This is a genomic window from Pseudomonas sp. GM79 (genome assembly GCF_000282495.1).
Taxonomy (GTDB): Bacteria; Pseudomonadota; Gammaproteobacteria; order Pseudomonadales; family Pseudomonadaceae; genus Aquipseudomonas.
In genome coordinates, this window is record NZ_AKJE01000111.1 from 107,143 (window position 1) to 154,630 (window position 47,488).

At 58.5% G+C, this 47,488-nt stretch carries 43 protein-coding genes, 5 tRNA genes and 1 pseudogene (1 of these 49 cut by a window edge); 24 read left to right on the forward strand and 25 right to left on the reverse strand.

The window, feature by feature from the left end:
• Nucleotides 1-2,883, forward strand: the 3' portion of a protein-coding gene (locus PMI36_RS02255) for a sensor domain-containing protein (protein WP_008075936.1). The gene continues 396 nt to the left of window position 1, outside the view; only the last 2,883 of its 3,279 coding nucleotides appear in the window; its start codon lies off the left edge, out of view; it ends in the stop codon at nucleotides 2,881-2,883.
• Between the two features lie 103 nt (nucleotides 2,884-2,986).
• On the opposite strand, the gene PMI36_RS02250 is transcribed toward PMI36_RS02255, so the two are convergent.
• The 11 genes from PMI36_RS02250 to uvrB all read right to left on the reverse strand — a co-directional run bounded on the left by PMI36_RS02250 (nucleotide 2,987) and on the right by uvrB (nucleotide 11,244).
• Nucleotides 2,987-3,433, reverse strand: coding sequence for an Hsp20 family protein (locus tag PMI36_RS02250; RefSeq protein ID WP_008075938.1), 447 nt, complete (start codon nucleotides 3,431-3,433; stop codon nucleotides 2,987-2,989).
• Between the two features lie 120 nt (nucleotides 3,434-3,553).
• Nucleotides 3,554-4,513, reverse strand: a complete 960-nt coding sequence (locus tag PMI36_RS02245; protein WP_008075941.1) for a tRNA dihydrouridine synthase — start codon at nucleotides 4,511-4,513, stop codon at nucleotides 3,554-3,556.
• 166 nt (nucleotides 4,514-4,679) lie between these two features.
• On the reverse strand, nucleotides 4,680-5,129 hold the full coding sequence (locus tag PMI36_RS02240; RefSeq protein ID WP_008075943.1) for an acyl-CoA thioesterase: 450 nt from the start codon (nucleotides 5,127-5,129) through the stop codon (nucleotides 4,680-4,682).
• 48 nt (nucleotides 5,130-5,177) lie between these two features.
• Complete coding sequence (locus tag PMI36_RS02235; RefSeq protein WP_008075945.1) at nucleotides 5,178-6,011, reverse strand: alpha/beta fold hydrolase; 834 nt, start codon at nucleotides 6,009-6,011, stop codon at nucleotides 5,178-5,180.
• A gap of 30 nt (nucleotides 6,012-6,041) precedes the next feature.
• On the reverse strand, nucleotides 6,042-6,581 hold the full coding sequence (locus PMI36_RS02230) for a TetR/AcrR family transcriptional regulator (RefSeq protein ID WP_008075947.1): 540 nt from the start codon (nucleotides 6,579-6,581) through the stop codon (nucleotides 6,042-6,044).
• A gap of 182 nt (nucleotides 6,582-6,763) precedes the next feature.
• Nucleotides 6,764-6,839: transfer RNA gene (locus PMI36_RS02225), tRNA-Glu, on the reverse strand.
• Between the two features lie 79 nt (nucleotides 6,840-6,918).
• A tRNA-Ala gene (locus PMI36_RS02220) sits at nucleotides 6,919-6,994 on the reverse strand.
• A 53-nt stretch (nucleotides 6,995-7,047) separates the two neighbouring features.
• Nucleotides 7,048-7,123: transfer RNA gene (locus PMI36_RS02215), tRNA-Glu, on the reverse strand.
• A 79-nt stretch (nucleotides 7,124-7,202) separates the two neighbouring features.
• A tRNA-Ala gene (locus tag PMI36_RS02210) sits at nucleotides 7,203-7,278 on the reverse strand.
• A gap of 190 nt (nucleotides 7,279-7,468) precedes the next feature.
• A complete protein-coding gene (gene gltX, locus PMI36_RS02205; RefSeq protein WP_008075949.1) occupies nucleotides 7,469-8,950 on the reverse strand; it encodes a glutamate--tRNA ligase in 1,482 nt (493 codons plus the stop codon).
• Nucleotides 8,951-9,228: 278 nt separating this feature from the next.
• Nucleotides 9,229-11,244 carry an excinuclease ABC subunit UvrB gene (gene uvrB, locus PMI36_RS02200; RefSeq protein ID WP_008075951.1) on the reverse strand — a complete coding sequence of 672 codons (2,016 nt, stop codon included), beginning with the start codon at nucleotides 11,242-11,244 and terminating at the stop codon, nucleotides 9,229-9,231.
• A 337-nt stretch (nucleotides 11,245-11,581) separates the two neighbouring features.
• Here uvrB and PMI36_RS02195 point away from each other — a divergent pair, with 337 nt between their 5' ends.
• Entirely contained in the window at nucleotides 11,582-12,778 is a 1,197-nt protein-coding gene (locus tag PMI36_RS02195; protein WP_008075952.1) for an amino acid aminotransferase, read from the forward strand.
• A gap of 235 nt (nucleotides 12,779-13,013) precedes the next feature.
• Entirely contained in the window at nucleotides 13,014-13,214 is a 201-nt protein-coding gene (locus PMI36_RS02190) for a hypothetical protein (protein ID WP_008075953.1), read from the forward strand.
• Here PMI36_RS02190 and PMI36_RS02185 read toward each other — a convergent pair.
• The gene (locus PMI36_RS02185; RefSeq protein WP_008007186.1) at nucleotides 13,211-13,441 is read right to left on the reverse strand and encodes a hypothetical protein; all 231 of its coding nucleotides are present in this window, start codon (nucleotides 13,439-13,441) and stop codon (nucleotides 13,211-13,213) included. The two genes, PMI36_RS02190 and PMI36_RS02185, sit on opposite strands and share 4 nt — an antisense overlap.
• Nucleotides 13,442-13,666: 225 nt before the next feature.
• Between PMI36_RS02185 and PMI36_RS02180 the strand changes: the two genes are divergently transcribed.
• Nucleotides 13,667-13,742 (forward strand) — tRNA-Asn (locus tag PMI36_RS02180).
• A gap of 99 nt (nucleotides 13,743-13,841) precedes the next feature.
• Here PMI36_RS02180 and PMI36_RS02175 read toward each other — a convergent pair.
• From PMI36_RS02175 to PMI36_RS02165, 3 genes are all read right to left on the reverse strand, one after another.
• Nucleotides 13,842-16,928, reverse strand: a complete 3,087-nt coding sequence (locus PMI36_RS02175; protein ID WP_008075954.1) for an efflux RND transporter permease subunit — start codon at nucleotides 16,926-16,928, stop codon at nucleotides 13,842-13,844.
• Nucleotides 16,925-18,046, reverse strand: a complete 1,122-nt coding sequence (locus tag PMI36_RS02170) for an efflux RND transporter periplasmic adaptor subunit (protein ID WP_008075955.1) — start codon at nucleotides 18,044-18,046, stop codon at nucleotides 16,925-16,927. Before PMI36_RS02170 ends, PMI36_RS02175 begins: the two co-directional genes overlap by 4 nt.
• Nucleotides 18,047-18,225: 179 nt before the next feature.
• On the reverse strand, nucleotides 18,226-18,846 hold the full coding sequence (locus PMI36_RS02165; RefSeq protein WP_007905997.1) for a TetR/AcrR family transcriptional regulator: 621 nt from the start codon (nucleotides 18,844-18,846) through the stop codon (nucleotides 18,226-18,228).
• Between the two features lie 87 nt (nucleotides 18,847-18,933).
• Between PMI36_RS02165 and PMI36_RS02160 the strand changes: the two genes are divergently transcribed.
• A complete protein-coding gene (locus PMI36_RS02160; protein WP_008075962.1) occupies nucleotides 18,934-20,451 on the forward strand; it encodes an efflux transporter outer membrane subunit in 1,518 nt (505 codons plus the stop codon).
• Nucleotides 20,452-20,603: 152 nt separating this feature from the next.
• Here PMI36_RS02160 and PMI36_RS02155 read toward each other — a convergent pair whose 3' ends face one another.
• On the reverse strand, nucleotides 20,604-22,121 hold the full coding sequence (locus tag PMI36_RS02155) for a nucleobase:cation symporter-2 family protein (RefSeq protein ID WP_008075963.1): 1,518 nt from the start codon (nucleotides 22,119-22,121) through the stop codon (nucleotides 20,604-20,606).
• A 254-nt stretch (nucleotides 22,122-22,375) separates the two neighbouring features.
• Between PMI36_RS02155 and PMI36_RS02150 the strand changes: the two genes are divergently transcribed.
• Both PMI36_RS02150 and PMI36_RS02145 read left to right on the forward strand, forming a co-directional pair.
• A complete protein-coding gene (locus PMI36_RS02150; protein WP_008075964.1) occupies nucleotides 22,376-22,657 on the forward strand; it encodes a BrnT family toxin in 282 nt (93 codons plus the stop codon).
• Nucleotides 22,658-22,660: 3 nt separating this feature from the next.
• Entirely contained in the window at nucleotides 22,661-23,005 is a 345-nt protein-coding gene (locus tag PMI36_RS02145; protein ID WP_008075966.1) for a BrnA antitoxin family protein, read from the forward strand.
• 81 nt (nucleotides 23,006-23,086) lie between these two features.
• Here the strand turns inward: PMI36_RS02145 and PMI36_RS02140 are convergent, their stop codons facing one another.
• The 4 genes from PMI36_RS02140 to PMI36_RS02125 form a co-directional block, all read right to left on the reverse strand.
• On the reverse strand, nucleotides 23,087-23,926 hold the full coding sequence (locus PMI36_RS02140) for an arylamine N-acetyltransferase family protein (RefSeq protein ID WP_008075968.1): 840 nt from the start codon (nucleotides 23,924-23,926) through the stop codon (nucleotides 23,087-23,089).
• A gap of 113 nt (nucleotides 23,927-24,039) precedes the next feature.
• Nucleotides 24,040-24,834 carry an exodeoxyribonuclease III gene (gene xth / locus PMI36_RS02135; protein ID WP_008075969.1) on the reverse strand — a complete coding sequence of 265 codons (795 nt, stop codon included), beginning with the start codon at nucleotides 24,832-24,834 and terminating at the stop codon, nucleotides 24,040-24,042.
• A 100-nt stretch (nucleotides 24,835-24,934) separates the two neighbouring features.
• Nucleotides 24,935-27,505: a bifunctional diguanylate cyclase/phosphodiesterase gene (locus PMI36_RS02130; RefSeq protein ID WP_008075972.1), complete on the reverse strand. Its 2,571-nt coding sequence runs from the start codon at nucleotides 27,503-27,505 to the stop codon at nucleotides 24,935-24,937.
• Nucleotides 27,506-27,806: 301 nt separating this feature from the next.
• On the reverse strand, nucleotides 27,807-29,378 hold the full coding sequence (locus PMI36_RS02125; RefSeq protein ID WP_008075974.1) for a sensor domain-containing diguanylate cyclase: 1,572 nt from the start codon (nucleotides 29,376-29,378) through the stop codon (nucleotides 27,807-27,809).
• A 477-nt stretch (nucleotides 29,379-29,855) separates the two neighbouring features.
• Here PMI36_RS02125 and PMI36_RS02120 point away from each other — a divergent pair, with 477 nt between their 5' ends.
• Nucleotides 29,856-30,338, forward strand: coding sequence for a hypothetical protein (locus PMI36_RS02120; protein WP_008075977.1), 483 nt, complete (start codon nucleotides 29,856-29,858; stop codon nucleotides 30,336-30,338).
• Here the strand turns inward: PMI36_RS02120 and PMI36_RS02115 are convergent.
• Nucleotides 30,335-32,086, reverse strand: a complete 1,752-nt coding sequence (locus tag PMI36_RS02115) for a L,D-transpeptidase family protein (RefSeq protein WP_008075979.1) — start codon at nucleotides 32,084-32,086, stop codon at nucleotides 30,335-30,337. The two genes, PMI36_RS02120 and PMI36_RS02115, sit on opposite strands and share 4 nt — an antisense overlap.
• An 81-nt stretch (nucleotides 32,087-32,167) precedes the next feature.
• Here PMI36_RS02115 and PMI36_RS02110 point away from each other — a divergent pair, with 81 nt between their 5' ends.
• The 12 genes and pseudogenes from PMI36_RS02110 (at nucleotide 32,168) to PMI36_RS02065 (ending at nucleotide 40,560) form a co-directional block, all read left to right on the forward strand.
• Nucleotides 32,168-32,872: a murein L,D-transpeptidase catalytic domain family protein gene (locus tag PMI36_RS02110; RefSeq protein WP_008075981.1), complete on the forward strand. Its 705-nt coding sequence runs from the start codon at nucleotides 32,168-32,170 to the stop codon at nucleotides 32,870-32,872.
• Between the two features lie 145 nt (nucleotides 32,873-33,017).
• Nucleotides 33,018-34,811 carry a copper resistance system multicopper oxidase gene (locus tag PMI36_RS02105; protein ID WP_008075983.1) on the forward strand — a complete coding sequence of 598 codons (1,794 nt, stop codon included), beginning with the start codon at nucleotides 33,018-33,020 and terminating at the stop codon, nucleotides 34,809-34,811.
• A 10-nt stretch (nucleotides 34,812-34,821) separates the two neighbouring features.
• A complete protein-coding gene (locus PMI36_RS02100; protein WP_008075986.1) occupies nucleotides 34,822-35,712 on the forward strand; it encodes a copper resistance protein B in 891 nt (296 codons plus the stop codon).
• Nucleotides 35,713-35,767: 55 nt separating this feature from the next.
• Nucleotides 35,768-36,151: a copper homeostasis periplasmic binding protein CopC gene (gene copC / locus PMI36_RS02095; RefSeq protein WP_008075987.1), complete on the forward strand. Its 384-nt coding sequence runs from the start codon at nucleotides 35,768-35,770 to the stop codon at nucleotides 36,149-36,151.
• Between the two features lie 3 nt (nucleotides 36,152-36,154).
• Nucleotides 36,155-37,084: a copper homeostasis membrane protein CopD gene (gene copD / locus PMI36_RS02090; protein WP_008075991.1), complete on the forward strand. Its 930-nt coding sequence runs from the start codon at nucleotides 36,155-36,157 to the stop codon at nucleotides 37,082-37,084.
• A gap of 145 nt (nucleotides 37,085-37,229) precedes the next feature.
• On the forward strand, nucleotides 37,230-37,640 hold the full coding sequence (locus tag PMI36_RS02085; RefSeq protein WP_008075993.1) for a hypothetical protein: 411 nt from the start codon (nucleotides 37,230-37,232) through the stop codon (nucleotides 37,638-37,640).
• Between the two features lie 30 nt (nucleotides 37,641-37,670).
• Nucleotides 37,671-37,877, forward strand: a complete 207-nt coding sequence (locus PMI36_RS02080) for a DUF2933 domain-containing protein (protein ID WP_008076001.1) — start codon at nucleotides 37,671-37,673, stop codon at nucleotides 37,875-37,877.
• Nucleotides 37,878-38,010: 133 nt separating this feature from the next.
• Nucleotides 38,011-38,222: pseudogene (locus PMI36_RS31095) on the forward strand (copper-transporting ATPase); the annotation flags it as partial.
• 89 nt (nucleotides 38,223-38,311) lie between these two features.
• Nucleotides 38,312-38,581, forward strand: coding sequence for a heavy-metal-associated domain-containing protein (locus tag PMI36_RS02075; protein ID WP_008076002.1), 270 nt, complete (start codon nucleotides 38,312-38,314; stop codon nucleotides 38,579-38,581).
• 335 nt (nucleotides 38,582-38,916) lie between these two features.
• Nucleotides 38,917-39,375 (forward strand): hemerythrin domain-containing protein, encoded by a 459-nt coding sequence (locus PMI36_RS02070; protein ID WP_008076004.1) that lies wholly within the window; start codon nucleotides 38,917-38,919, stop codon nucleotides 39,373-39,375.
• A gap of 6 nt (nucleotides 39,376-39,381) precedes the next feature.
• A complete protein-coding gene (locus PMI36_RS31100; RefSeq protein WP_238543606.1) occupies nucleotides 39,382-39,627 on the forward strand; it encodes a hypothetical protein in 246 nt (81 codons plus the stop codon).
• Nucleotides 39,628-39,768: 141 nt separating this feature from the next.
• Entirely contained in the window at nucleotides 39,769-40,560 is a 792-nt protein-coding gene (locus PMI36_RS02065; RefSeq protein ID WP_008076006.1) for a transporter substrate-binding domain-containing protein, read from the forward strand.
• Nucleotides 40,561-40,689: 129 nt separating this feature from the next.
• Here the strand turns inward: PMI36_RS02065 and PMI36_RS02060 are convergent, their stop codons facing one another.
• Both PMI36_RS02060 and PMI36_RS02055 read right to left on the reverse strand, forming a co-directional pair.
• A complete protein-coding gene (locus PMI36_RS02060; protein WP_008076008.1) occupies nucleotides 40,690-40,887 on the reverse strand; it encodes a hypothetical protein in 198 nt (65 codons plus the stop codon).
• 155 nt (nucleotides 40,888-41,042) lie between these two features.
• Nucleotides 41,043-41,498: a type VI secretion system amidase immunity protein Tai4 gene (locus PMI36_RS02055; RefSeq protein WP_008076009.1), complete on the reverse strand. Its 456-nt coding sequence runs from the start codon at nucleotides 41,496-41,498 to the stop codon at nucleotides 41,043-41,045.
• A 605-nt stretch (nucleotides 41,499-42,103) separates the two neighbouring features.
• Between PMI36_RS02055 and PMI36_RS02050 the strand changes: the two genes are divergently transcribed.
• From PMI36_RS02050 to tal, 3 genes are all read left to right on the forward strand, one after another.
• Nucleotides 42,104-42,466 (forward strand): DUF6124 family protein, encoded by a 363-nt coding sequence (locus PMI36_RS02050; RefSeq protein WP_008076011.1) that lies wholly within the window; start codon nucleotides 42,104-42,106, stop codon nucleotides 42,464-42,466.
• Between the two features lie 203 nt (nucleotides 42,467-42,669).
• Nucleotides 42,670-43,665, forward strand: a complete 996-nt coding sequence (gene dusA / locus PMI36_RS02045; protein ID WP_008076014.1) for a tRNA dihydrouridine(20/20a) synthase DusA — start codon at nucleotides 42,670-42,672, stop codon at nucleotides 43,663-43,665.
• Between the two features lie 178 nt (nucleotides 43,666-43,843).
• Nucleotides 43,844-44,770: a transaldolase gene (tal, locus tag PMI36_RS02040; protein WP_008007128.1), complete on the forward strand. Its 927-nt coding sequence runs from the start codon at nucleotides 43,844-43,846 to the stop codon at nucleotides 44,768-44,770.
• Nucleotides 44,771-45,094: 324 nt separating this feature from the next.
• On the opposite strand, the gene rssC is transcribed toward tal, so the two are convergent.
• Nucleotides 45,095-45,577, reverse strand: coding sequence for an anti-sigma factor antagonist RssC (gene rssC, locus PMI36_RS02035; protein ID WP_007897104.1), 483 nt, complete (start codon nucleotides 45,575-45,577; stop codon nucleotides 45,095-45,097).
• Nucleotides 45,577-46,758 (reverse strand): two-component system response regulator RssB, encoded by a 1,182-nt coding sequence (gene rssB / locus PMI36_RS02030; protein WP_008076016.1) that lies wholly within the window; start codon nucleotides 46,756-46,758, stop codon nucleotides 45,577-45,579. Before rssB ends, rssC begins: the two co-directional genes overlap by 1 nt.
• A 276-nt stretch (nucleotides 46,759-47,034) precedes the next feature.
• On the opposite strand from rssB, the gene PMI36_RS02025 reads away from it, so the two are divergent.
• Nucleotides 47,035-47,334, forward strand: coding sequence for a PilZ domain-containing protein (locus tag PMI36_RS02025; protein WP_008076018.1), 300 nt, complete (start codon nucleotides 47,035-47,037; stop codon nucleotides 47,332-47,334).
• Nucleotides 47,335-47,488: the final 154 nt, after the last annotated feature.

Consider the following 47,488-nt stretch of genomic DNA (forward strand, 5'->3'; position numbering starts at 1 on the left):
CGGCCACGAATGATAGGGGTCATTCGTGAAATCACCCATCAGCGCCAACGCGAACAGGCACTGAGCAGCTCGGAAAAGCGCTTCGCCACGCTGTTTCACCTGTGCCCGAACATGGTCCTGCTGACCCGCCAGGAAGACGGCCTGATCAGCGAAGCCAACCAGTATTTCGAAAGCCTGTTCGGCTGGCCGGTGCAAGACGCCATCGGCCGAACCACGCTGGAACTGGGCCTTTGGGTCAACCCGGAGCAACGGGTGCAACTGGTCAAGGCCACCAAGGCCAAAGGCGAGCTGATCAACATGGAGGTGCAATTTCGCGCCAGCAACGGGCAGGTTCACGACGGCATCCTCAGCGCGCAAAAGGTCGAACTCGAAGGCCAGCCTTACCTGCTGAGCACATTCCTCGACACCACCGAACGCAAAATCGCCGAGCACGCCCTCAAAGACAGCCAGGAACGCCTGGACCTGGCCCTGGATTCGGCGCAACTCGGCACCTGGGACTGGCACATTCCCAGCGGCATGCTTTACGGCTCGGCGCGGGCCGCCCAGTTACATGGGCTGGACCCCAAACCCTTCCATGAATCCTTCGATGCGTTTTTCGAAGGCGTGCCCGACGAAGAACGCGGCACCATGCGCGACGCCTACCGCAGCCTGCGCGAAGGCCCGGCCGGCAATTACCAGCTGACTTACCGCGTGCAGCTAACGGATGGCAGCTCGCGCTACCTGGAAAGCCGCGCCAGACTCTACCGCGATGAACAGGGCAACCCGTTGCGCATGGCCGGCACACTGCTGGACATCACTGATCAGGTAGAGCGCGAACAGCAACTGGTGGCGTCGGAAGAGAAATTCGCCACCCTGTTCCAGGTCAGCCCGGACCCGATCTGCGTCACGCGCCAGGACACCGGTCACTTCATCGAGATCAACTCCAGCTTCACTCAAACGTTCGGCTGGAGCACCGTCGACGTGATTGGCCGCAGTGCCGACGAAATCGGCCTGTGGGACGCTTCGGCGAAGAGCCTGCAAAGGATCGAGCGGGTCATCCGCGAACAGGGCCTGAACAATGTGGCGATCATCGTCCGGCACAAGGACGGACAGTCCCTGACCTGCGTGATATCGAGCCGGCAGATCAGCGTCGGCGACCAACCCTGCATCGTCACCACCCTGCGCGACATCACCCAGCAGCAACGCTCGGAAGCGGCGCTCAAGGCCAGCGAGGAGAAGTTTGCCAAGGCCTTCCACTCAAGCCCCGACGCCATCACCATTACCGAGCGCGACACCGGACGCTACCTGGAGGTTAACGATGGCTTCTGTCGCCTGACTGGCTACCGCGCCGATGAAGTGGTCGGCCGCACGGTGTATCAGGTGGGCATCTGGGCCGAAGAGAAACAACGCTCGGCGTTGCTGGCGGAACTACAGATCAAGGGCCGGGTTCACCATCAGGAAATGCTCGGGCGCAACAAACGCGGCGAGTTGTTGACCGTCGAAGTCTCGGTGGAGCCGATCACCCTCAACGAAACGGCGTGCCTGCTGCTGACCGCCCGAGACGTCAGCTTGCTGAAAAACGCCGAAGCGCAGATCCGTCACCTGGCCTACCACGACCCGCTGACCAACCTGCCCAACCGCGCCCTGTTGATGGATCGTCTGAGCCAGCAGATCGCCCTGCTCAAACGCCACAACCTTCGAGGCGCGCTGATGTTCCTCGACCTCGATCACTTCAAGCACATCAACGACTCCCTCGGTCACCCGGTGGGCGATACGGTGCTGAAGATCATCACCGCGCGCCTTGAAGCCAGCGTGCGCATGGAGGACACCGTCGCGCGCCTGGGCGGTGACGAATTCGTGGTGCTGCTGAGCGGCCTGGAAGGTTCGCGCAGCGACGTCAGCGCTCAGGTCCGGGAGTTGGCGGATACCTTGCGCGAACTGCTGTCCGAACCGATGTTCCTCGACGGACAGCGCCTGCAAGTAACACCGAGCATCGGCATCGCGCTGATCCCCGACCACGGCTCGACCCCGACCGACCTGCTCAAACGCGCCGATATCGCCCTCTACCGCGCCAAGGATTCAGGCCGCAACACCACGCAGATGTACCACAACACCATGCAAAAGGCCGCCAGTGAACGCCTGCGCATGGAAACCGACCTGCGCCTGGCCCTTTCCCGGGGTGAATTCAGCGTGCAATACCAACCGCAGGTGGACGCCCGCAACAACCGCATTACCGGCGCCGAAGCCTTGGTACGCTGGCACCATCCGAAATTGGGCGCGCAATCACCCACAGAGTTCATCAAGGTGCTGGAAGACAGCGGGCTGATTCTGGAAGTCGGCACATGGATCCTTGACGAAGCCTGCGCTGCCTTCAAACATCTGATCGCCAAGGGCCTGATCAATCCGCTCGATTTCAGCCTGTGCGTGAACATCAGCCCCCGGCAATTCCGTCAGAACGATTTCGTCGAACGCATCGAACACAGCCTCGGCAGCCACGGCCTGCCCTGCTCGTTGCTGAAACTGGAAATCACCGAAGGCATCGTCATCCAGAACCTGGACGACACCATCAGCAAAATGCGGCGCCTGAAAAAACTCGGCGTGAGCTTTGCGATGGACGATTTCGGTACCGGTTATTCCTCGCTGACCTACCTCAAGCGCCTGCCGGTAGACACCCTGAAAATCGACCAGTCGTTCATCCGCGATGCCACCACCGACCCCAACGATGCCGAAATCATTCGCGCCATCGTCGCCATGGCCCGCAGTCTGGAGTTGGAAGTCATCGCCGAAGGGGTGGAAACCCTGGAGCAACTGGCGTTTTTGCAGGGGCTGGGCTGCCATTTGTATCAAGGGTATTTGCACAGCCGGCCGCTGCCGGTTGAGGAGTTTCAGAAACTGTTGAAATAAGGCGATGCAGCAACTGCCGAGCCGCTACGTACGGCTGTAGCAGCTGCTACGAATGGGCACAAAAAAGGGCGCCGGTGGATGGCGCCCTTTTTGTTGCTTTGACTCAGTGCTGCAGAGCCGGTTTTTCCGTCCCGTTGATCGGGATGCGTTTGGCTTTCGCTTCTTCCGGAATCACGCGCAGCAGGTCGATGCTCAACAAACCGTTGCGCAGTTCGGCGGCCTTGATTTCAATGTGGTCCGCCAGACGGAACGACAGTTTGAAGGCGCGCTGAGCGATGCCTTGGTACAAGTAAGTGACGCTTTCGTCCGCGTCACGTTTGCCGCCACTGATGGTCAGCACACCTTTCTCCACTTGCAGGTCCAGGTCTTCTTCCTGGAAACCGGCGGCCGCTACGACAATGCGGTATTGATCATCACCGTATTTTTCAACGTTGTAGGGTGGATAGGTGCTGCCTGGCTCATTGCGCAGAGCGGTTTCGAACAGGTCGTTGAAACGGTCGAAACCTACCGAGGAACGGAACAGTGGGGCCAGGGAAAATGCAGTACTCATGATTCAAATCTCCTGAACATAATCAGCAAGTTTTTTTGTCTCCGCGACCCGAATTCGGCATCGCGTAATCCTTAGATAAGGACCGCTGATTGCTTTTCAAGAGATTATTTCAAGATTTTTTCAGGCCGCTTCAGACACCTGCAACCCCAGTAAACGCGAGACATTATCCAGTTCGGTCTCACGACGCAGGACGGTGAACAGCTCTACCGCTTCGGGATAATTGCGGGTCAGCATTGCCAGCCACTGCTTCAAGCGACCCGGCGATTGGCGTGGCGTCATCTGCGCCTTGGCTTGCAGCCAGAAGTCTTGAATCAGCGGCAGCAGCTCGGCCCAGGTCATCTCAACGACGTCTTCACCGGCGCGGGCGGCGGCGATTTGCCGGGCCAGATCCGGACGCGATACCAGACCGCGACCGAGCATGATGTCTTCGACGCCGCTGATCTCGCGGCAACGACGCCAGTCCTCGACGCTCCAGATGTCGCCATTGGCAAACACCGGGACCTTGACCACGTTCTGCACCCGAGGGATCCATTCCCAGTGGGCTGGCGGCTTGTAGCCATCGGTCTTGGTCCGCGCGTGGACCACGATGTGCGCCGCCCCGCCTTCAGCCAGGGCCGTGGCGCAAACCAGCGCACCGTCCGGGCTGTCGAAACCGAGGCGCATCTTGGCGGTCACTGGAATGTGCGCTGGCACCGCACGACGGACGTGTTCGACGATTTGGTTGAGCAGTTCAGGCTCTTTGAGCAGCACCGCGCCGCCACGGGATTTGTTGACGGTCTTGGCCGGGCAGCCGAAGTTCAGGTCGATGACCTCGGAACCCAACTCGCAGGCCAGTGCGGCGTTTTCCGCCAGGCACACCGGATCGGAGCCCAGCAGTTGCACCCGCAGCGGCACGCCGGAGGCGGTTCGGGCGTTGGTCAGCAGTTCCGGGCCGAACTTGTGGTAATAGGCAGGCGTAAGCAGCTGATCGTTGATCCGAATAAATTCGGTCACGCACCAATCGATACCGCCCACACGGGTCAGCACGTCCCGCAGGATGTTGTCGACCAACCCCTCCATGGGCGCCAAAGCAATTTGCATGAAAAACACACTCAACGAAAAACGTGCGGCAGTTTACTGGATTGCGCGAGAAATCTGCAGAACATCGCTGATTCCTTGTGGGAGCGGGCTTGCTCGCGAAAGCGGTTTAACATTCAACAATTGTGCTGCCTGTCAGTCTGCTTTCGCGAGCAAGCCCGCTCCCACATTAGATTTTCGCTGAATCCAAATCCTGCAACGCCGGGCCATAGCCCTCGATAAACTCCGCCGGCATGCGCTTGGGCTTGCCGGTCGACAGTTCGATGCACACGAAAGTGGTCTGCGCCCGCAGCAACGTCGTGTTGTCGCTGGGGCGCTTCAATTGAAAGTGTCGGGTCATTTTCAGGCGCTGGTCCCAATCGACGATCCAGGTCGCCAACTGCAACTCATCACCCTCATAGGCCGCAGCCAGGTAATCGATCTCGTGCCGTACCACCGCCATCGCCCGATCCAGCCGCCGGTACTCGACCAGATCCAGGCCCAGCCGTTGCGAGTGGCGCCAGGCGCAACGCTCGAGCCAGGTCACGTACACCGCGTTGTTCGCATGGCCCAACCCGTCGATGTCCTCGGCGTCCACTTCCAGATCAATGATAAACGGCGTTGCCCGATCCCAGCCCATGCCCCACTCCCGGTCAGATTATTTCGACCGGGGCAGTGTAACGGAAGCTCAGGCCGATTGGCGCGATTGCAGGCTGCGACCAGTCAGCAGCGAGAGAACGCCGTCGATCACCCGCGGATCGGCCAGCACCCGCTGATGCCCGCCCTCTTCCAGGCGCAACAGACGGCTGTCGAACCAGGCTTCGTGGATCAACTGGGATTCCTTGACCGGAACAAAGTTGTCGTCCTCGGCATGGACGATCAGCCCCGGCATGTCGAGCTGATAGTGCGCGACATCCAGTGCAGCGGCACGCATGCCGACATCTTTCTCGACCTGGCGAATAAACGCCGAACGCGCTTTGGGCGGCAGGCGTACATAGCGTGCGAACCCACGCAATACCCCGAGAATTCGCGCCGGGGCGGCGATCGAGACCAGGGTTTCGGTGCGCAAGCCCAACTGAACTGCGAGCATGGCACTGGCGCCACCCATGGAGTGCCCAATGACCGCTTGCAGCGGCGGCAACTCAGCGGCCGCCTCGAGCATGGCCCGGGCGAACAGCACCACATTTGCTTCGCGACCAGGTGAGCGACCGTGAGCCGGGCCGTCGAGGGCAACCACGGTGTAACCGGCATCGACCAGCGCGGTGATCAGCGCGGCAAACTGTGTCGGCCGGCCCTCCCAGCCGTGCATCAACAACACCGCCGGCCCTTGCCCCCAACGCAACGCGGAGAGGCCGAAGCGCAAGGTGATCCGTTCGGATTTCGCCAGCAGCGGCAATTCCCAATCACGCGGCGGCAATTCCCGCGGAGTCATGAACGCCAGGCGCATCTTGCTCGCCACCAGCTTCGGCGCGAACCAGCCCAAGGTGCCATTAACGCCACGAACCCAGCTCAACGTGTTCATCGCTCATCTCCTCAGGCTGATGCCTTTAGGTCACAGCACCGCCGACTTGGCGGCGCGCAGCAATCGATCGGACAACTCTCCTGGCCCTAGCGCCCGTGCCAGAGCCAAACCACCGACCATCAAGGCGATGTCGGCCAAAACTTTGTCGGCGTCTTCCGGACTGGCCGCCAACTGCGCGACCATCAACTCAACATGCTCGTTCAATGCCACACGAAATTCGTCCGGCAGACGACCCAACTCGCCGACCGACGCCGGAATCGGGCATGCCTGCTCGGTGGAATCACGGTGTTTGCGCGATAGGTAGAACGCTGCGACCAACGCGCGACGCTCTTCGCCGGTCAACTGGGCGTCCATGTCAGCGATCAAGCCACGACGATGGCTGAGTAGCTGCTTGAACGCTTCCAGCATCAATGCGTCCTTGCTTTCGAAGTGTGCGTAGAAGCCGCCGACCGTCAGACCAGCCGCGCCCATCACTTCGCCCACGCTCGGCTCGGCCGGGCCGCGCTGGATCAGCGCTGCACTGGCAGCCTTGAGGATGCGTTCGCGGGTTTGAGCTTTTTTATCGTTCATCGTTGCCTCCGAATATTACGACTAGAATATTATTCTCATAATAATTTTTCGCAAGTCGTGGATGTGACCGCTGGTCTGAAGAACAGTTTTGAGAAAAAAGGAGAGTTGGCCAAACGCCAGACAAACAAAAGGGCCATTCAATAATTGAATGACCCTTAAAAATCCCGCAGAGCGGGTAATCGTGGCGTCCCCTAGGGGACTCGAACCCCTGTTACCGCCGTGAAAGGGCGGTGTCCTAGGCCACTAGACGAAGGGGACACAAACCCTTCTATACAATGATCAGTGCTGAGAGCTGATCGATTCAAGGCCGGTGTGGCCAGACCTTGAACTGTAAAATTGGTGGAGCTAGACGGGATCGAACCGTCGACCTCTTGCATGCCATGCAAGCGCTCTCCCAGCTGAGCTATAGCCCCGGATTTTTCGCCTCGCGGCGGAGCGACATCTTGCAACATCGCTTCTGTAAAACTGGCGTCCCCTAGGGGACTCGAACCCCTGTTACCGCCGTGAAAGGGCGGTGTCCTAGGCCACTAGACGAAGGGGACGCAAACCCTTCTATACAACTGATCAACGCTGAGTGTTGATCGCTTCAAGGCCGGTGTGGCCAGACCTTGAAGTGTAAATTGGTGGAGCTAGACGGGATCGAACCGTCGACCTCTTGCATGCCATGCAAGCGCTCTCCCAGCTGAGCTATAGCCCCTCATCGCTGAGGACGGGGCGAATCTTAATGGCGCATCGGAAGGCTGTCAAACTTATTTTTAACAATTTCCAAAATTTTTTGCCCACATAACAATCACTTACCGCCCTCCCCCCGAAAAACGGGGGTGGCGCCGAAGAGCAAGATCAAAAGATCGCAGCCTTCGGCAGCTCCTACACAAGGTTAAACAGCCTTAAGCGATAGCGCCCAGGAGTTTTTCCCACTCCTTGTTTTCCTTCTTCGACACGCCGCCCAGCAGGTCGATAGCCTGGCGCAGACGGAAACGGGTGAGGTCCGGACCGAGGATTTCCATCGCGTCGAGCACCGACACCGAGCTGGCCTGCCCCGTGATCGCGGCGAACATCAGCGGCATGGCATCACGCAGCTTCAACTCCAGGGATTCGACCACCGCCTGAATCGTCGCGGTAATGCTGTCCTTCTCCCACTGACGCAGGCTTTCCAGCTTCCACAGAATCAACTGCATCAACTGACGAACCTGATCGCCCGAGAGCTTCTTGGATTCGAACAGTTTGGCGTCCGGGTTCACGCCACCAGCGAAGAAGAAGCCGGCCAGTGGTGCGACCTGGCTGAAGGTTTCAACCCGGCCCTGCACGTGCGGTGCGATCTTCATCATGTATTCAGGGTTCAGTGCCCACTTTTGCAGACGAGCGGCGAACTCTTCCACCGGCAGGTCACGCAGCCATTGGCCGTTGAGCCACGACAGCTTCTCGATGTCGAAAATCGGCCCGCCGAGGGAGACGCGGCTCAGGTCGAAGTTATCGACCATTTCCTGCAGGGAGAACTTCTCGCGCTCGTCCGGCATCGACCAGCCCATGCGGCCCAAGTAGTTGAGCATCGCTTCCGGCATGAAGCCCATGCGCTCGTAGAAGGTCACCGAGGTCGGGTTCTTGCGCTTGGACAGCTTGCTCTTGTCCGGGTTACGCAGCAGCGGCATGTAGCACAGCTGCGGTTGTTCCCAGCCGAAGTATTCGTACAAGAGGATCAGTTTCGGCGCCGAAGGCAGCCATTCTTCACCGCGCAAAACGTGAGTGATGCCCATCAAGTGGTCATCGACAACGTTGGCCAGGAAGTACGTCGGCAAGCCGTCGGTCTTCATCAGCACTTGCATGTCCATGCGATCCCACGGGATCTCGACGTCGCCACGCAGCATGTCAGGCACCACGCACACGCCTTCGGTCGGCACTTTCATGCGGATCACGTGTGGCTCGCCGGCAGCCAGGCGGCGCGCGACTTCTTCCTTGGAGAGCAACAGCGCACGACCGTCGTAACGCGGGGTTTCGCCGCGGGCCATTTGCTCGGCGCGCATCTGGTCCAGTTCTTCAGCCGTACAGAAGCACGGGAAGGCATGACCCATGTCGACCAATTGCTGGCAGTACTTCTGATAAATATCGCCGCGCTCGCTCTGACGATAAGGACCGTGCGGGCCGCCGACATCCGGGCCTTCGCTCCAGTCGATACCCAACCAGCGCAGGGCGTCGAAAATCTGCTGCTCGGACTCGCGGGTCGAACGCAACTGGTCGGTGTCTTCGATCCGCAGGATGAACTCACCGCCATGCTGCTTGGCAAAGCAGTAGTTGAACAAAGCGATGTAAGCGGTACCTACGTGGGGGTCCCCGGTAGGCGATGGCGCGATGCGAGTGCGGACGGTGGTCATGGCATGTCTCGAAAAGAATAAAAGCGAAGATCAAACAAGAGGCGAATGGTAACAGGCGATAGCCGCCCGGCTCCAGTGAGTGGGGTATTTACCTCCACATCACTCGTAGGCCGAGGTGGGTTGAGGGCTGGGGGAAGCGCTTTAGCTGATGAATATGGCGTTCAGTCGTACGCCTTCGCGAGCAAGCCCGCTCCCACAGTAGACCGCGCCCGCCTGGACAACTCGGTCAACTGTGGGAGCGGGCTTGCTCGCGAAGAGGCCCTGTCAGACACCACAAATCAAATCGCGATCAACCGCTCCCGCAACTTGCCGATTTCGTCGCGCAACTGCGCCGCGGCTTCGAATTCCAGGTCGCGGGCCAGCTGGTACATCTTTTCTTCCAACTGACGAATGCGTTTGCTGATCTCGCTCGGCGAGCGCAGTTCGGCCTCGTACTTGGCACTTTCCTCGGCGGCCTTGGCCATGCCTTTGCGCTTCTTGCTGCGCGAACCCGGCACGACCGCGCCTTCCATAATGTCGGCGACGTCCTTGAACACCCCCTTCGGCGTGATGCCATTGGCCAGGTTGAAAGCGATCTGCTTGTCGCGACGACGCTCGGTTTCGCCGATCGCCCGCTCCATGGAGCCGGTGATGCGATCTGCGTACAAAATCGCCCGCCCATTGAGGTTGCGCGCCGCCCGGCCGATGGTCTGGATCAACGAGCGCTCGGAACGCAAGAAACCCTCCTTGTCCGCATCGAGAATCGCCACCAGCGAGACTTCCGGCATGTCCAGGCCTTCACGTAGAAGGTTGATCCCCACCAGCACATCGAAGACGCCGAGACGCAAGTCACGGATAATTTCGACCCGCTCCACAGTGTCGATGTCCGAGTGCAGATAACGCACGCGCACGCCGTGGTCGGCCAGATAATCGGTCAAATCTTCAGACATGCGCTTGGTCAGCGTGGTGACCAGCACCCGCTCTTCCAGGGCCACACGCTTGGTGATTTCCGAGAGCAAGTCGTCGACCTGGGTCAACGCCGGACGGATTTCGATTTGCGGGTCAACCAGACCGGTCGGGCGCACCAATTGCTCGACCACTCGGCCAGCATGTTCCGCCTCATAATTGCCCGGCGTGGCCGAGACAAAAATCGTTTGGGGACTGATGCTTTCGAACTCATCGAAACGCATCGGCCGGTTGTCCAGCGCGGACGGCAGACGGAAGCCGTACTCCACCAGCGTCTCTTTCCGGGAACGGTCACCTTTATACATGGCGCCGACTTGCGGCACGCTGACGTGGGATTCGTCGATCACCAGCAAGGCATCCGCCGGCAGGTAGTCGAACAACGTGGGCGGCGCCTGGCCGGATTCACGGCCCGACAGGTAGCGCGAATAGTTTTCGATGCCGTTGCAGTAGCCCAGCTCGAGGATCATCTCCAGGTCGAAACGGGTGCGCTGCTCCAGTCGCTGGGCTTCCACCAGTTTGTTATTGGAGCGCAGGTATTCCAGGCGCTCCTGCAATTCGACCTTGATCCCTTCGGTGGCCTCGAGCAGGGTTTCGCGCGGGGTCACGTAGTGGCTCTTCGGATAGAAGGTGAAACGCGGCAGTTTGCGGATGACTTCACCGGTCAGCGGATCGAAGGCGGACAGGCTCTCCACTTCGTCATCGAACAGCTCGATGCGGATCGCTTCGAAATCGGATTCCGCCGGGTGGATATCAATCACGTCGCCGCGCACCCGGAAGGTCGCCCGGGCGAAGTCCATGTCGTTGCGGGTGTATTGCAGGTCGGCCAGGCGACGTAGCAGCGCGCGCTGGTCGAGCTTGTCGCCGCGATCCACGTGCAACACCATCTTCAGATAGGTTTCCGGGCTGCCCAGACCGTAGATGCAGGACACCGTGGTGACGATGATCGCGTCCTTGCGCTCCAGCAGCGCCTTGGTCGCGGACAGGCGCATCTGCTCGATATGGTCGTTGATCGAGGCATCCTTCTCGATGAAGGTGTCGGACGACGGCACGTAGGCTTCGGGCTGGTAGTAGTCGTAATAAGACACGAAGTATTCAACGGCGTTGTTCGGGAAGAACGTCTTGAATTCGCCATACAACTGCGCGGCCAGGGTCTTGTTGGGCGCCAGCACCAGCGTCGGGCGCTGAATCTGGGCGATCACGTTGGCGATGCTGAAGGTCTTGCCCGAGCCGGTCACACCGAGCAACGTCTGGTGCGCCAGCCCGGCCTCAATGCCCTCGACCATCAGGCGGATGGCTTCCGGCTGATCGCCGGCGGGCTCGAAGCGGGTGACTAGCTGGAATTCAGACATACATACCTCTGGATTCGCGCCTGCCCAGTCAAACCGGACAGCGACGAAAAAAACCACAAACGACCGATGTCGCCCAAGGAAAAAACTGGATTGTGCTCAATGTGGAGCCGATTGCCATCGCTTTCAAGGCAAACGTCCTACATCGGGCAAAACCTTTGACGACACCACTCGACCCATGATCGAAAAATAATTGGAAAAACTTACGGTAAAAGCCGAATCGCCTGTCGCCATCAATCGCTGATGGCCTCTATACTAGCTCCCCGTTTGTGCACCGCTCTAGTGCATTCGGCTGGAGCGCGACACGTCCCTCCACACTCCATTCAGAGCCGCCGCAATAATGAGCCTGTTCTCCGCTGTCGAAATGGCACCACGCGATCCAATCCTGGGCCTCAACGAAGCATTCAATGCCGATACCCGTACCAACAAGGTCAACCTGGGGGTCGGTGTTTACTGCGACGAGGAGGGGCGAATTCCACTCCTGCGCGCCGTTGTCGAAGCCGAGACGATTCGCGCCGCTCAACACGTTTCCCGTGGCTACTTGCCGATCGACGGCATCGCCGCCTACGACCAGGCCGTGCAGAAACTGCTGTTCGGCAATGATTCGCCGCTGATCGCCGCTGGCCGGGTTATCACCACCCAAGCCGTCGGCGGTACTGGCGCGCTGAAAATCGGTGCTGATTTCCTCAAGCAACTGCTACCGAACGCCGTCGTGGCCATCAGCGACCCTAGCTGGGAAAACCACCGCGCCCTGTTCGAAACCGCTGGTTTCCCGGTGCAGAACTATCGCTACTACGATGCCGCCACCCACGACGTTAACCGTGCAGGCCTGCTCGAAGACCTGAACGCCCTGCCGTCCGGCTCCATCGTTGTGCTGCACGCTTGCTGCCACAACCCTACCGGCGTGGACCTGAGCCCGGCGGACTGGAAAAACGTACTGGAAGTGGTCAAGGCCAAAGGTCACGTGCCATTCCTCGACATGGCTTACCAGGGCTTTGGCGACGGTATCGATGAAGACGCAGCGGCCGTGCGCCTGTTCGCCGAATCGGACCTGACCTTCTTCGTTTCCAGTTCGTTCTCCAAATCCTTCTCGCTGTACGGCGAGCGCGTTGGCGCCCTGTCGATCGTCAGCGAATCGAAAGAAGAAGGCGCGCGCGTACTGTCGCAAGTCAAACGCGTGATCCGCACCAACTACTCCAACCCGCCGACCCACGGTGCAAGCATCGTCGCCGCCGTGCTGAACAGCCCGGTACTGCGTGCCCAGTGGGAAGAGGAACTGGCAGAAATGCGCCTGCGGATTCGCGGCATGCGCATCCAGATGGTCGACTTGCTGGCGAAAAACGCTCCACAGCGCGATTTCAGCTTCGTCGGTCGCCAGCGCGGCATGTTCTCCTACTCCGGCCTGACGGTTGAGCAGGTAACCCGCCTGCGCAGCGAGTTCGGCATCTATGCCCTGGACACCGGCCGCATCTGCGTTGCCGCGCTGAACCAGAGCAACATCGACGCCGTGACCAAGGCCATCGTTCAGGTGATCTGAGTCCTCGCGTGATACGAAAACGGGAAGCCGCAGGGCTTCCCGTTTTTTATTTGTCTTTGATAATTCCCAGTTCGGCGACCGGTCGCTCTAGACTGCACGCAGATCAAACATGTGGGAGCGGGCTTGCTCGCGAAAGCGGTCTATCTGTCACATTGATGCTGGATGTGCCGCCGCCTTCGCGAGCAAGCCCGCTCCCACAGGTTATGAGTACACCCGAGAATTCTTGAGAACCCACATGAAAAACGATGACCTACGCGCCGACCGCGACGAGCTGGACCACTTCGCGCCCCGCCCTTCGGCCAAACGCGGTAATAACCTGGTCCTGCAAGTGGCTGCGGGCGTATTCCTTGGCGGCCTGGCCTTGTGGCTGGTGCAACTGGCCGCCACGATGCTGTACGCCAAGCTGATGCTCGGCACCATTACCTTCGGCGGTTAAGCCAATTCGGTTGCACGCTGGCTGGCCGCGTCGTCATAGGCCACATAAAGCGACTCGGCCACCTGGCTTTTGATCGCCTTGGTGCTTTCCAGGCCCAAAACAAAACCTTCGGCCTTGCCGCCCGCGCGGTTCAATTCGTCAGCGGTGCTGGCCTGAGTGATTGCGTCGAACAGTTTCTCGGCGTGCGGACCAACACCTTTGGGCAGGCTGATCTGAGCGATGCTCATGCGAACACCCCGCTGTTTTGAAGTGTGAGGGTTGGGTGATTCATGGCGCATACCTTTTCGGCTGAGGGCCGGCAGCGCGTGTCACCACTTCCGGGCGCCCATGGTAGACCTCTACCGCGATTCTGGTAACCGCCAATGGCCGATAACCCCCTCCGATCCGATGAAAACATCAAACTGCCGACAGAGGCTTGACTTCTCTTTTTGAATCAGTAACATAGACGCCATTCCGCGATAGCTCAGTTGGTAGAGCAAGTGACTGTTAATCACTGGGTCCCTGGTTCGAGTCCAGGTCGTGGAGCCATACAAGGTTCCAGAGAAAGTTTCCAAAATCTCTGAACCCCCGAAAAACCCGCCTTTTGGCGGGTTTTTTTCGTTTTGGCGTTTTGTCAGCACTCAGGTATCAAGCAACATGAGTGTTCGCTGCAAGCTCATACGCGGGCTCGGGCTTGATCTTGAACCAGAGGGCGTACATCGCTGGCAGGAACACCAGGGTCAGCACGGTGCCGGCAAACGTACCGCCAATCAGGGTGTAGGCCAGCGTTCCCCAGAACACCGAATGGGTCAGCGGAATGAACGCCAGCATTGCCGCCAACGCCGTGAGAATCACGGGCCTCGCGCGCTGCACAGTGGCTTCGACCACGGCGTTGTAAGGCGACAGGCCGGCTTGCTCATTGGAGTGAATCTGCCCGATGAGGATCAGCGTGTTGCGCATCAGAATCCCTGACAAGGCAATCAGTCCCACCAAGGCGTTGATCCCGAAGGGTTGCTGGAACAGCAGCAGAATTGGCACCACACCAATCAGGCCCAAAGGCGCAGTAGCGAACACCATCATCATTGCCGACATCGAGCGCACCTGAATGATGATGGTCAGCAACATCAGCGCGATCATGATCGGGAACAACGGTAGCAATGCCTTGTTCGCTTTACCCGACTCCTCGATCGAGCCGGCAAACTCGATCCGGTAGCCCGCCGGCAGTTTTTCGATGATGGGCTGCAACTGCGTTATCAAGGCGTTGGAGACATCGGGAGGCTGAAGACCTTCAGCCACGTCACCACGCACAGTTATCGTCGGCGTACGATCACGACGTCGCAGAATGGGTTCCTCCATGCGCACATCCACCGCCCCTACCTGGGACAGCGACACGCGCTGCCCTTGGGCACCGGTCAGCGTGAAGGCGGCAATTTTCGACGGATCCAGACGCGTCTCTCCCGCCGAGCGAGCAACTACCTGAACCGAACGAATATCCTCACGCACCTCGGTGACAGGCACCCCCGTGAGCAGGAATTGCAGCTGTTGCGCGACATCGGTCGAGGTCAAGCCGAATGCTTGCAGGCGATCCTGATCCAGCGTGAGATGAAGTGCCGGTGCGCGCTCGCCCAAATCGGTGTTGACGGTCCTCATCATGGGGCTGGCGGTCATGACCTCACGCACCTGCGCGGCGATATCCCGCAACACTGCGGGGTCGGCGCCCATCACCCGAAAGGCCACCGGATACGGTGAATAAGGACCAAATACCAACTGCGTCACCCGCACCCGGGCTTCAGGCGCCAAGCCATCGGCTACGGCTTGCCTGAGGCGGAGCTTGAGCGCCTCGCGCTCTTGCTGACTCGTGGTCAGGACGACGATTTTTGCGAAGGATGGATCGGGTAGCTCAGGGGCCATCGCCAAATAGAAGCGCGGTGCGCCCTGGCCAATGTAAGCGGTGACGATCCTGGCTTCCGACTGCAGAGCCAACCACGCCTCGACCTTGGCCGCGGCCACATCAGTCTGCTCTATAGAGGTGCCGTAAGGCATCTGCACCTCAACCAGCACCTCAGGTCGGTCGGACGTTGGAAAGAACTGCTTCTTGACCACGCCCATGCCCAGAATCGCAACAACAAACAAGCCAACGACGGATGCAGCCACCAGGCCTTTGCGGCGGATCACACTGCCCAGCAGGCGCCTGAAACGCTGGTAGTTCGGTGTACCGTAAATCGCCGTATGCCCGCCTTCAGGCACCTTGATCTGCGGCAGCAGTTTGACGCCCAGGTAAGGGGTAAACACCACGGCCACCACCCAGGAAGTGATCAGCGCAATGCCAACGATCCAGAACATGTTCGCGGTGTATTCACCTGCGGTCGACTTGGCAAAACCGTTGGGCATAAAGCCGATCGCCGTCACCAATGTCCCCGACAACATCGGCGCGGCCGTGTGGCTCCAGGCATAAGCGGAGGCCTTGATTCGGTCGTAGCCCTCCTCCATCTTCACCACCATCATTTCAATGGCAATGATTGCATCGTCCACCAGCAGCCCCAATGCCAGAATCAACGAACCCAGGGTAATTCGATCGAAGTCTTTGCCCGTGGCCGCCATGACAATGAACACGGCCGCCAGGGTCAGCGGCACCGCCGCGGCAACCACAACGCCGACACGCCAGCCCATGCTGAGGAAACACACCAGCAGCACCACGCCCAGGGCAGCAAAAAACTTCACCATGAACTCGTTGACGGATGCGCCAATATTCACCGCCTGATCCGTGACCTTGGTCAGGCTCATGCCCAAAGGCATCTGCTCGTTGATCGCTGTTGCCTCGGCCTCCAGCGACTTCCCCAGATCCAGACCGTTCCAGCCATCGCGCATAACCACGCCGAGCAACAATGCGGGCTCGCCATTGTTGCGTACCAGGAACGTCGCAGGGTCCTCATAACCGCGCTTGACCTCAGCCACATCGGACAACTTGAGGGTTCTGCCCTGCACCGTCAGTGGGGTATTACGAATCTTCTGCAGGTCATCAAACGCGCCATCCAGGCGGATGAAAACCTGTGGGCCCTTAGCTTCAACCGAGCCGGCCGGCGTTATCATGTTCTGCGTGTTCAACGCACTGAAGATGTCTCGTGCGGAAATGCCCAATGTCGCCAGACGCTCGTAGGACAGCTCGACAAAAATGCGCTCGGCCTGTTCACCGATGATGTTGACCTTCTTCACACCCGCCACATGCAGCAGACGCTGGCGCAAGCTCTCGGCTTCGCGCACCAACAGACGTTGCGGCTCGCCCTTGGCCTTGAGCGCATAGAGCGCGAAGGTGACATCGGAATACTCATCATTGACCATCGGGCCGATCACCCCTGACGGCAACCCCTTCTGCTCATCCAGGATTTTCTTGCGCGCCTGGTAAAACTCCTCCTGGACGGCTGAGGGCGGCGTGCTATCAAGCAGATAAACCGTGGTGAATGCCAAGCCGGGCCGGGTAAAGGTCTCGGTCCGGTCGTACCAACGCAGTTCCTGCATGCGTTTTTCCAGCTTTTCTACCACCTGGTCTTGCATCTCCTGGGCCGTCGCCCCAGGCCAGGCGGTGACCACCGTCATTTGTTTAATGGTGAATGCGGGGTCTTCCGCACGCCCCAGTTTGAAGAAGGCGTACAACCCACCCACAGAAATCAGCAGGATCAAAAACAGGGTGATTGAGCGCTCGCGTACGGCCAGCGCCGAAAGATTGAAGCCGCTCATCGACTTACCTCAACCACTGAATTTTGCGGAGCATCGGCGAGTTCAGTCCTGACCTTCTCTCCCTCGCTCAGCAAGTGAGCACCCAATACGACAACACGATCACCCACCTGCAGATCCCCCGTCACGCGCACGCTGGCCTCGTTATTCAGGCTGCGAACCTTGACCGGGCGCCATACCACATGCTCCGGCTCTCCCCCAACCACCCAGACACCCGGGCCTTTACCCCCGTCGTAGAGGGCCCCCATGGGCACCTGGAATTCCTTGGCATCAGCAACATCCGTGTCGGCGATAACCACTGAGATCGTCGAACCCAGGGTGGCGTTGGAGAGCGCCCCTTCCAGCACATAACGCGCTTCAAACGTTCGGGTCTGTCGGTCTGCAGAGTCGGACAGCTGACGTAAACGGGCGCTGCCTGCACGCTGGTTCTGCCCGTAGAGCTCAACCGTCGCCGCCGAGCCCAGCGCAGGACGTAGCGTCTCGGGTAACTGGATCACGGCCTCGCGCTGCCCTGAATGGGCAACGCGTACCACCATCTGTCCTGCGCCAACCACCTGACCCGGCTCCGCCAAGGTATCCACTACAACCCCATCAGCATCCGCCAGCAACGTCGAATAACCGGTCGCGTTTTTCGCCACATCAGCCTGAGCCCGGGCAGCGTTTAGCTGAGCCTTCGCCGAGTCGGCAGCCGCTTTGATCCCTGCGTAAGCTGAGGCAGATACCGCACCGACGGACACCAAATCACGGTAGCGAAGTTCATCATCGGAGGCCTGCCGGGCTCGGGCCATAGCGGCCAGCACCGCTTCCTGCTGCGCCCTGGCGGTCAGCGTCAGGTCGTTGGCATCGATGCGCATAAGTGGCTGCCCACGTTTGACACTCTGCCCAGCGTCCACCAAGCGCTCCAAGACTTTCCCAGGCACCCGAAAACCGAGATCGCTCTGAACTCGAGCCGCGACGATACCGGTGAATACCCGTGCCGCAGGCACGGAGGGTTGAACCACGCCGATGCGCACCAAGGGCACTTGAAGGCGAGGATCGGCAGGCGTGGCCTCGTTGCAGGCCGCCAGGGCAAACGGCAACAAGGCAATGAAAATGAGTGACATGCGATGGCGCTGGATCATAAAGACCTCTCGGTAGCGGATGCACCATACTTATTCAAGTGACCAATTCTGTCAATAGTCACCACCGAGACGAATGAACATTCCCCAACTTGATCAGAGCAAGGCAGAGAGGCTTGATATCTGGTTTTTTCAGGCGCACACGCTGATACGGATGCGCAGCGCATCCGTCAGCGGACGGTTTAAGGCATCAGGCTGCGCAGAACAAGATTGGAGATAAGAGAAGGGGCTTCTTCAACAAAATCGAGGTTGTACTGCAATAGCAAAGGATTGATAAAGGGCCGTAGAGCAAGATGAATCGCCTCTACCGTCTCGTCCAGCGGTGTCTTGCGTTCAAACTCGCCGAGCTCTCGCCCCTCACGCACGATTTGCGACACGAAGCTCTTGATCTGAGCGTCATAGACTTGTGAGCTGGGCCAGCGCTCCGATGCGGCGAACGCTGCGATGTCATAGAGTTTACGGTCATTAAAGAACAGGCTCACACCTGTAGCGATTAAGGTTTTGACCAGGCGCCGAAAACGTTCAGTCGGCGAGATGCCGTCTACATTGATGGCCTGCTCAACTGCCGCAACGATTTCAGTCAGGCAATTTGTACAGATTGCTTCACCAATCGCCTGCTTGGATTCAAAGAATTTGTAGATGTAAGCCTTGGAAAAGCCGATGGCCTTGGCTAGGTCAGAAACCGTTGTTTTGCCATAACCGTACTGACTGAAATGCTCGTTGGCCGCCGCGACAATCTGGTCTCGAATGTCATGATCGACTGGGCCACGGGCGCTGGGCGAAGAAACTGATGGCTGATTCATGCGAGCAGCTTACTCATCCCAAAGGTGGTTGACAACTTGTGACCAAATTGTAATATCGTCACAAAACAACCCTTTCGCAGGTATCGCATGCACCCTCCTCCTCGTTTCGCCGGCTTACTGTGTTTGGGTATGGTTGCAGGTTGCGCAGTGGGCCCCGACTACTCAGAACCTAGTGTGGAATTGCCCGAGCATTTCTCGGCGCAAACGTCCAAGGCACGACAAGTGGGCGCCGCAAATGCCGATCTCTCCGCTTGGTGGAATGCATTTAATGACCCGATACTCAATCAGCTGATAAATCGATCACTTGAACAGAACCTCGATTTAGCCCAGGCAAGTGCAAGGATCGAGCAGGCTCGCGCCGGTTTGGGCGCAGCTAACGCAGCTCTCCTGCCGTCGGCTACCGTCAACGGTCAAGCGGCCCGAGCCCGTCAGTCATTGGAGACTCCGTTGGGTCAAGTGCTGAATTCAGCCCCTTCCTACAATCGCTACGGCAGTGCCTATGAGGCGAATTTGAATGCCGGTTGGGAGCTGGATGTGTTTGGCGGGCTGCGCCGAGGTAAAGAAGCCGCCTTCGCCGATTATCAGGCCTCACAAGCCGGGGCGATTGCCACACGCCTGGCAGTGGTCGCGCAGACAGCCGATCTTTACATCAGCCTCCGTGGCCTTCAAGCACGCCTGGAAATAGCCCGCCAGCAAGTAGACACACGACAACAACTGCTCACCACCATCGAACATCTCTACGCAAAAGGCCTGGCGGCTGAACTGCAGTTGAACCAGACCCAAGGCGCGCTGAATCAAGCGCAGGCCACCGTTCCGGTACTGCAAGCAGGCATTGACGCGGCAATGAATGCGCTGGATGTCATGTTGGGCAAGGCGCCCGGCACTTATAGCGCGCAGTTGACTAAGCCGGCGCCCATCCCTGATGTGCCAGGCCTCTCGGACATGGGGGCTCCGGCCGACCTGCTGCGTCGGCGTCCAGACTTGATCGTCGCTGAGCGCCGACTTGCGGCATCCAACGCACGCATCGGCGAAGCCATGTCCGAGTACTACCCCAAACTGTCTGTGGGGGCGCTGCTCGGCAGTGCTACCTCGGTATCCAGCACAAACCTGTTCAGCAACGGCGCCAGTCAGGCTTCGGCGGCACTGGGATTACGTTGGAGGCTGTTCGATTTTGGCCGCATCAACGCTCAAATTGATTTGGCGAAAGGCCAGGAAGCCGAAGCCTTAGCCGCTTACCGCCAGTCCGTTCTGCGGGCCTGCGAAGATGTGGAAAGCGCTTTTTCAGCGCTGATCAACCGCGAGCAACAATCGACACAACTCGCCCAGGGTGAGTCGGCGTATGCGAAAGCCCGAGCGACGTCGTTTGTCGCTTATGAAAAAGGCGTGGTCAGCCTGATCGAAGTGCTGGATGCCGATGAACACCTTTTAGCGGCATCTGATGGCAGAGCTCAGGCACAAACTGAATTGGCTCGCGCTGCAGTGGCCACGTTCAAAGCATTGGGCGGCGGTTGGCAGCGGGACGACTCAGATGCTCGCGTTATCTCAAAAAGAGCGGGAACTCGAATGTTTTTTCCTGATCCAGGGATATCGAAAGAACTCCAATAAAAAGATTCAGGGGCTTTTCTGTGCTCGCCATAAAGTCAAAAGATCGCAGCCTGCGGCAGCTCCTACGGAGATCGCATCTCACACGAATTCCCTTAGGAGCTGCCGTAGGCTGCGATCTTTTGATCTACCTGCCTTTTTACCGGGTACCGCCGTCAAACATGCTCACTGCTTTTCGCATGCACCGCCCGCGGCTCGGCATGCCCATGCTCTGCCTCCACCACCGGAATCTCGTTCCCGTCGCAGTCACGCAGCTTACCTTCACTGAAGTAATCCCCTTCCCGAAATGCCGCCAGATCCTGATAACGCAAGACTCGCTCGGTACCGGCCGCAAACACCGATTGTTGATCCGAGTTGCCGGCAGTGAGGTGGTTGAAGGCCAGGTTCAGCACGATGGCCATGATTGCCGAGGAGCTGATGCCCGAGTGGAAGATCGTCGCGAACCAGCTGGGGAAGTGGTCGTAGAAATTCGGTGCGGCGATGGGGATCATGCCGAAACCGATGGAGGTGGCGACGATGATCAGGTTGACGTTGTTGCGGTAGTCGACCTTGGACAGTGTCCGAATGCCGCTGGCCGCCACAGTGCCGAACAGCACGATGCCGGCGCCGCCGAGTACGGAGGTTGGCACGGCAGCGATGACCCGGCCCATGAAGGGCAGCAAACCGAGCACCACCAGGAACACACCGCCGGTGGCCACCACGAAACGGCTCTTGATTCCGGTGACCGCCACCAGCCCGACGTTCTGGGCGAAAGCACTCTGGGTGAAGGAGCCGAAGATCGGCGCGATCATGCTCGACAGCATGTCGGCGCGCAGGCCGTTGCCCAGGCGTTTGGAGTCGACTTTGGTGTCGATGATTTCACCGACGGCCAGAATGTCGGCGGAGGTTTCCACCAGGGTCACCATGATCACAATGCACATCGACAGAATCGCGGCGAAGTGGAAGGTCGGCATGCCGAAATGGAACGGTGCCGGGAAGCCGAACATCGGGCCTTGGGTGACGGACGAGAAATCCGCCATGCCGAGGAACACGGCGATGACGGTGCCAATGACCATTGCCAAGAGGATCGACAAACGGGAGATAGTTGCACTGCCGATCTTGCTCAGTAGCAGTACCAGCACCAACGTCACCGCCGCCAGGCCGATGTTTGCCATGCTGCCGAAGTCCGGGGCATGGCTGTTGCCGCCCATGGCCCAGCGCGCGGCCACCGGCATCAGCGTCAGGCCGATAGTGGTGATCACAATGCCGGTTACCAACGGCGGAAAGAACTTGGTGATTCGCGAGAACACTGGCGTGATCAGCAAGCCGATCAACGACGCGGCAATCACCGCCCCGAGAATCGACTGAAAGCCACCCTCCCCACCGCTGCTGACAATCGCCACCATGGTCGCAACGCCGGAGAACGACACGCCCTGCACCAGCGGCAACTGACAACCGAAAAACGGTAAACCCAGGGTCTGCAGCAACGTCGCCAGCCCCCCTGCAAACAATGAAGCAGCAATCAACAAACCGATGTCCGCCGGCGAGAGCCCGGCCGCTTGGCCGATGATCAAGGGCACCGCGACGATACCACCGTACATGGTCAGAACGTGTTGCAGGCCGTAAGCCATATTCGCGCCGATCCCGAGATTCTCATCCTCGGGCCGTTGTTGTGAAACATGGGGCGTTTTCATGGTTGGGGGGTTCCCTGGTTTTTGTTGTGCGCACACTGTATTCAATAGTCAGGACAAATGTCTATAGAGTTGTATACAACTAGCCAGTCAGATTACGGACAGATGTTCACACTGCCCTTTAGCCGTAGAGCCCCCGGCCTAAAAAACTCTTGAAATACATCCTTCCTCCCCTTTCCCTCCCCACCGCTAATCTTTTGCTTTCCAAGCGACCGCCGGCACGGCCGCCCCTCGCTTATACATATAAAGTATGCATAATGAAGTCATTCGAAATTCAGTACCACAAGGCAAAGAACGCGGCCAACAAACTGAAGCATCAAGGCGTCAGCCTCGCCGAGACAGAACCCGTGTTTTATGACGAACGAGCTCTGATGCTTCAGGACAACCACCATGATGAGCAGCGATGGATCATCATCGGGCTGGATGCCAAAGGTCGACTGCTGGTCGTTGCATACACCTACCGCGACCCGAATTTCGTGCGAATCATTTCCGCGCGCATCGCCACCAAAAACGAGCGTCGCCACTATATGGAGGCTTGACCGATGAAAGATGAATACGACTTCAGCAATGCCAAGCGTGGAGCGGTTGCCTCCAGCAAAGGCAAGACCCGAATCACCATCATGCTCGATGATGTCGTCATAGAGGCCGCGCGCGTGCTGGCAGAAAGCGAGGGGTACGGCTACCAGACGGTGATCAACAATACCCTGCGCCAGGCATTGCTCAGCGATAAAGGCAAAACGGCGAAGCCCGATCAGAACACTGCCGGTGCAAATGTCGGGCATTTCAAAAAAGGCCTCACCGCCTCCGAGCTGAAAAGCCTGGAGAAAAAGTTGTCAGAGGTCCTCAGCGAAATCCATCACGTGATGGAGCTTGAGGTTCGTTCCTAGGCACAAAACCAACACACCCACGCCTGGATCGAGCAAAAGAAAAAGGGGCTAATTGATCAAATCCGCCCCTTTGCGTGGAGCTCAATTTGCCTGCGACACAGGCTCAATCAACCGCCCCAGCGCCCGCTTCAACACTTCCTGCGCCGGCACTCGAATCCCGAATTCGCTTTCCAGTAACCCAATCAACTCATCCACATCCGCCACCTGCCGCCGTTCGCTGTCGCTGCCCATGCGATGAATGGCAAAGCTGCCGTTGTTCAATGTGCGCCGCCATCCCTCCCCCGTACGCGCCACCATCAATTGTTTCACGAAGGATGATTCGGGATGGGTCGAGACGTACCAGTTGCCGAGGGTGTAATCGATGTCTTCCTGACGTTGCAGGTCGAAGATGTACATCGCCCGCCATTCACCACCGACGTTGGCGCGCAGGGTGTAGCCGTCGGCATGCGGTTCGATGCGATAGGGTTCGTGGGGAGTGAGCTGTTCGGCCTCCGTGTCGAGCATCAACGGGGCGGTGGGCACCATGCCGCCGAAGCCGACGTCAGTGATGTAGCGCACGCCGTCGAGGGTTACCAGACTCAAGCGGTGAGTGCGAGCGGTCCAGGCACCTTCCGGCTGGTTCATGACCACGCGACCGGTGATGCCGCGCGCCTCGAAACCCAGCGTCTGAAGCAAGGCCAGGAACAGGTTGTTGAGTTCGTAGCAGTAGCCACCACGACCGTCGTGCAGGACTTTCTGCTCGATGGACGGCAGATCGATGAGCACCGGTTCGCCCATTAAAGTGGTGAGGTTTTCGAACGGGAAGGCACCGGTGTGGCGCAGTTGCAGTTGGCGCAGGGTTTCCAGGGTTGGCGCCGGGGGCGCATCGAAGCCCAGGCGTTGCAGGTACAGCGCAAGATTCGTCAGTCGTGTCTCGCTCATCGCTCAATCCTTTATGCAGAGGTCCGCGGATCGCTCCGCCGATGGGCGCCATGTATAAGGGATAACACGGTCGGACTGACAATTGATTTAGCCAATCGCCGCACGTGCCAGACCTATCGCCGCTTGCGTGAACCCAATCGAATCCATGTCGGCGCATGATCGCTGGCATGAGGTTCGTTGCGAACCCAGGCATCGACGCCAGCCTCCTGCAGGTAAGGACTCAGTGCCGGGTTGAGCAGCAGATGATCGATGCGCAACCCCGAATTTTTCTGCCAGTGCTGCCGGAAATAATCCCAGAAGGTGTAGATCCGCTCCTCTGGATACAGATAACGCAGCGAATCGGTCCACCCCTGATCCAGCAACCGCTGATAACACGCGCGACTCTCGGGTTGCAGCAGCGCATCTTTGAGCCAGGAGCGCGGGTTGTAGATGTCCAGATCGGTGGGCACCACGTTGTAATCACCGGCCAGCACCACAGGATGGTCGCTGCTCTGCAAGTCCTTGGCGTGCGAGATCAGCCGCTCGAACCACGCCAGTTTGTAATCGAACTTCGGCCCCGGCTGCGGGTTGCCATTGGGCAGGTACAGACATCCCACCAGAACCCCATGCACGGCGGCTTCCACGTAGCGGCTATGGGTATCGCTGTCATCACCTGGCAAACCGCGCCGGCTCTCCAACGGCTGCGCATCGCGCGCCAGAATCGCCACCCCGTTCCACGACACCTGGCCGTGCCAGACGGCGCCATACCCGGCCGCCTCCAGTTCGGCGACGGGGAATGCGCCATCCACCGATTTGAGTTCCTGCAAACAGGCGATGTCTGGCTGTTCTCGCGCAAGCCAGGCCAGCAGATTCGGCAAGCGGGCGCGCATGCCGTTGACGTTGAAGGTGGCGATTTTCAGGTTCTTCATGATCCGACGCTCGCAACGGATGAGGCGGTATCCAGTTGTGACCGGGGTGCGCCACGGCAGTTGCCGCGGCGAATGAAACAGGCGACTAAAGGCGCGAGACTTACAGCGGGTGATCGTCCCATGATGCCTTGAGCAACGGCAGCAGTGCATGCCTGTCCACCGGACGACTGAGGTAGAACCCCTGCACTTCATGGCACTGGTCCGAAATCAGGAAGTCCAGTTGCTCCAATGTCTCGACGCCCTCTGCGGTGACGGTCAGGCCCATGGCCTTGCCCAGGTTGATGATCGCCTGCACCACGGCGCGATCATTGCTGCCGTTGCTCATGGACGCAATGAAGCGCTTGTCGATCTTGATCCCGTCAAACGGATACGTACGCAGATAACCCAGCGAAGAATAACCGGTGCCGAAATCGTCCATGTTCAGCCGTACGCCCAACTCCTTGAGCGCATTCATGGTCGCCAGAGCGCCGTCGACGTCGATGAGCATCACGTTTTCAGTGATCTCCAGTTCCAGTCGACTGGCGGGCAATCGGCTCTGAATCAACGCCTCCCGGACGTCCTCGATCACATCGCTACGGGCAAATTGCACCGGCGACAGGTTGACCGAGACCATCATCGCGCCCGGCCAGGTCAGGGCCGTCTCGCACGCCTCGCGCAACACCCAGCGCCCTAATGGCACGATCAGGTCGGTCTGCTCGGCCAATGGAATAAACGCGTCGGGGTTCAACAAGCCTTGCACCGGATGCTGCCAGCGCAGCAGCGCTTCGACCGAGACGATCTGCTTGCCATCGACGTGATAACGCGGCTGGTAATGCATCACGAATTCGTTGTTCTTGATCGCCTGACGCAGGTCGCTTTCCAGTTGTCGGCGGTGCTGGATCTGATCGTTCATGTGCGCCGCAAAGTAGCACCAGGTCTTCTTGCCATTGGATTTGGCCTGATACAACGCGATATCGGCACAGCGAATCAGCTCCTCCGGAACGTGCCCCTGGCGCCGACTCAGGGCGATACCGATGCTCGCACCGATGTGCAGCGTGTGGTGGTCGTAATGAATCGGTTGATGCAGGCTGTCGAGCAAGCGCTCGCAAAACCGGTCGATTTCCGCGTGGCTGTCCATGCCGTGAAGCACCAGCACGAACTCGTCGCCCCCCAATCGCGCAACCAGATCGATATCCCGCGTGCACTCGCGCAAACGGATCGCCACTTCCAGCAAAACCGCATCGCCCGCCGGGTGGCCGAGGGAATCGTTGATCGGCTTGAAGTTATCCAGGTCGATCATCAACAACGTCAACGCCGTCGATTGCTCTTTCAGGGCCAGTGCGTCTTCGAGGTAGCGCGCCAGTTTGTTGCGGTTCGGCAAGCCCGTCAGTGCGTCGTGCATCGACAGATGCTGGATCTGCGCATGGGCGGCGACTTCATCAGTGATGTCGCTGGCCGTCCCGCGAAAACCCAATAGCGCGCCCTTGCGCTGGATCGGTCGCGCCGACACCCGGCACACTCGCTGTTGCCCCGATTGATCACGGTAGGAACAGCGCAAGTGGCTGACGGCTTGCTCTTCATCAAGTTTGTTCAGCCACAGCGACAAGGGCGTGGTTTCGCAATTGAGCAGTTGCCCGATGTTCTGCCCCAGCCATTGTTGATCCGAGAACCCGGTGACGGTGCTGAAGCGCCCCGACAGATAAGTGATGCAATGCTGGTCGTCGGTTTCCCAGATCCAGTCGGACGCGGCTTCGGCCACCGCACGAAAGCGTTCTTCACTGGCCTCAAGCGCCTGATTCGACAAATCGAGGCTGGTGTAACTGGCATCCACATGCCCCGACGTGCGCAGGACATAACGAAAGAAGTAAGCCGTCAATAACGCCAGAATCAACAGCGCCCCGCCCAGTGGTGGCAGCAACGACCAAAGCAATTGGTGACCCGGCTGCTCAAGCCGGGAGACCAGGCTGTAACCGGTGCCGGTCAGAGCGACGGCTGGTTGACCGGGAACAATGACGTCGTCGGCCGTCAGGCCCAAGTCATGCAAACCGTAATCGGCGCTCAAGGTAGCGAGCTTTTCAGGGTTCAACTGGTCGACGTATATAAGCACTGAGGTGCTCTTGGGATCGACCGCAGGGCGCTCGTCATTGGGCACAATCGCGGCGGCCGTCAGCAACGCCGGCTTACCCTCGAACAAGGTGTACCGGCTGACAGGACTGATCAGGCTCTCCTGGCTCTGGATCGCCTCGATGAGGGGCGCCATCGGGGTCGACAGATAGGCCGCTGTCTCTTGTTGCACCTGAAGCCCGCGCACTATGGCGTATTTGGTTCGCTGACGATCGATCACGAAAACGCCATCGTAGTGATCGATAGTGAACAGAGTTTTACCCACGTTCTGCTCGACATAGGCCCACTGCACATCGACCTTGTCGTTCAGGTGGTCGTAGGCGGTCGTCCAGTTGGCGTAGCTGGCGATGTAGTTTTTCGAGGCGGTGATGCGGTTCTCAAGTGCGCGTTGCGTGTAGAACGTGGTTTTGCTCAGATCCTGAGCATCGAGCCGTCCGGCAATACTGAATAAGGCGATCAGTGCAATCAGCACCCCAACCACAAACAGCAGGCCGATGACGAACATCAGGTTACGGGTAATCGGTGTATGACGCGCGGGTGCAGCGGTGGTAATGGCAGTCAAATCCATGCACTTGATCCTGTCGATCGATCGCCTTATCGGGTGAGGCCGGCGGGGTCTGGTCTGTCGTCATGAAAGCCAGGCTCTCCACTGACCATAGCAGCCCTGCCCGGTCACCGCCCCTGAATAACGCAAGTCAGCGGCACGCATAAAAGCAATCCATGACGACCAATGCGAAACCTGTGAGAGCGGGCTTGCTCGCGAAGGCGGTGTGTCAGGCGACATCAATGTTGACTGTGCCGCCGACTTCGCGAGCAAGTCGGATCGCCGCACCGCCGCTCCCACATGGATTGCACTTAACTGACTAGCATTAGCGGTCCGAGCGCATCAGCGCCTCGACGCCCCCTTCCATCGACAACACCGCCGAACGATTTCGTCCCGAATGCTTGGCCTGGTACAACGCCGCATCCGCGCGCTTGATCAACATTTCGGTGCTGTCGTGCCCCGTCGGCACAAACGAATAACAGCCAAGACTGACCGTGACGTAACCCGTGGGAGAGCCGCTGTGGATGATGTTTTTGTCCATGACGCTTCGGCGGATCTGCTCGGCGATCGTCAGTGCACCATGAATATCGGTGTCCGGCAGCAACACCGCGAACTCTTCACCGCCGTAACGCACCGCCAGATCGGCGTTGCGGTGACAGCAACTCTTCAGCGCCCGCGCCACTTCGGCCAGGCAATGGTCCCCCGCCACATGACCGTAGGCGTCGTTATAGCGCTTGAAATAATCGATATCGAGCATGATCAGGCTCAGCGGACTCGACCGCCGGGCACCGCGCCCGAACTCGATCTCCAGCGCCCGCTCGAACAATCGACGGTTGGCCAACCCGGTCAGGCTATCGTGGGTGGCGATCAATTCCAGGGTTTTCTGCGCCTCGCGCAAGTCCGCCTCGATGCGCTCGCCCGCGCGCACCTGATGAATGAACACCCAACCGAACAACCCCACGCCGAGGACGACCAGAGCGACGATCACACTGGATTGAATCGCCGTGTCATACCAGTCCTTGAGGATCGCGTCTTTGGAAGATGCCGCCGCGACCACCACCGGATAGGTATCGAGTTGTCGGTAGCCATACAACCGGACGATGCCATCCACCACCGAGCCGATCATGGCGTTGCCGGATGTCGCGCTGGGCAGAAGTTTTTGAAAAATCTCCCCCTGAGCCAATGACGTGCCGATCTGCGACTCCACAAACGGCCGTCGCGCCAGCAGTGTTCCATCGGTCAACGCCAAAAACATCGCGCCATTGTTATCGAGGCTGAAGCTTTTGAAGAACTGATCGAAGTACGACATCTTGATCCCGGCCACCAGCACCCCCTGGAAATTGCCGCTCGGGTCGTTTACTCGCCTGGAAACCGGAATGATCCACTCGCCATTTTCCCGACTGCGAATCGCCGGGCCGATGTGTGCCGGGGACGATACGTTCTGCTGGTGAAACCTGAAGTACTCGCGGTCCGCCGCACCTGGGCCACGGGACAGGTTTTCGGACGACGTCACGACCCGTTGCCCCTGCTTGTCGAACAGAAATATCCCGTGCAATTGATGCAACGTCTGCACCCGCCGGGCGAAGGTTTTCTGCAAGCGTGGCGTCTGGGCAGCGTCGAAACCCTCAGCCTGAATCCAGTCCACCAGACTGGTCAGCACCAGATCGGCTTTCATGAACGTGTCTTCGGCCTGCTGCGCCATGGCCCGGGTCAGGTTCGACGAAGACACCTCGGCCAACGCCAGGTCGTGCCGACGCGACTGCTCCAGTTGCAGGTAAAGCAGCCCGCAGAGGCAGAGGCACACCGCCGCAATAAACAGCACCGCGGCTTTGAGCAGGGGCAACCGCCTCAAGGCACCATCGGGCACGTGGTGCGGATCGGGAATGGGGATAGGCAAAAGCGAGTCCTGAAAGGGTAAGGCATGGGCAAAGGCCCAAAACCCTTATTTTTTGTGAGCTTAGTCTACGGGGTTGTGCGGGGTAAATGCGCCAGATCTACAGAGATCGACTTCCCGACGAGTGAAATACGAGCCGAGGGGTAATCAGCGCCTTCACCCGCGACAGCTTTAGTTAAGCAATTAGCCGCGACGCACTTTTTGTAGCAGCTGTCGAGCTTGCGAGGCTGCGTTCGGCTGTGCAGCAGTCGTAAAACCAGAGATTGCGGTACGTCAGGCAGATCTCGTCAGCCGCATTCACGACTGCTGCGCAGCCGAACGCAGCCTCGCAAGCTCGGCAGCTGCTACAGGATCGCATTACCGTTTAACTGACTGGCATTTATCCCTAAGGACTGCGGGTGTTTCAATCGCATGACGCAAGGCAAAACCGCATGACCTTGAAGGAGCTACGATTAACTGACATCACGACAGGAAATCGAAATGAGTAAAGCAGATGAGCTCGCCGAGAAGCTGAAACAATCCCGGCAAACCAGTGCCGATGCGACCATCGCCGATCAGGCGATCGACAGCTGGCCGGGCCAGGTCTATGACTTGTATCACCAGATCGAAACCTGGCTGCAGCCATTGATCGAGGTGGGCCTGAAGCTGCGACGCAATTCCACGCACGTGTTCGAAAGGGCGCCGGACGAGGCGAGTTACGATTACGCCATCGACCAACTGCTGATCGAAGGCAACCACCACAGCATCACCTTCGATCCCGTCGCTCGCTTCACCGCCGACGGTGCCGGGCGGATCGAGATTCGCTCGACAGGCAAGGAACTCGCCCTATTGCGAACCGTCGATGAACACGGCGAGACGCATTGGTGGCTCCAGGCGATCGAGCAATCCGGACAACAACCGGATGCGATCGCGCTGACCGAACACAACCTGCTTCTGGCGGTGCAAGAAGGGCTGGGGCTTTAAAGCTTGTTCTGCCCCACCGCCATCGAGGGAGGCGCCGCTCGCCTCCCGTCCAGTGTTGGCCGTTCCGAAGGCAGATTCAGCGCCCGCAACACCGGCTTATCGTACCCATACACATCGGGCTTGAACGTCACTCGCCCGTCAAGACTCAGGTCCACCGTCCAGTAGGCCAACAGCACCGGCACTTTCACGGGGAGCCTGATGTTCTCTGTCTTGCCGTTGGCTAACTGCTTTTGAATCCCTGCACTGTTCCAGCGAACCGGGTCGTTGAACAACAACTCCACCAATTGCAGCGGGTTTTCTACCCGAATACAGCCAGAACTGGTCGCACGATTGGATTGCGCAAACAACTCGCGATGCGGTGTGTCGTGCAGGTAAATCGCATAGTCATTGGGAAAGCGAATGACTACCTGCCCCAGCGAGTTATCCGACCCTGCATCCTGACGCAGCGTAAGGCCGCGCGGGTTGTCCCAATCGACGGTCGACGGGTCGAGCACGTTGCCTTCTCGATCGATCACGCGAATCCGGTTTGCATCGAGATAGCCAGGGTTGTTGCGAATCTTCGGCAGCATGTCCTTGACCAGAATGGTCGGCGGTACGGTCCAGGTCGGGTTGAACGTGATGTAAGTGATCTCGGATTGAAAAATCGGTGTGCTGCGATACGGTTTACCGACCTGCACCCGGGAGCGCCATATCAGCTTGCCATCGCGATAGAACGAAACCTTGTACCCGGCGATGTCGACGATGACAAAGGTGCCCTGAAGTTTGTACAGCAGCCACCGCGCCCGCTCCATGTTCACGCGGACCTGGTCGATTCGCGCCTCGACCGGCACGTTCAGCGCCGCGAGTGTCGCCGGCCCCGCCACACCATCCGCCCCGAGGTATTGCTCGGCCTGATACTTCTTCACCGCTGCCATGACGGTGTCGTCGTAGTCGGAGCGCGCGTTCATTTTCGCGGTCAGATAACCACCTGCCACCAAACGAGCGCGCAACTGCGCAACCGAGGCGTCGTCCATGCCGGGCCTGAGGGTCTGCCCTGCTGGAATCTTTGGCCAGCCACCACTGTCGCGAACCCTGCGCAGTTGCGCCAGGCCCTGTCGCAACGTGCCATAAATCGCTTCTTGTGGCGGCGCCTGGGCGAACGCGCGCGCGACGTCATGGCTGTCGAGGGCGGCGAAGAAAAGATTGACGTCCTCCCGGGGGTCGATGCCGACCGGGTCGAAATTCCAATGGATGTCCAGCCGCGAAGGGTCGACCTTGCCGCGCCGCAACTGCAGCAGCGCTGTGATAAACGTCTGGGTCGCCGAGATATCAAAAGCCGCCCGTTGCCCGGGGGTCGGCGCAGTGGTCTGCATCGAGTTTCTGGCCGTGACCAGTTCGGCAATTCGAAAATCCTCGGGGTCCAGGCCATCGACCCCGGTGTCGCTCAGGCTTTTCAATAACTGGACGACATCGTCATCGTCCGTCCAGGCGGCGCGATAGCCACGATGGCTATAAAAGTCCATCACCGCTCGATTGACGTCGACCCGTTGATGGCCCGGTGACGTGAGCAGCGGGGGAAACGCCGAACTCAATGGCGCCAACGCCGCCTGAATCGCTTGACCGACATAATCCCCAGGCGCGGCATCCGCGACGACGCTAACGGGAGATGGCGGCTCAATCGGCGAAGTTTCCGCAATTGCCATGCCGCTTATCAGAAAGCCCATAAAAAATATGCGGCTTATGACGAATAACCTTGTTAACTGCCCCATGGATAATCCTTAATCTCCCGTTTTCAACCGGCTAGCGTCGTGCGCGCTGCTAGACTCGAAACAATCAGATGAGACTTGCATATGGCCCTAGACCGCTTCGGCTTTTTAATGACGGCCCTGTTGCTGACCGCTTTTACCTTACCGGCAGCCTACGCCGATTCGCTTGAAGCCGCGCTGATCAAAGCGGCCCCCAATGCCAACGCCAAGGTGATTGCCCTGGCCGTACGCGCTTCCCAATGCAGCCGGGCCCAAAGCGCGGCCCCGGCTCAAAGGCTAGCAGTCATCGATTACTCCCTGCCCTCCACCGAACAACGTCTTTGGGTATTCGACCTTAAGAAACGCAAGTTGTTGTTCCACGAACTGGTCGCCCACGGTCGCAACAGCGGCGAAAACATGGCCCGTCAGTTCTCCAACCGCAATGCCAGCTTCGCCACCAGTCTTGGTTTGTACCGAACCCAGTCCAGCTATGTCGGGCAGAACGGTTACTCGTTGCGCATGGAAGGTCTGGAGCCGGGTTTCAACGACAACGCTTTCGAGCGGGCGATCGTTATTCATGGCGCGCCCTATGTCAGTCCGGATCTGGCGCGAGCGAATGGCCGAATCGGCAGAAGCCTGGGTTGCCCGGCGGTGAGGCCTGCGATTGCGCATCAGCTGATCGACTCGATGAAAGATGGGCAGCTGTTGTTTTCTTACTATCCGGATCAGCGCTGGTTGAAGTCTTCCTCGTATATCAATTGCGGTAATGCCACCGTAGCGGACTCGTCCAAGCCGAACAGAAGTCACTAAACACAGAGTGAAACTGTCAGAAATGTAATCTTGGCCTCAGTCTGCTGAAAGGCGCCGCCCGTTAACCTTCACCTCATTAAGTTCTCCTCCCTCCGCTCAGGATGGATTTGAGGGCTTCATCAGGCTGACGGATGGGAAAAACGGCATGCACTCCAACACCTCAAGACGCACTTTCGTGAAGGGCCTGGCCGCGGGTGGAGCCCTCGCGGGCCTCGGGCTATGGCGCACGCCGGTCTGGGCGGTCAGCAGCCCCGGCGAACCGAACGTGCTGGCCGGTACCGACTTCGACCTGTTCATCGGCGAAACCCCGGTCAACATCACCGGCAACCCTCGAACCGCGATGACCATCAACGGCGGCATTCCCGGTCCCCTGCTGCGCTGGCGTGAAGGCGACACCGTCACGCTGCGGGTAAAGAACAAACTCAAGGACAGCACCTCGATTCACTGGCACGGCATCTTGCTGCCCGCCAACATGGACGGCGTGCCGGGCCTGAGCTTTCACGGCATAGAGCCGGACGGGATGTACGTCTACCAGTTCAAGGTCCGGCAGAACGGCACTTACTGGTATCACAGCCATTCGGGCTTTCAAGAACAGTCCGGGGTTTACGGGCCATTGGTGATCGACGCCAGGGAACCGGAGCCTTTCCAGTACGACCGCGATTACGTGGTGATGCTGACCGACTGGACCGATGAAGACGCGGTCGGCCTGATGAGCAAACTCAAGAAACAATCCGATTATTACAACTACCACAAGCGCACCGTGGGCGATTTCATCCACGACGTCAGCGAGAAAGGCTGGGGCTCGACAGTTGCCGATCGCAAGATGTGGGCCGAGATGAAGATGAACCCCACCGATCTGGCCGACGTCAGCGGCGCCACGTACACCTACTTAATGAACGGCCAGGCGCCGAACATGAACTGGACTGGCGTGTTCCGCCCCGGCGAAAAGCTGCGACTGCGCTTCATCAACGGCTCGTCGATGACCTACTTCGACGTGCGCATCCCCGGCCTGAAAATGACCGTGGTCGCCGCGGATGGCCAACACGTCAAACCGGTGAGCGTCGACGAGTTCCGCATCGCGGTGGCGGAGACGTTCGATGTCATCGTTGAGCCGACCCAGGACGCCTATACCCTGTTCGCCCAGTCGATGGACCGAACGGGTTTTGCACGAGGCACCCTTGCGGTGAAGGCCGGCTTGTCGGCGCCAGTGCCACCGCTGGATCCGCGACCGCTGGTGACCATGGATGACATGGGCATGGGCGGGATGGATCACGGCAGCATGGGCGGCGACATGGCGGGGATGGATCACAGTGCACCGCAAGGTATGACGGGCATGGATGGCGGTGACATGCAGGGCATGGACAGCATGGCCGGGATGGATCACAGCAGCATGGCCATGGGCGGCATGGCCGGTATGCAATCCCACCCAGATACGGAAAAAGACAACCCGTTGGTGGACATGCAAGCCATGACCACCTCGCCGAAACTTGACGACCCGGGCCTTGGCCTGCGCGACAACGGTCGCCGCGTGCTGACCTACTCCGACCTGCGCAGCACCTTCGAAGACCCGGATGGCCGCGAGCCCGGTCGCACCATCGAGTTGCACCTGACTGGCCACATGGAGAAATTCGCCTGGTCATTCAACGGCGTGAAGTTCTCCGATGCCGAACCGCTGCGACTCAAGTACGGCGAGCGAATCCGGGTGGTACTGGTCAACGACACGATGATGACTCATCCCATTCACCTGCACGGCATGTGGAGCGACCTCGAAGACGAGAACGGCCAGTTCATGGTGCGCAAACACACTATCGACATGCCGCCGGGATCAAAACGCAGCTATCGGGTCACCGCCGACGCGCTCGGTCGCTGGGCCTATCACTGCCATCTCCTGTATCACATGGAAATGGGCATGTTCCGTGAAGTTCGCGTGGAAGAATGAGGCGCTACCCATGACCAGACTGAATCGCTCTACCCGCCTCGCTTTGGCACTCGCTGGCCTCACGGTTTCTTCGGCCATGGCCGCCACCGACGACATGCAGGGCATGGATCATAGCCAGATGCAGGGCATGGATCACAGCCAAATGCAGAGCATGGACGACGGCCAGATGCAGCCCGCCGCGCCAACCCAAAGCCGCACACCGATCCCGGCATTGACCGACGCCGACCGCGCCGCCGTGTACGCCAGCCCCACCGGCCACAATGTGCATGACACCGCGCTCAACTATTACTTGCTCGCCGACAAACTCGAATGGCAGGACGCCGACGACGGCAGCGCATTGGCGTGGGATCTGTCCGGCTGGGTCGGCGGCGACATCGATCGCCTGTGGCTGCGCTCCGAAGGCGAACGCGTCAATGGCAAGACCGAAGACGCCGAAGTCCAGGCCCTTTGGGGCCACGCGATCAGCCCGTGGTGGGACGTGGTGACCGGCGTGCGCCAGGATTTCAAACCCGGCGATCCGCAAACCTGGGCCGCATTCGGCGTGCAAGGCATGGCGCTGTACAACTTCGAAGCCGAGGCCACCGCCTTCATCGGCGAAGGTGGCCAGACCGCCGCACGGCTGGAAGGTGACTACGACATTCTGCTCACCAATCGGCTCATCTTGCAGCCGACCGCCGAGCTCAACGTCTACGGCAAAAACGACCCGCAACGGGGCATCGGCTCCGGGCTCTCCAACACCGAAGCCGGCCTGCGGCTGCGCTATGAAATCCGCCGGGAATTCGCGCCTTACATCGGGGTGACCTGGAACCGCACCTACGGCAAAACCGCCGACTACGCCAAGGACGAAGGCGAGGACCGCAGCGAAGCCCGCCTCGTGCTCGGCGTTCGGTTGTGGTTCTAAACGCTTTAACTCAAAAACCTAAAAACCAACCGCTTAAAGCGGTAAGAGGCCTTGCATGCGCACAATCAAAACCACCGCTGTTGCCATCGCACTTTCAACCGGGCTGCTGATGAGCACACTGGCTCAAGCCCACCCGAAACTGCTCTCCTCCACCCCGGCCGAAGGCGCGGAAGGCGCGACGCCGAGCAACATCGAACTGCACTTCTCCGAAAACCTCGTGACCCAGTTCTCCGGCGCCAAACTGGTCATGACCGAAATGCCCGGCATGGCCCACTCGCCCATGCCCATGAAGGCCAAAGTTTCCGGCGGCAGCGACCCGAAAACCATGGTCATCACCCCGCTCTCGCCACTGCCCACCGGCAGCTACAAAGTCGAATGGCGCGCCGTGTCTTCGGACACTCACCCGATCACCGGCAACGTTACGTTCAAAGTGAAGTGATGGATGAGCGACTCAATCAGCATTGCCCTGCGCTTTGCGTTGTATGTGGATTTGATGCTGTTGTTTGGGGTGGCGCTCTTTGGGCTGTACAGCCTTAAAGGACGGGAACGGCTGTCGGGAGCGGTATTGCCGTTTCGGTCGATGTTGGCGGGGACGGCAGTGCTGGGTGCGCTGCTGTCCGTCGCCAGCATGGTGATGATGGCGAGTGCCATGAGCGGGGAATCGGACTTCGCCGAGCTGCGTCCGCACATCGAGATGATGCTGTTCGAGACGAACGTCGGGTTGGCTTGGGGGGTTCGCATTATTGCGCTGGTCGTCGCGGGTTTAGCGGTGATGCTCCGTGCGCCTGGTTTCAGTTTATGGGTTGCAGCTTTTGCCGGCGGTGTTGCTCTTTCCAGCCTGGCCTGGAACGGGCATGGCGCTATGGATGAAGGCAGTCGTCGTTTCTGGCATTTCACGGTGGACATTCTGCACCTGCTGACGGCAGGGGCCTGGCTTGGCGCATTGATGGCGTTTGCGTTGATGGCGAAGATTAATGCGCTGCAAACCGAAGCGCGCATCAAGTTGTTGGCTCGCGCTGTTAATCGATTTGAGGTGATTGGCGCGGTCATCGTGGTGCTCATCACGGTGACGGGGGTTGTGAATTATCTGTTCATCGTTGGGCCGAAGCTGGATGAGGTGTTTCTCAGTACTTACGGGGTTTTGCTGTTTATCAAAGTGGGGCTGTTTGCCGGGATGCTCGTCCTCGCCGCGTTGAACCGGTTTCACCTTGGGCCGTTATTGGAGCGATCGTTGCGGGACGGGCAATACGCCGTCGCCGCTAATGCGTTACGGCGCAGCGTGGTGGTGGAATGGGTGGCTGCTGTGGTGATTGTGGGGTTGGTGGCCTGGCTCGGAACGTTGAGCCCGGAGATGGAAATGGCAGCGCAATAAGCCTGGAGGCATTATTTGATATGGATCAACAACGCCCGCCGGTCGGGGCGTAATTTCTGAATCATTCCCTCTATCGGGAACACGAAATGCTCTGGTCCGCAGCTGCCTTAGCGCTGCCGATCCCCTTAATACTGTGGAGATTGTCATGCACATCTACGTCAAATCGCTCGTAGCCGCTCTGCTCATCAGCAGCCCATTGCCAGTGCTGGCCACCGACGAACATCACCCCGAAACAGCGCCTGCCGCCCCCACGAACGACGCAACCCAAACCACGCCCATGCAAGACAAGACCATGAGCGAACAGATGCAAAGAATGCAGGCGGCCCACGACAAAATGATCGCCGCCAAAACCCCGGCCGAACGCCAGGCGGCGATGCAGGAAGCCATGACCACGATGAAAAACAGCATGGGCATGATGCACGGCCATTGCACAGGCATGGAGATGGGCAAGGGCATGTCCGGCAGCAAGGACGGCTCGGGCACAGCGATGATGGACATGATGATGAAAATGATGGATCAGCAATCCAGCATGATGAAGATGCCGATGGGCCAATAAATCTGACTTCGTCGGAATGGAGCTCGCCACATGAACCACTCACCACCCTCGACGCCTCCAGCCTTCTCCTTCTGGCGCAGCAAACCCGGCATCGCGCTGGGCATGCTGCTAGTGATCGGCCTGTTTTACCTGGCCCGCGAGCATTACGGCCATATCTCACCGATTCTGCCTTACCTGATTCTATTGCTGTGCCCGTTGATGCACCCGTTTGGCCATCACCACGACGGCAGGCACTGACCCATGCATCGCCATAACGGACATCTGGATGACCTAAAGTCACCTGCTCAGAAGGAGCAGGCACCGGAGTCGGCGGCGACCGAAAAGCCCCATGCACCCGCAAATCCGCCAGCGCGGCCCGGGTACATGCCCCCGCAGCCTATCGGTGGCAACCGTACGCAACATGCACCAGAACCTGGCCTTTGCCCTGGCCTATAACGCCATGGGCATCCCCTCGCCGCCGGGTTGTGCTACCCGTTGACCGGGCATCTGTTGTCCCCGTTGGTGGCTGCACTGGCCATGAGCGTGAGCTCTGCCTCAGTGGTGTTTAACGTCTTGCGCCTGCGCCAGGCCTCGATTGACTGAGCACGAAACAAGCGCTTGACCTTGCCATCGTGACAAGGTCAACGATGACTTCAAGCGCTGATGGGCGCCGCCACCAAAGAGGTTTATCCATGAACAGTATTGAGTTGCACGTCGAAGGCATGAGTTGCAGCAGCTGCGTCAAACACGTCAACGCGGCGCTGCAACCGCTGGCGGGAGTTGGCGAGGTGACGGTCGATCTGGCCCATGGCCGGGTCAAGGTGACGGGCGATATACAAAGCAACACCCTGATTTCTGCGCTGACGGAGGCTGGTTATCCGGCAAGCCTGTTGGCCGCAGACAGTCACGAGCAGGTCAGGAAAACGTCCGGGTGCGGTGGGGCCGGTTGTTGCTGTCGTTGAGCCCGGGCTCGGTGGAAGTCGTGGCATCGTCATCCAGTGTGCTGACCGCTGCGACCTCTTTATTGTGATGGATGACTCAATAAGTGGATCGCGTCGATTTTGGGCGCTGCTTTTTCCTTCCGTTTTCGCTGACGGATATCCGGCAGATCAAATAGTGCATATAAACATAAACCTGATATTTCAATTTTTTCCAAGGGCGGCAAATTTCCTGAGGTGAGCGCTTTGTGCTCACCTATACTAAAAAGGTTAAATAGTGCTGGCGAGTGTGTTTGACAAGGCATTGAAATTTAAAGATGCAGGAACCCGTGATGGTTTGGTCATAACGAGGATTTAATATGAACGTCTTATTAAAAGAACTTCAGGCCTATCATCATGAAGTAGCTATGAAAATTACTCAGATCAAAGAGTTGCTGAGGAAAATGAGGCATGAATCCGATGGTGCTGATGACTGCAAGCTGTTGTTCAAGATGCTGGAAGCCTTGCATGGTGATGCAGAGCGACACCACCATGAAAATGAAGAACTTATTCGGCTGGTCTTGTTAACAACTGAGGCACCGATCCACCAACGGGTCAAGGATATCGAGCGAGATCATCAGGCATTTGGGCGCATTGCCGGACAGCTGAAGATGTTGGAGAACACAACTCAGGAAACGAGAGTCATTGCTGACACTATCGATGATTTCATCAAAAAATATTACGATCATATGGACGCTGAGGAACATATTTTCTTTCCGGCGGCAGATAAGTGGCTGTCAGACAATCAGTGGCAGGAAATCAAGCGTCAATGGCATTAAGAAGCAATGAAAGTGGTGGACATCAAGTTAAAATTACTTAAATCAAACCCACCGCAGCTACCTATATCGGCAATTGGTCTGGTGGGTTCTGCTGGATGGACAAACCCGAGACTGGAGCCACGGGTTTATATTCAGTTCCCGCCTGACGGCATTCAAGACTTCGATTTTGTTGCTGATCCGCTGCCAGCAACTCGATTGAAGCGCATCTTAAGAGTTCGAAGTCCTTGGCTTGTGGATAAACAACTAATGTGAAGGGATACGTGTCGGGCCTTGCCTGACACGTATCATGTGCTGGAGTGAATGGGGTACTGGGACAGTGGATGACAGTCAAGAAGCGCTTTCACTACACTGACTCCCGCTTGAACCCCACTCAATCACAAAAGCCCGATAACAATGAAAACCATAAAAAGCACAATGATGCTCTGTGGCCTGCTCGCGCTAGCCAGCGGCGTTCAGGCAGAGCAAACCCCTTCCCATCTCGACACCGTCCTGCAACAAGGCCAACTTCGCGTTTGTACGACGGGCGACTACAAACCCTATACCTTCAAAGGTGAAGACGGCGAATACTCGGGGATCGACATCGCCATGGCCCGCTCATTGGCCGACAGCCTGGGCGTGAAGGTTGAGTGGGTCCAGACCACCTGGAAAACCCTGATGCCCGACATGCTCGCGGGCAAATGCGACATCGGCGTCGGCGGCATCTCCGTCACCCTGGAACGCCAGAAAAAAGCCTTCTTCAGCACCACGCTGGATGTCGACGGCAAAATCCCACTGGTGCGCTGCGAAAACCAGGCGCAATACCAGACCATCGAACAAATCAACCAACCTTCCGTTCGCCTGGTCGAACCAGCCGGCGGCACCAACGAAGCCTTCGTTCACGCCTTCCTGCCCAAAGCGCAATTGAAACTTCACGACAACGTGACCATCTTCCAGGAGCTGCTGGACAAGAAGGCTGACGTGATGATTACCGACGCCTCGGAAGCGCTCTACCAGCAGAAACTTAAACCGGGCCTTTGCGCGGTCAACCCGACGCAATTTATGCAGTATGGGGAGAAGGCTTATCTGTTGCCGCGCGATGACATTAGCTGGAAGTTGTATGTCGATCAGTGGCTGCATTTGGCCAAGGTGACGGGTAATTACCAGAAAATTCTGGGTCAGTGGATAGCGGTGCCAGAGGGTAAATAGCCCGCTGCTATCCATTCCATGTAGCAGCTGGCGAAGCCTGCGTCCGGCTGCGCAGCAGTCGCAAAAACAGAACTTGCGATGCATCAGGCAGACGCAACGGCGGAAGTATTTCAGCCGTTGCATCATTCCTTAGTCGTGCAGTAAGCCCGAGCTGTACTCATTAAAGCTGTTGCCGATCGCGCTCCCACCAAAGTTCACCTTGTTGGCGCTATGGCCATCAAACTGTTGGCAAGCTTCTGAGAAACACGTGCTGGTGCTCACACCCGAACAGGCGCTCAAGAGCAAAGCACCGGCTATCAGCATGACTTTGAAGAGGTTCAGGATCATTGTTCAGTTCCCTTTGGCTAGAAGCGTGGCAACACGACCTTAGTTCATCATCCTATGCCGCAAGCCCGTCAAACTTGATGAAACATTGCTGAGTGACAGCGTTGGTTCAGCTGCCATCATCGTTACGGCTGCTCATCGTCAATCGCAGTTCAGGGTCACTCCTTTTGGGGGCGCGGCGGATTGTCCTGACGATAGGTATGCAGGGGATTGATGACCAATTGTTTTACCTGGCTGTCCAAATCTTTGCTGTGATACAGGTCCAGGCATTTGAGCAGTTCAAAGCGAACGCCTTGGCGCTCTGATTCGACCAGTGGATTGTGATAATCACGAGCCAGAAACTGGTCAACCAGAGGTCTACCGGCTTGAGGTGCTTGCTCCAGATCGAAATAGGTCCAGTCCATAAGCGCACTGGCACTGCTTCCGGCGTCCTGGGCGGCTTTAGGTTCGCTCTTGTAGGCGGTAGCGATGCAGTCTGCCAGCACCATATCCTTGTAATTTTGCGCGTAGGTGCGCCCGCCCGCCTGTGGGGAGTTGGTCGGATCATCCCTGGACCAACTGTTGGAAGGCGCGGCGGCCCAAGCCAGCACCAAGACCGCAGTCAAATACTTCATCAAGACAAACTTCATCCCTGAGTTTAGGAAGCAGAAAATCTGCAGCAGTTTAATCCTTCATGCTTGAGGTGACATAGACGTGAATGACGGAGTCATGAAGGTGTGTTGCGCGGAAGGGTGTCTAGCAGCTCCGTCACGGAGTTGATGCGATAACGTCCTGCAGCTTATTCGGTACATGAACGCCACATTCACGACGACTAACCATAAAAAAGACGTCAGATATTTCCTTGTTTTCTTCGAAGAAACTCGCTCGTTTAAATGGGATGTTTAAAGACACTCGCGGTTACTTCACAAAGGCTACAACGGCTTGCGTCGTTACCTACGACTACGCCAGAATCCACCGGCTTGTGCGCTTAAGGTCCGGGCTTTATCGTTTCCCCGTCGCTGAAAAACAGCGATCGGGTTTGGTAGCCCGTACATGAGATTTGCACAGCATCACCATTCGCGGCGTTTTTCGTCTCGGCTTTATGGTGGTCATGCACAGGGCACCTTCGGGCGCGCCGGCTTCCTCATGTCCCGGTCTACCAACCTGCGCATGGCCGCCACCCATCGTTTGGTAGCGAGGTTGGATGGCTCCTTTATTTACGGCATGAGGAGTTTTATCTATGTTCAAACCAACACCCAATCCGCCGATCACAGATCCGGCATCCCCCTACGAATCGCTTGACTCCAAAAAACTCAACGAAGCCGCCGAACGCGCCCTCGACTATCATCTCAAACCGGCCGCTCAAATCATGGCCACGACCAACGAACCCGAGCGCATGTTCCTAGCCAACCCGGCATACAACACCGAATCCTTGCTGGCCAACGCCTGCGAGTCACTGGGATCGGCCACGGTTATGCTCAGTGATTTTGCAGCGCTGCTGGAGGGGACACACCGCAAAACCCTGCTGGGCATTGCGCAAGTGGTCATGCTGGGTGAGCTGGCGGTGAACCAGGCGCTGGATAACGTCGAGCCATCCAAGTAATCAATGCTGCACATCGGCGTGGGGACGAGCGAGCCCCCGCGCCCCACAGAACTGTCAGATTTATTGTGTGCTGGCCTAACCGACCCGCACACAAAATTCCTGACAGCCCCCACTCAACTACCGCAGCAAGACTCACCTGAGCCCCGCAAGCCCAATCCTGATAAACTCCACACCTCCCAGCCTCACCCATTCCAGAAACGCCAATGCCCCCAATCACCGCCACACCCGCTCCGCTCTCCCGCCGCTTCTCCGTCGCCCCCATGATGGACTGGACCGACCGCCACTGCCGTTTCTTCCTACGCCTACTCTCCAAGCACGCCCTCCTCTACACCGAAATGGTCACCACCGGCGCCCTCCTCAACGGCGACCACGACCGCTTCCTGCGTCACAACGAAGCCGAACACCCGCTCGCGCTCCAACTCGGCGGCAGTGTCCCGCTGGATCTGGCCGCCTGCGCACGCATGGCCCAGGACCACGGCTACGACGAGGTAAACCTGAACGTCGGCTGCCCGAGTGATCGGGTGCAGAACAATATGATCGGCGCGTGCCTGATGGGGCATCCGCAGTTGGTGGCCGATTGTGTGAAGGCGATGCGTGATGCGGTGTCGATTCCGGTGACGGTGAAGCATCGGATCGGGATTAATGGGCGGGACAGTTACGAGGAATTGTGTGATTTCGTCGGCACGGTTCGGGATGCCGGGTGCACGAGTTTTACGGTGCATGCGCGGATTGCGATTCTGGAGGGGTTGTCGCCGAAGGAGAACCGTGACATTCCGCCTCTGCGCTACGACGTGGCGGCGCGGTTGAAGACGGATTTTCCGGAGCTGGAGATTATTCTCAACGGCGGGATCAAGACGCTGGAGGCCTGTCACGAGCATTTGCAGACATTCGACGGCGTGATGCTGGGTCGTGAGGCGTATCACAATCCTTATGTGATGGCTGAGGTGGATCAGCAGCTGTTCGGCAGCAAGGCACCAGTGATCAGCCGGGCCGAGGCGCTGGCGCAGTTGCGGCCTTATATTGCCGAGCATCTGCTGGCGGGTGGATCGATGCACCACATCACCCGGCACGTGCTGGGGCTGGGCACCGGGTTTCCGGGGGCGCGGAAATTTCGGCAGCTGTTGTCGGTGGATATTCATAAGGCCAAAGAGCCTTTGGCGTTGCTGGATCAGGCGGCGGAGTTGTTGGAGGGGCGTTAACCGTCAGCTGCGTTGAACCCGCGCCCCATTTCAGCATCGTATCTACCGATATCACGCCCCGCCTTTCAAACATCCGTTTTCAGGTTGTTGCCGCTGGGGCTATCGATACACGTACGCGCCCTTGAGTGGCTGCAAGCGCTCGGGTAATGTCATTAGACCCATAGGACAGAGCACGCTCATGACTTCCAAGCTGGAACAACTCAAACAAATGACCACCGTGGTTGCCGACACCGGCGACTTCGAAGCAATCGCTCGCGTTAAACCGGTGGACGCTACCACCAACCCTTCCCTGCTGCTCAAAGCGGCGGCCATTCCCGCTTATGCCGAGTTGCTGAACGCTTGCGTTCATGACTGCAAGGGCGATGTGGGCCTGGCCAGCGACCGTTTTGGCGTTGCGGTAGGGCAAGAGATTCTGAAGGTTGTACCGGGCCGTATTTCCACTGAAGTGGATGCGCGCCTGTCGTTCGACACTGACGCCGTATTGAAGCGTGCGCACCGTCTGATCGACCTGTACGACAAGGCCGGCGTTGGCCGTGACCGTGTGCTGATCAAGATCGCTTCGACCTGGGAAGGCATTCGCGCTGCCGAGAAGCTGGAAAAGGAAGGCATTCAGACCAACCTGACCTTGCTGTTCTCTTTCGCTCAGGCTGCGGCTTGTGCTGACGCTGGGGTTTTCCTGATTTCGCCGTTCGTTGGCCGTATCTACGACTGGTACAAGAAAGCCACTGGCAACGACTACACCGGCGCGGATGATCCGGGCGTGCAGTCGGTGACGCGTATCTACAACTACTACAAGGCCAATGACTACAAGACTGTGGTCATGGGTGCGAGCTTCCGTAATCTGAATCAGATCGAGCAGCTGGCGGGGTGTGATCGGTTGACCATCAGCCCGGATCTGCTGGAGAAGCTGGCGGCGGATACTGGCAAGCTGGAGCGCAAATTGGCGCCGGGGCATGCTGGCGAGGCGCGTCTGAGCCTGAATGAAGCGCAGTTCCGTTGGTTGTCCAATGAGGATGCGATGGCGACCGAGAAGCTGGCTGAGGGGATTCGTCAGTTTGCTCGGGATCAGGAGAAGCTTGAGGCGTTGTTGCAGGCCAAGCTGTGATTTGAGTTAGCTTTGAAGCAAAAAAGGGCGAACCTTGATGGGTTCGCCCTTTTTTTTGTGTTGAATTTGGGTAGTGGGCTTCGCGTTGAAAGATGCAGTGATCGTTATGACGTCTTCGCGGGCAAGCCCGCTCCCACAAAGGGATTTGTGGTGGGTTCGGGATGGTGTGTTCCACGCGGGGCTAATGTGGGAGCGGGCTTGCTCGCGAAAGGGCCTGTACATTCAACATCGTAGTGACTGGACTGACGCTTTCGCGAGCAAGCCCGCTCCCACAGGGGATTTGTAGTGGTCGCGGTAGTGTGTTTGCGCGGCGGCTTTAGGGGATCAATGCCGCTCCAGCGCATTCACCAGGTCATGGAACGCCTCACGGTTGGAGTCGTTCAGGCCCATGAGGATTTTATGCGCCTCGAGGACTTTGACCCGCACGACTTCTTCGGACTGATCCTGGTCTGGCAGGTCGGTCAGGCATTCAGGGCATGGGATCGGGCGGTCAACGATGTTGAACACTTGCTCGAAGCCCATGGACTGCAGCAGACGGGTGATGTCTTCGTGGGTGGTGACGACGGTCGGCAGCAGGCCGACCTTTTGCCGCGACAGGATCGACAGTTTGGCCAGCAGGCCCAGGGTGGTGCTGTCGATGCTGCGGGTTTCGGTCAGATCGATCACGATGGCGTTGAAGTTCAACGCGGTGAAGATCCGCTCAATAGTCGCATCCAACGCCGAACACAGGGTCAGGCGAACTTCACCGACGAACTTCAGGACGAAGGTGCCGTCCTGCTCGGCGAACTGGATTCTACCGGTACTCATTAAAGATTCCTGCTCAACACCAACAGGGCGATATCATCCGGCATCTCCCCTAGCGTGGCCAATCCAAAAACCTGGCGCAGACCATCCAGGCTGCCGCCCGCTGCCTTCACCCGTTGAGGCAAAGCAGCTTCTTTATCTTTGAGTGTGGGTTCTGGCAAAAGGTCCAAAATGCCATCAGACATCAGCGTCAGGCTGAACACTGGTGGCAATTCCAGTACGTGGTCTTCGTAGGTGGCTTCATTGAAGAGGCCCACCGGCAGACCGCGCCCTTCCAGGTAACGAACACTGTCTGGCGTGTACAACACAGGCAACGGCAGATGACCGCCGATGCTATAGGTCAACAAACCGGTCTCCTCGTCGATGACTCCACCGACCATTGTGACGTGTTTACCCAGCTTACAACTGATCAGGCCCCGGTTGATATGACCAAGAACCTCTGAAGGCTTGAACTCTGGCAATGTGCCGTTGCGCTTGGATTCGAACAGCAAGCGCGTGGTCATGAACTTCAGCAGCACGGTAACGAAGGCTGAAGAGGCGCCATGGCCGGAAACGTCCGCCAGGTAAAACGCTACCCGACGCTCATCGACCCGAAAGTAGTCGACGAAATCGCCCGACAGGTACAACGACGGAATGATCTGGTGCGCGAACTGGAACTCGTTGATGCTCCAGGGGCTGACCGGCAGCATGTTCATCTGCACCTGGCGACCGGCGTTCTGGTCTTCCTGGAGCAGGTTCAGGCTGGCTTCGAGCTCGCGGTTGGCCTTTTCCAGCTTCTCGCGATAGCGCTGGTTTTCCAGCAGCAGGCGCGCACGATCCAGGGCCCGGCGCACGGAGTGCTCGAGCACGGCCAGATCTTCAAGAGGCTTGATCAGATAGTCCGCCGCGCCCAGGCGCAGGGCCTCGACCGCGTCGTTCATCACGCCCGCGCCCGACACCACGATCACCGGGGTCTGCGGCGACAGCTCAGTGACCTGGCGAATGAGTTCGAGTCCGCCCATCTGCGGCATGCGCAGATCGCAGATGACCAAGTCGGGCTTGTCTTGCTCGAATACCTGAAGACCCTGCTGGCCGTTGCTGGCCTGCAGGACACTGAAACCACTGTCTTCCAAGTAGGCCGCGAGGCTCGCGCGCACTACTTCGTCATCATCGATTATCAGCAGCGTGGCACTGGTTTTTGGCATGTGGGCAAACGGCGCCAGAATTAGGTTGGCGTAGCAGGCTGGGCATTGGCCCCCGCACACACTACTGGATTCGCTTTCTAGCCTCTCTGCCGCACCGTTTTCGAGCGTTAGCCCTACTTACAGGTACACCAAAGGTGCCCTTCTAAGGCGCAGACGGTACTCCCATCCGCGAGGCGTTTCAAGCTCACGCCGATGGTCGCTTGACGTCTTTACTTGTCAAATCACCGGGAGTTATAAGAACAGGCAAAACCGTAACCCAAAGGAAGGATCGAGCCCATGAGCGAAACCGGTCGGGACTACAGCGAAAAGCGCGATTTCATCCGCATGCGGGTCGATGCCGATGTGTCGCTGATTCATGAAGGCGACGAGGTGCCAGCCGTCTGCATTGACCTTTCCAGCAGTGGCATGCAGGTTGAAGCACCTCGCTTGTTCAGGGTCGGTGACCGGCTCAGCGTGAGGATCGATTCCGATCATGCAGCGCTCAAAGGCCTTGAGGCCGATACCGAAGTGGTGTGGGTCAAAGCACAGGACGGCAGCAATCAGAAACTCGGGCTTACAATCCTGAAAATGAAATAGCCCCGATTTAACCCGCAAGCCAAACGAAAGAAGGCGGTCATTGGGCCCAATACCAGTCAGTTCAGGCGCGGAACCTGTGGGAGCGGGCTTGCTCGCGAAAGCGGTGTATCAGGCGACATCAAATGTTGACTGTGCCGCCGACTTCGCGAGCAAG

Coding starts and splice junctions, on each gene's coding strand:
- PMI36_RS02160 (WP_008075962.1), top strand. CDS start 18,934: ATGCACCCTCCTCCTCGTTTCGCCGGCTTACTGTGTTTGGGTATGGTT.
- PMI36_RS02170 (WP_008075955.1), bottom strand. CDS start 18,046: ATGATCCAGCGCCATCGCATGTCACTCATTTTCATTGCCTTGTTGCCG.
- copC (WP_008075987.1), top strand. CDS start 35,768: ATGCGCACAATCAAAACCACCGCTGTTGCCATCGCACTTTCAACCGGG.
- dusA (WP_008076014.1), top strand. CDS start 42,670: ATGCCCCCAATCACCGCCACACCCGCTCCGCTCTCCCGCCGCTTCTCC.
- PMI36_RS02250 (WP_008075938.1), bottom strand. CDS start 3,433: ATGAGTACTGCATTTTCCCTGGCCCCACTGTTCCGTTCCTCGGTAGGT.
- PMI36_RS02120 (WP_008075977.1), top strand. CDS start 29,856: ATGAGTAAAGCAGATGAGCTCGCCGAGAAGCTGAAACAATCCCGGCAA.
- PMI36_RS02245 (WP_008075941.1), bottom strand. CDS start 4,513: ATGCAAATTGCTTTGGCGCCCATGGAGGGGTTGGTCGACAACATCCTG.
- tal (WP_008007128.1), top strand. CDS start 43,844: ATGACTTCCAAGCTGGAACAACTCAAACAAATGACCACCGTGGTTGCC.
- PMI36_RS02230 (WP_008075947.1), bottom strand. CDS start 6,581: ATGAACGATAAAAAAGCTCAAACCCGCGAACGCATCCTCAAGGCTGCC.
- PMI36_RS02115 (WP_008075979.1), bottom strand. CDS start 32,086: ATGGGGCAGTTAACAAGGTTATTCGTCATAAGCCGCATATTTTTTATG.
- PMI36_RS31100 (WP_238543606.1), top strand. CDS start 39,382: ATGAAAGTGGTGGACATCAAGTTAAAATTACTTAAATCAAACCCACCG.
- PMI36_RS02155 (WP_008075963.1), bottom strand. CDS start 22,121: ATGAAAACGCCCCATGTTTCACAACAACGGCCCGAGGATGAGAATCTC.
- PMI36_RS02085 (WP_008075993.1), top strand. CDS start 37,230: ATGCACATCTACGTCAAATCGCTCGTAGCCGCTCTGCTCATCAGCAGC.
- gltX (WP_008075949.1), bottom strand. CDS start 8,950: ATGACCACCGTCCGCACTCGCATCGCGCCATCGCCTACCGGGGACCCC.
- copD (WP_008075991.1), top strand. CDS start 36,155: ATGAGCGACTCAATCAGCATTGCCCTGCGCTTTGCGTTGTATGTGGAT.
- rssB (WP_008076016.1), bottom strand. CDS start 46,758: ATGCCAAAAACCAGTGCCACGCTGCTGATAATCGATGATGACGAAGTA.
- PMI36_RS02190 (WP_008075953.1), top strand. CDS start 13,014: ATGAAAAACGATGACCTACGCGCCGACCGCGACGAGCTGGACCACTTC.
- uvrB (WP_008075951.1), bottom strand. CDS start 11,244: ATGTCTGAATTCCAGCTAGTCACCCGCTTCGAGCCCGCCGGCGATCAG.
- PMI36_RS02130 (WP_008075972.1), bottom strand. CDS start 27,505: ATGGATTTGACTGCCATTACCACCGCTGCACCCGCGCGTCATACACCG.
- PMI36_RS02065 (WP_008076006.1), top strand. CDS start 39,769: ATGAAAACCATAAAAAGCACAATGATGCTCTGTGGCCTGCTCGCGCTA.
- PMI36_RS02080 (WP_008076001.1), top strand. CDS start 37,671: ATGAACCACTCACCACCCTCGACGCCTCCAGCCTTCTCCTTCTGGCGC.
- PMI36_RS02060 (WP_008076008.1), bottom strand. CDS start 40,887: ATGATCCTGAACCTCTTCAAAGTCATGCTGATAGCCGGTGCTTTGCTC.
- PMI36_RS02100 (WP_008075986.1), top strand. CDS start 34,822: ATGACCAGACTGAATCGCTCTACCCGCCTCGCTTTGGCACTCGCTGGC.
- PMI36_RS02150 (WP_008075964.1), top strand. CDS start 22,376: ATGAAGTCATTCGAAATTCAGTACCACAAGGCAAAGAACGCGGCCAAC.
- PMI36_RS02185 (WP_008007186.1), bottom strand. CDS start 13,441: ATGAGCATCGCTCAGATCAGCCTGCCCAAAGGTGTTGGTCCGCACGCC.
- PMI36_RS02140 (WP_008075968.1), bottom strand. CDS start 23,926: ATGAGCGAGACACGACTGACGAATCTTGCGCTGTACCTGCAACGCCTG.
- rssC (WP_007897104.1), bottom strand. CDS start 45,577: ATGAGTACCGGTAGAATCCAGTTCGCCGAGCAGGACGGCACCTTCGTC.
- PMI36_RS02025 (WP_008076018.1), top strand. CDS start 47,035: ATGAGCGAAACCGGTCGGGACTACAGCGAAAAGCGCGATTTCATCCGC.
- xth (WP_008075969.1), bottom strand. CDS start 24,834: ATGAAGAACCTGAAAATCGCCACCTTCAACGTCAACGGCATGCGCGCC.
- PMI36_RS02110 (WP_008075981.1), top strand. CDS start 32,168: ATGGCCCTAGACCGCTTCGGCTTTTTAATGACGGCCCTGTTGCTGACC.
- PMI36_RS02165 (WP_007905997.1), bottom strand. CDS start 18,846: ATGAATCAGCCATCAGTTTCTTCGCCCAGCGCCCGTGGCCCAGTCGAT.
- PMI36_RS02145 (WP_008075966.1), top strand. CDS start 22,661: ATGAAAGATGAATACGACTTCAGCAATGCCAAGCGTGGAGCGGTTGCC.
- PMI36_RS02240 (WP_008075943.1), bottom strand. CDS start 5,129: ATGGGCTGGGATCGGGCAACGCCGTTTATCATTGATCTGGAAGTGGAC.
- PMI36_RS02050 (WP_008076011.1), top strand. CDS start 42,104: ATGTTCAAACCAACACCCAATCCGCCGATCACAGATCCGGCATCCCCC.
- PMI36_RS02195 (WP_008075952.1), top strand. CDS start 11,582: ATGAGCCTGTTCTCCGCTGTCGAAATGGCACCACGCGATCCAATCCTG.
- PMI36_RS02175 (WP_008075954.1), bottom strand. CDS start 16,928: ATGAGCGGCTTCAATCTTTCGGCGCTGGCCGTACGCGAGCGCTCAATC.
- PMI36_RS02105 (WP_008075983.1), top strand. CDS start 33,018: ATGCACTCCAACACCTCAAGACGCACTTTCGTGAAGGGCCTGGCCGCG.
- PMI36_RS02070 (WP_008076004.1), top strand. CDS start 38,917: ATGAACGTCTTATTAAAAGAACTTCAGGCCTATCATCATGAAGTAGCT.
- PMI36_RS02075 (WP_008076002.1), top strand. CDS start 38,312: ATGAACAGTATTGAGTTGCACGTCGAAGGCATGAGTTGCAGCAGCTGC.
- PMI36_RS02235 (WP_008075945.1), bottom strand. CDS start 6,011: ATGAACACGTTGAGCTGGGTTCGTGGCGTTAATGGCACCTTGGGCTGG.
- PMI36_RS02055 (WP_008076009.1), bottom strand. CDS start 41,498: ATGAAGTATTTGACTGCGGTCTTGGTGCTGGCTTGGGCCGCCGCGCCT.